Consider the following 57,671-nt stretch of genomic DNA (forward strand, 5'->3'; position numbering starts at 1 on the left):
AGGTGGGAGACTATGAAGCATGGACGCCAGTCTGTGTGGAGTCACCCTTGGGATACCACCCTTGTAGTACTGGGATCCTAACCAGAGGCCTTGAATCAGGTCTTGGGACACCGTCAGGTGGGCAGTTTGACTGGGGCGGTCGCCTCCCAAAAAGTAACGGAGGCGCTCAAAGGTTTCCTCAGCACGGTCGGAAATCGTGCGAAGAGTGTAAAGGCAAAAGGAAGCTTGATTGCAAGACATACAGGTCGAGCAAGGACGAAAGTCGGACTTAGTGATCCGGTGGTTCCGCATGGAAGGGCCATCGCTCAACGGATAAAAGCTACCCTGGGGATAACAGGCTTATCTCCCCCAAGAGTCCACATCGACGGGGAGGTTTGGCACCTCGATGTCGGCTCATCACATCCTGGGGCTGTAGTAGGTCCCAAGGGTTGGGCTGTTCGCCCATTAAAGTGGTACGCGAGCTGGGTTCAGAACGTCGTGAGACAGTTCGGTCCCTATCCGTCGCAGGCGTAGGAAATTTGAGGAGACCTGTCCTTAGTACGAGAGGACCGGGATGGACGTACCTCTGGTGTACCAGTTGTTCTGCCAAGGGCATGGCTGGGTAGCTATGTACGGAATGGATAAGCGCTGAAAGCATCTAAGCGCGAAGCCAACTTCAAGATAAGATTTCCCACCGTAAGGGTAAGACCCCAGGAAGACTACCTGGTTGATAGGTCGAAGGTGTAAGTGCAGTAATGTATTTAGCTTATCGATACTAATAGGTCGAGGACTTGACCAAAATCATTAACTAAATGATATACAGTTTTCAGAGTATTAATTAAAAAACTTTGAAAAAAATGTTGACAAAATATCATAAAAATGATATTATAATACTTGTCCTAGAGAGGACAACAACATATTATGTGGTTATTATAGCAAAGAGGATACACCTGTTCCCATACCGAACACAGAAGTTAAGCTCTTTAGCGCTGATGGTACTTGGAGGGCGACCTCCTGGGAGAGTAAGACGTAGCCACGTGGTATGCCGAAGTGGCGGAACTGGCAGACGCACAGGACTTAAAATCCTGCGGGACTTACCTCTCGTACCGGTTCGATTCCGGTCTTCGGCACCAAAATATTGTGGGCCATTAGCTCAGTTGGTTAGAGCGCCCGGCTCATAACCGGTAGGTCTGGGGTTCGAGTCCCTGATGGCCCACCACAATATTTAAATAAGAACTTTGAAAATTAAACAGTAGGTTAATTTATATAACTGATTCTTAAAAGAATCGAAAACAAACCAAGCCAGATATTCAGATAATGATAGTCTGAGCAGGTAACAACTTTTATTTGAGAGTTTGATCCTGGCTCAGGATGAACGCTGGCGGCGTGCCTAACACATGCAAGTCGAGCGATTTACTTCGGTAAAGAGCGGCGGACGGGTGAGTAACGCGTGGGTAACCTGCCCTGTACACACGGATAACATACCGAAAGGTATGCTAATACGAGATAATATGAGAAAGTCGCATGGCTTTCTTATCAAAGCTCTGGCGGTACAGGATGGACCCGCGTCTGATTAGCTAGTTGGTAAGGTAACGGCTTACCAAGGCGACGATCAGTAGCCGACCTGAGAGGGTGATCGGCCACATTGGAACTGAGACACGGTCCAAACTCCTACGGGAGGCAGCAGTGGGGAATATTGCACAATGGGCGAAAGCCTGATGCAGCAACGCCGCGTGAGCGATGAAGGCCTTCGGGTCGTAAAGCTCTGTCCTCAAGGAAGATAATGACGGTACTTGAGGAGGAAGCCCCGGCTAACTACGTGCCAGCAGCCGCGGTAATACGTAGGGGGCTAGCGTTATCCGGAATTACTGGGCGTAAAGGGTGCGTAGGCGGTCTTTCAAGTCAGGAGTGAAAGGCTACGGCTCAACCGTAGTAAGCTCTTGAAACTGTAAGACTTGAGTGCAGGAGAGGAGAGTAGAATTCCTAGTGTAGCGGTGAAATGCGTAGATATTAGGAGGAATACCAGTTGCGAAGGCGGCTCTCTGGACTGTAACTGACGCTGAGGCACGAAAGCGTGGGGAGCAAACAGGATTAGATACCCTGGTAGTCCACGCCGTAAACGATGAGTACTAGCTGTCGGAGGTTACCCCCTTCGGTGGCGCAGCTAACGCATTAAGTACTCCGCCTGGGAAGTACGCTCGCAAGAGTGAAACTCAAAGGAATTGACGGGGACCCGCACAAGTAGCGGAGCATGTGGTTTAATTCGAAGCAACGCGAAGAACCTTACCTAAGCTTGACATCCTTTTGACCGATGCCTAATCGCATCTTTCCTTTCGGGGACAGAAGTGACAGGTGGTGCATGGTTGTCGTCAGCTCGTGTCGTGAGATGTTGGGTTAAGTCCCGCAACGAGCGCAACCCTTGCCTTTAGTTGCCAGCATTAAGTTGGGCACTCTAGAGGGACTGCCAGGGATAACCTGGAGGAAGGTGGGGATGACGTCAAATCATCATGCCCCTTATGCTTAGGGCTACACACGTGCTACAATGGGTGGTACAGAGGGCAGCCAAACCGTGAGGTGGAGCTAATCCCTTAAAGCCATTCTCAGTTCGGATTGTAGGCTGAAACTCGCCTACATGAAGCTGGAGTTACTAGTAATCGCAGATCAGAATGCTGCGGTGAATGCGTTCCCGGGTCTTGTACACACCGCCCGTCACACCACGGAAGTTGGGGGCGCCCGAAGCCGGATAGCTAACCTTTTGGAAGCGTCCGTCGAAGGTGAAATCAATAACTGGGGTGAAGTCGTAACAAGGTAGCCGTATCGGAAGGTGCGGCTGGATCACCTCCTTTCTAAGGAGAATTACCTACTGTTTAATTTTGAGAGTTTTTATAAAAAATCTCTTGACAAAATTCGACAAATATAATAAAATAATTCATGTTGAAAAAATAATATGGGGGTGTAGCTCAGCTGGGAGAGCACTTGCCTTGCACGCAAGGGGTCAGGAGTTCGATCCTCCTCATCTCCACCATTAGTACTTTGAAAACTGTATAACATTTAGTGATATGACATCATTTTTTATAAATAGACAAGAAAAGTCTTTAAAATAACTTTAATAACTGGTCAAGTTATTAAGGGTGCAGGGCGGATGCCTTGGCACTAGGAGCCGATGAAGGACGTGATAAGCTGCGATAAGCTTCGGGGAGTTGCACGTAAACTTTGATCCGAAGATTTCCGAATGAGGAAACTCACTTAGAGTAATGTCTAAGTATCGTTAAGTGAATACATAGCTTAGCGAGGGGAACCCGGGGAACTGAAACATCTAAGTACCTGGAGGAAGAGAAAGAAAAATCGATTCCGTAAGTAGCGGCGAGCGAACGCGGAACAGGCCAAACCAACAAAGTTTTCTTTGTTGGGGTTGCGGACATATCATCAACGAAGAGGCTATTGTAGACGAAGAGAGTTGGAAAGCTCCGCTATAAAGTGTAACAGCCACGTAGTCAAAACGAGAAGACTTCAGATATGATCCAGAGTACCACGGGACACGTGAAACCCTGTGGGAAGCAGGAGGGACCATCCTCCAAGCCTAAATACTACCTAGTGACCGATAGCGCATAGTACCGTGAGGGAAAGGTGAAAAGAACCCCGGGAGGGGAGTGAAATAGAACCTGAAACCCTGTACTTACAAGCTGTGGGAGCACATTTCTTGTGTGACCGCGTACTTTTTGTAGAACGGGCCAACGAGTTACGTTAAGTAGCAAGGTTAAGCACTTAAGGTGTGGAGCCGTAGCGAAAGCGAGTCTTAAATGGGCGATTTAAGTTACTTGACGTAGACCCGAAACCGGGCGACCTATCCATGAGCAGGTTGAAGCGAAAGTAAAATTTCGTGGAGGACCGAACCCACGAGCGTTGAAAAGCTCGGGGATGACTTGTGGATAGCGGTGAAATTCCAATCGAGCCCGGAGATAGCTGGTTCTCCCCGAAATAGCTTTAGGGCTAGCCTTGAGCTTAGAGAAACGGAGGTAGAGCACTGAATGTCCTAGGGGGTATTGCACTTACCGAAGACTATCAAACTCCGAATGCCGTCTTCTTTTGCTCAGGAGTCAGACTGTGGGTGATAAGATTCATAGTCAAGAGGGCAACAGCCCAGATCGTCAGCTAAGGTCCCTAAATGTACGTTAAGTGGTAAAGGATGTGGGATTGCACAGACAACCAGGATGTTGGCTTAGAAGCAGCCACTCATTTAAAGAGTGCGTAATAGCTCACTGGTCGAGTGATCCTGCGCCGAAAATTTCCGGGGCTAAAACGTACTACCGAAGCTACGGCATCATTTATGATGGGTAGGGGAGCTTCGTATGCAGGCTGAAGCATGACCGTAAGGACATGTGGACAGTATACGAGTGAGAATGTTGGCATGAGTAGCGAGACGTGGGTGAGAATCCCACGGGCCGTAAACCCAAGGTTTCCAGGGGAAGGTTCGTCCGCCCTGGGTTAGTCGGGACCTAAGCCGAGGCCGAAAGGCGTAGGTGATGGACAACAGGTTGATATTCCTGTACCACCAATAACCGTTTGAGGAATGGGATGACACAGTAGGATAAGCTAACCACACTGTTGGTTATGTGTGGCTAAGTACTGAGGCAGTCAAGATAGGCAAATCCGTCTTGATAATGCTAGGGTACGATGGGGAGCCCTTTTGGGCGAAGTAGCTGATTTCACACTGTCGAGAAAAGTCTCTACCGAGGTTAAAGGTGCCCGTACCGTAAACCGACACAGGTGGGTGAGGAGAGTATCCTAAGGCCAGCGAGAGAACTATTGTTAAGGAACTCGGCAAAATGACCCCGTAACTTAGGGATAAGGGGTGCCATCCATTGGATGGCCGCAGAGAATAGGCCCAAGCGACTGTTTACCAAAAACACAGGTTTCTGCTAAGTCGCAAGACGATGTATAGGAGCTGACGCCTGCCCGGTGCTGGAAGGTTAAGGGGATCTGTTAGGAGCAATCCGAAGCAGTGAACTTAAGCCCCAGTAAACGGCGGCCGTAACTATAACGGTCCTAAGGTAGCGAAATTCCTTGTCGGGTAAGTTCCGACCCGCACGAAAGGCGTAACGATTTGGGCACTGTCTCAACAATAGACTCGGTGAAATTGTAATCCCGGTGAAGATGCCGGGTACCTGCGACAGGACGGAAAGACCCCATGGAGCTTTACTGTAGCTTGACGTTGGGTCTTGGTACTACATGTACAGGATAGGTGGGAGACTATGAAGCATGGACGCCAGTCTGTGTGGAGTCATCCTTGGGATACCACCCTTGTAGTACTGGGATCCTAACCAGAGGCCTTGAATCAGGTCTTGGGACACCGTCAGGTGGGCAGTTTGACTGGGGCGGTCGCCTCCCAAAAAGTAACGGAGGCGCTCAAAGGTTTCCTCAGCACGGTCGGAAATCGTGCGAAGAGTGTAAAGGCAAAAGGAAGCTTGATTGCAAGACATACAGGTCGAGCAAGGACGAAAGTCGGACTTAGTGATCCGGTGGTTCCGCATGGAAGGGCCATCGCTCAACGGATAAAAGCTACCCTGGGGATAACAGGCTTATCTCCCCCAAGAGTCCACATCGACGGGGAGGTTTGGCACCTCGATGTCGGCTCATCACATCCTGGGGCTGTAGTAGGTCCCAAGGGTTGGGCTGTTCGCCCATTAAAGTGGTACGCGAGCTGGGTTCAGAACGTCGTGAGACAGTTCGGTCCCTATCCGTCGCAGGCGTAGGAAATTTGAGGAGACCTGTCCTTAGTACGAGAGGACCGGGATGGACGTACCTCTGGTGTACCAGTTGTTCTGCCAAGGGCATGGCTGGGTAGCTATGTACGGAATGGATAAGCGCTGAAAGCATCTAAGCGCGAAGCCAACTTCAAGATAAGATTTCCCACCGTAAGGGTAAGACCCCAGGAAGACTACCTGGTTGATAGGTCGAAGGTGTAAGTGCAGTAATGTATTTAGCTTATCGATACTAATAGGTCGAGGACTTGACCAAAATCATTAACTAAATGATATACAGTTTTCAGAGTATTAATTAAAAAACTTTGAAAAAAATGTTGACAAAATATCATAAAAATGATATTATAATACTTGTCCTAGAGAGGACAACAACATATTATGTGGTTATTATAGCAAAGAGGATACACCTGTTCCCATACCGAACACAGAAGTTAAGCTCTTTAGCGCTGATGGTACTTGGAGGGCGACCTCCTGGGAGAGTAAGACGTAGCCACGTGGTATGCCGAAGTGGCGGAACTGGCAGACGCACAGGACTTAAAATCCTGCGGGACTTACCTCTCGTACCGGTTCGATTCCGGTCTTCGGCACCAACTTTAATATCGCGGGGTGGAGCAGTTGGCAGCTCGTCGGGCTCATAACCCGAAGGTCGCAGGTTCGAGTCCTGCCTCCGCAACCAAATAAATATGGCCCATTGGTCAAGCGGTCAAGACACCGCCCTTTCACGGCGGTAACAGGGGTTCGATTCCCCTATGGGTCACCAACTTAATATGCGGGTGTAGCTCAATGGTAGAGTTCCGGCCTTCCAAGCCGGCTGTGAGGGTTCGATCCCCTTCACCCGCTCCAAAAACTTATGGGACTATAGCTCAGCTGGGAGAGCACCTGCCTTACAAGCAGGGGGTCACAGGTTCGAGCCCTGTTAGTCCCACCATTCGCGGCCTGGTAGTTCAGCTGGTTAGAATGCCAGCCTGTCACGCTGGAGGTCGAGGGTTCGAGTCCCTTCCAGGTCGCCAAGTTAAATTTAATAAATACTTTTTATGTGGGAATATGGCTCAGTTGGTAGAGCAAATGACTGTTAATCATTGGGTCACAGGTTCGAGTCCTGTTATTCCCGCCAATACGCTGGTGTGGCTCAACGGTAGAGCAGCTGACTTGTAATCAGCAGGTTGTAGGTTCGATTCCTATCACCAGCTCCATAAATACGGAGGATTTCCCGAGCGGCCAAAGGGGGCAGACTGTAAATCTGTTAGCATTGCTTTCGGTGGTTCGAATCCACCATCCTCCACCATAAAAAGTATGCGGATGTGGCGGAATTGGCAGACGCACCAGACTTAGGATCTGGCGCCTACGGCGTGGGGGTTCGACTCCCTTCATCCGCACCACTTTTAATAAACTATAATGTGGGTGCATAGCTCAGCTGGATAGAGCAACGCCCTTCTAAGGCGTGTGTCCGGGGTTCGAATCCCTGTGCGCTCACCACATTCATAGGGGATTCGCCAAGTCGGTAAGGCATAGCACTTTGACTGCTACATGCGTAGGTTCGAGTCCTGCATCCCCTGCCAAATTAAATATGACCCATTAGCTCAGTCGGTAGAGCACCTGACTTTTAATCAGGGTGTCCCGCGTTCGAGTCGCGGATGGGTCACCAATACGGAGAGGTGTCCGAGTGGTTTAAGGAGCTGGTCTTGAAAACCAGTGATGCTTAACGGCACCGTGGGTTCGAATCCCACCCTCTCCGCCAAATGCCCAGATAGCTCAGTCGGTAGAGCAGGGGACTGAAAATCCCCGTGTCGGTGGTTCGATTCCGCCTCTGGGCACCATTAATTCGTGGCGGTATAGCTTAGTTGGCTAGAGCGTTCGGTTCATACCCGAAAGGTCACAGGTTCGACTCCTGTTACCGCTACCACTTAATTAATGTGGGCCATTAGCTCAGTTGGTTAGAGCGCCCGGCTCATAACCGGTAGGTCTGGGGTTCGAGTCCCTGATGGCCCACCACATTAATTACTCAGTAATACCGAGGTGTAGCGCAGTTTGGTAGCGCACATGGTTTGGGACCATGGGGCCGGGGGTTCGAGTCCCTTCACCTCGACCAATATAGATATGGTGGGTATAGCTCAGCTGGTTAGAGCGCCAGATTGTGGCTCTGGAGGCCGTGAGTTCGAATCTCATTATCCACCCCATTTAATAAGGCGACATAGCCAAGTGGTAAGGCAGTGGACTGCAACTCCTTGATCCCCAGTTCGAATCTGGGTGTCGCCTCCACTCAAAAAAATTGAATGCCGAAGTGGCGGAACTGGCAGACGCACAGGACTTAAAATCCTGCGGGACTTACCTCTCGTACCGGTTCGATTCCGGTCTTCGGCACCAACTTTAATATCGCGGGGTGGAGCAGTTGGCAGCTCGTCGGGCTCATAACCCGAAGGTCGCAGGTTCGAGTCCTGCCTCCGCAACCAAATAAATATGGCCCATTGGTCAAGCGGTCAAGACACCGCCCTTTCACGGCGGTAACAGGGGTTCGATTCCCCTATGGGTCACCAACTTAATATGCGGGTGTAGCTCAATGGTAGAGTTCCGGCCTTCCAAGCCGGCTGTGAGGGTTCGATCCCCTTCACCCGCTCCAAAAACTTATGGGACTATAGCTCAGCTGGGAGAGCACCTGCCTTACAAGCAGGGGGTCACAGGTTCGAGCCCTGTTAGTCCCACCATTCGCGGCCTGGTAGTTCAGCTGGTTAGAATGCCAGCCTGTCACGCTGGAGGTCGAGGGTTCGAGTCCCTTCCAGGTCGCCAAGTTAAATTTAATAAATACTTTTTATGTGGGAATATGGCTCAGTTGGTAGAGCAAATGACTGTTAATCATTGGGTCACAGGTTCGAGTCCTGTTATTCCCGCCAATACGCTGGTGTGGCTCAACGGTAGAGCAGCTGACTTGTAATCAGCAGGTTGTAGGTTCGATTCCTATCACCAGCTCCATAAATACGGAGGATTTCCCGAGCGGCCAAAGGGGGCAGACTGTAAATCTGTTAGCATTGCTTTCGGTGGTTCGAATCCACCATCCTCCACCATAAAAAGTATGCGGATGTGGCGGAATTGGCAGACGCACCAGACTTAGGATCTGGCGCCTACGGCGTGGGGGTTCGACTCCCTTCATCCGCACCACTTTTAATAAACTAAACTATGCGGGAATAGTTCAGTGGTAGAGCGCAACCTTGCCAAGGTTGAAGTCGCGAGTTCGAATCTCGTTTCCCGCTCCAAATAAATAATGTGGGTGCATAGCTCAGCTGGATAGAGCAACGCCCTTCTAAGGCGTGTGTCCGGGGTTCGAATCCCTGTGCGCTCACCACATTCATAGGGGATTCGCCAAGTCGGTAAGGCATAGCACTTTGACTGCTACATGCGTAGGTTCGAGTCCTGCATCCCCTGCCAAATTAAATATGACCCATTAGCTCAGTCGGTAGAGCACCTGACTTTTAATCAGGGTGTCCCGCGTTCGAGTCGCGGATGGGTCACCAATACGGAGAGGTGTCCGAGTGGTTTAAGGAGCTGGTCTTGAAAACCAGTGATGCTTAACGGCACCGTGGGTTCGAATCCCACCCTCTCCGCCAAATGCCCAGATAGCTCAGTCGGTAGAGCAGGGGACTGAAAATCCCCGTGTCGGTGGTTCGATTCCGCCTCTGGGCACCATTAATTCGTGGCGGTATAGCTTAGTTGGCTAGAGCGTTCGGTTCATACCCGAAAGGTCACAGGTTCGACTCCTGTTACCGCTACCACTTAATTAATGTGGGCCATTAGCTCAGTTGGTTAGAGCGCCCGGCTCATAACCGGTAGGTCTGGGGTTCGAGTCCCTGATGGCCCACCACATTAATTACTCAGTAATACCGAGGTGTAGCGCAGTTTGGTAGCGCACATGGTTTGGGACCATGGGGCCGGGGGTTCGAGTCCCTTCACCTCGACCAATATAGATATGGTGGGTATAGCTCAGTTGGTTAGAGCGCCAGATTGTGGCTCTGGAGGCCGTGAGTTCGAATCTCATTATCCACCCCATTTAAAATGACCCATTAGCTCAGTCGGTAGAGCACCTGACTTTTAATCAGGGTGTCCCGCGTTCGAGTCGCGGATGGGTCACCATTTATATTACGGCGACATAGCCAAGTGGTAAGGCAGTGGACTGCAACTCCTTGATCCCCAGTTCGAATCTGGGTGTCGCCTCCAAAATTGCGCCTATAGCTCAACTGGATAGAGTGTCTGACTACGAATCAGAAGGTTAGGGGTTCGAGTCCCTTTGGGCGCACCATATCCGGGATTATAGCTCAGCTGGGAGAGCACCTGCCTTACAAGCAGGGGGTCACAGGTTCGAGCCCTGTTAATCCCACCAGTGTAACCTCTAGTGAAAATCACTAGAGGTTTTTATATGCAAAAAATAAAACTAAGAATATATATTATCTTGATAAAGGAATTAAATTTACATATAATGGTATATAGATTTTAGAATATGTCAAAATTCTTAATAAAATATAATTTAGGGAGGATGACTATGTCTAAAATAAAAAACATTAATAAAAATAAAGAAAAGCAAAAACTAATAAAGGAGATAAAAAGAGCTCAGTTGGATGTTGAAACAGCAGAACATTTTTTTCAACTAGTTACGGATCCAGAGTTAGTGGATGTTGCTATATATGAATTAGAGGCAAAAAAATCAAGATATAGATATTTAATAAAGATTGCTAAGGAAAGAGGAATAAAGAAGACATTACAAGAGTCTTTAGTAGAATCAATAGCAAAATAATTCTAAGGAGATGATTAAATCATGTACGTAGTTTTTGGGGATGAAATAGTAGATAGCGAAGAATTAAAAGAGACTATACAAGAAAATAGTGACTTTATAGTAGAAAAAGATTTAACTAAAGGAACAAAAAGAGAAGATACATTAGCTTACCAAATAAGTATAGATATAGACAATTTAAATGAAATAATAAAAGAAGACTATGATTTAGAAGAAATAGATAGTGAAGATTTATTTGATGAATATATAACATTAGCAGATGAATTAGCTATGGAACTAGAAGAAATAATGCCAGAAGATGCTGTTATGAATGCTAGGGCTTATAAATGGGATAATACAGATGATGCCATAAAAGTAGTTATAGCGATAGGACATGCAGAACTAGGTGAATTAAAAGTATCTGATGTTGCGAGAAGATTATTATCACAAGTTGATTAATAAAAGAGGAAGGGTATTAATATTACTTAATATCCTTTCTTTTTTATAATAAGTAATTTAATTATACTTAATAAACTTATATTAAGTATAATATAGAAGATAAAAGATTTTTGTGAATAGGTTAATTATAAGCAGATGATTATATGCCTTTGGATATAATTTTCATTCATCTTAATAATAATATTTAAATATATATAGTTTATCAAATTTATAAGCATATAGTTGTATTAATTTAAATAAAATTGCATAGCTAATTTTTTTTAAGTTAATAATAAAATAATGAATAAATATACTCTATCTTACACATAATATAATTGTTGAAAAGCACATTATAAATAAAAAATAATTTTTTTTAAAAAAGTATTGACGATTTAAAAATAAGATGATATAGTATTACTTGTCCTTAAGAAAAGGGCAAAATGAAAATGAACTTTGAAAATTAAACAGTAGGTTAATTTATATAACTGATTCTTAAAAGAATCGAAAACAAACCAAGCCAGATATTCAGATAATGATAGTCTGAGCAGGTAACAACTTTTATTTGAGAGTTTGATCCTGGCTCAGGATGAACGCTGGCGGCGTGCCTAACACATGCAAGTCGAGCGATTTACTTCGGTAAAGAGCGGCGGACGGGTGAGTAACGCGTGGGTAACCTGCCCTGTACACACGGATAACATACCGAAAGGTATGCTAATACGAGATAATATGAGAAAGTCGCATGGCTTTCTTATCAAAGCTCTGGCGGTACAGGATGGACCCGCGTCTGATTAGCTAGTTGGTAAGGTAACGGCTTACCAAGGCGACGATCAGTAGCCGACCTGAGAGGGTGATCGGCCACATTGGAACTGAGACACGGTCCAAACTCCTACGGGAGGCAGCAGTGGGGAATATTGCACAATGGGCGAAAGCCTGATGCAGCAACGCCGCGTGAGCGATGAAGGCCTTCGGGTCGTAAAGCTCTGTCCTCAAGGAAGATAATGACGGTACTTGAGGAGGAAGCCCCGGCTAACTACGTGCCAGCAGCCGCGGTAATACGTAGGGGGCTAGCGTTATCCGGAATTACTGGGCGTAAAGGGTGCGTAGGCGGTCTTTCAAGTCAGGAGTGAAAGGCTACGGCTCAACCGTAGTAAGCTCTTGAAACTGTAAGACTTGAGTGCAGGAGAGGAGAGTAGAATTCCTAGTGTAGCGGTGAAATGCGTAGATATTAGGAGGAATACCAGTTGCGAAGGCGGCTCTCTGGACTGTAACTGACGCTGAGGCACGAAAGCGTGGGGAGCAAACAGGATTAGATACCCTGGTAGTCCACGCCGTAAACGATGAGTACTAGCTGTCGGAGGTTACCCCCTTCGGTGGCGCAGCTAACGCATTAAGTACTCCGCCTGGGAAGTACGCTCGCAAGAGTGAAACTCAAAGGAATTGACGGGGACCCGCACAAGTAGCGGAGCATGTGGTTTAATTCGAAGCAACGCGAAGAACCTTACCTAAGCTTGACATCCTTTTGACCGATGCCTAATCGCATCTTTCCTTTCGGGGACAGAAGTGACAGGTGGTGCATGGTTGTCGTCAGCTCGTGTCGTGAGATGTTGGGTTAAGTCCCGCAACGAGCGCAACCCTTGCCTTTAGTTGCCAGCATTAAGTTGGGCACTCTAGAGGGACTGCCAGGGATAACCTGGAGGAAGGTGGGGATGACGTCAAATCATCATGCCCCTTATGCTTAGGGCTACACACGTGCTACAATGGGTGGTACAGAGGGCAGCCAAACCGTGAGGTGGAGCTAATCCCTTAAAGCCATTCTCAGTTCGGATTGTAGGCTGAAACTCGCCTACATGAAGCTGGAGTTACTAGTAATCGCAGATCAGAATGCTGCGGTGAATGCGTTCCCGGGTCTTGTACACACCGCCCGTCACACCACGGAAGTTGGGGGCGCCCGAAGCCGGATAGCTAACCTTTTGGAAGCGTCCGTCGAAGGTGAAATCAATAACTGGGGTGAAGTCGTAACAAGGTAGCCGTATCGGAAGGTGCGGCTGGATCACCTCCTTTCTAAGGAGAATTACCTACTGTTTAATTTTGAGAGTTCATTAGAACCTCAAAATTAGTACTTTAAGCAACAGAATAAATTGAGTGAATACGAAATTTGTTTGTTGGCGACGTACTTTAGTACTTTGAAAACTGTATAACATTTAGTGATATGACATCATTTTTTATAAATAGACAAGAAAAGTCTTTAAAATAACTTTAAGCAATGGAATAAACTGAGTGAATACGAAGTTTGTTCATTCGCGATAACTTTTTAATAACTGGTCAAGTTATTAAGGGTGCAGGGCGGATGCCTTGGCACTAGGAGCCGATGAAGGACGTGATAAGCTGCGATAAGCTTCGGGGAGTTGCACGTAAACTTTGATCCGAAGATTTCCGAATGAGGAAACTCACTTAGAGTAATGTCTAAGTATCGTTAAGTGAATACATAGCTTAGCGAGGGGAACCCGGGGAACTGAAACATCTAAGTACCTGGAGGAAGAGAAAGAAAAATCGATTCCGTAAGTAGCGGCGAGCGAACGCGGAACAGGCCAAACCAACAAAGTTTTCTTTGTTGGGGTTGCGGACATATCATCAACGAAGAGGCTATTGTAGACGAAGAGAGTTGGAAAGCTCCGCTATAAAGTGTAACAGCCACGTAGTCAAAACGAGAAGACTTCAGATATGATCCAGAGTACCACGGGACACGTGAAACCCTGTGGGAAGCAGGAGGGACCATCCTCCAAGCCTAAATACTACCTAGTGACCGATAGCGCATAGTACCGTGAGGGAAAGGTGAAAAGAACCCCGGGAGGGGAGTGAAATAGAACCTGAAACCCTGTACTTACAAGCTGTGGGAGCACATTTCTTGTGTGACCGCGTACTTTTTGTAGAACGGGCCAACGAGTTACGTTAAGTAGCAAGGTTAAGCACTTAAGGTGTGGAGCCGTAGCGAAAGCGAGTCTTAAATGGGCGATTTAAGTTACTTGACGTAGACCCGAAACCGGGCGACCTATCCATGAGCAGGTTGAAGCGAAAGTAAAATTTCGTGGAGGACCGAACCCACGAGCGTTGAAAAGCTCGGGGATGACTTGTGGATAGCGGTGAAATTCCAATCGAGCCCGGAGATAGCTGGTTCTCCCCGAAATAGCTTTAGGGCTAGCCTTGAGCTTAGAGAAACGGAGGTAGAGCACTGAATGTCCTAGGGGGTATTGCACTTACCGAAGACTATCAAACTCCGAATGCCGTCTTCTTTTGCTCAGGAGTCAGACTGTGGGTGATAAGATTCATAGTCAAGAGGGCAACAGCCCAGATCGTCAGCTAAGGTCCCTAAATGTACGTTAAGTGGTAAAGGATGTGGGATTGCACAGACAACCAGGATGTTGGCTTAGAAGCAGCCACTCATTTAAAGAGTGCGTAATAGCTCACTGGTCGAGTGATCCTGCGCCGAAAATTTCCGGGGCTAAAACGTACTACCGAAGCTACGGCATCATTTATGATGGGTAGGGGAGCTTCGTATGCAGGCTGAAGCATGACCGTAAGGACATGTGGACAGTATACGAGTGAGAATGTTGGCATGAGTAGCGAGACGTGGGTGAGAATCCCACGGGCCGTAAACCCAAGGTTTCCAGGGGAAGGTTCGTCCGCCCTGGGTTAGTCGGGACCTAAGCCGAGGCCGAAAGGCGTAGGTGATGGACAACAGGTTGATATTCCTGTACCACCAATAACCGTTTGAGGAATGGGATGACACAGTAGGATAAGCTAACCACACTGTTGGTTATGTGTGGCTAAGTACTGAGGCAGTCAAGATAGGCAAATCCGTCTTGATAATGCTAGGGTACGATGGGGAGCTCTTTAGAGCGAAGTAGCTGATTTCACACTGTCGAGAAAAGTCTCTACCGAGGTTAAAGGTGCCCGTACCGTAAACCGACACAGGTGGGTGAGGAGAGTATCCTAAGGCCAGCGAGAGAACTATTGTTAAGGAACTCGGCAAAATGACCCCGTAACTTAGGGATAAGGGGTGCCATCCTTTGGATGGCCGCAGAGAATAGGCCCAAGCGACTGTTTACCAAAAACACAGGTTTCTGCTAAGTCGCAAGACGATGTATAGGAGCTGACGCCTGCCCGGTGCTGGAAGGTTAAGGGGATCTGTTAGGAGTAATCCGAAGCAGTGAACTTAAGCCCCAGTAAACGGCGGCCGTAACTATAACGGTCCTAAGGTAGCGAAATTCCTTGTCGGGTAAGTTCCGACCCGCACGAAAGGCGTAACGATTTGGGCACTGTCTCAACAATAGACTCGGTGAAATTGTAATCCCGGTGAAGATGCCGGGTACCTGCGACAGGACGGAAAGACCCCATGGAGCTTTACTGTAGCTTGACGTTGGGTCTTGGTACTACATGTACAGGATAGGTGGGAGACTATGAAGCATGGACGCCAGTCTGTGTGGAGTCATCCTTGGGATACCACCCTTGTAGTACTGGGATCCTAACCAGAGGCCTTGAATCAGGTCTTGGGACACCGTCAGGTGGGCAGTTTGACTGGGGCGGTCGCCTCCCAAAAAGTAACGGAGGCGCTCAAAGGTTTCCTCAGCACGGTCGGAAATCGTGCGAAGAGTGTAAAGGCAAAAGGAAGCTTGATTGCAAGACATACAGGTCGAGCAAGGACGAAAGTCGGACTTAGTGATCCGGTGGTTCCGCATGGAAGGGCCATCGCTCAACGGATAAAAGCTACCCTGGGGATAACAGGCTTATCTCCCCCAAGAGTCCACATCGACGGGGAGGTTTGGCACCTCGATGTCGGCTCATCACATCCTGGGGCTGTAGTAGGTCCCAAGGGTTGGGCTGTTCGCCCATTAAAGTGGTACGCGAGCTGGGTTCAGAACGTCGTGAGACAGTTCGGTCCCTATCCGTCGCAGGCGTAGGAAATTTGAGGAGACCTGTCCTTAGTACGAGAGGACCGGGATGGACGTACCTCTGGTGTACCAGTTGTTCTGCCAAGGGCATGGCTGGGTAGCTATGTACGGAATGGATAAGCGCTGAAAGCATCTAAGCGCGAAGCCAACTTCAAGATAAGATTTCCCACCGTAAGGGTAAGACCCCAGGAAGACTACCTGGTTGATAGGTCGAAGGTGTAAGTGCAGTAATGTATTTAGCTTATCGATACTAATAGGTCGAGGACTTGACCAAAATCATTAACTAAATGATATACAGTTTTCAGAGTATTAACTCTAAAAGATAAAGATTATGTGGTTATTATAGCAAAGAGGATACACCTGTTCCCATACCGAACACAGAAGTTAAGCTCTTTAGCGCTGATGGTACTTGGGGGGCGACCCCCTGGGAGAGTAAGACGTAGCCACGTAATCTTTTTTTTATGTGAAAAAATAGTAATATTTATATTTTAAAGCATATAATAAAAAATAAGTCTTTATAAAAATCAATACTAAGCTATACAATATTTCCAAAATCATTTATTTAATGCAAATGCGATAAATTTGCTATATTAAATGATATCTAAACAAACGATTAGTTCAAAATATGCATCAATTCCAATAAATTTCTATATTAAAAATAAAAAAATTTAAATACTTAATAATATAATCTAAACCGCCTTAACTAAAGTTAGGTATTTTTTGTTATATAAGATAAAAGTTATTTATTTAAATGTATTTATATTATTTATTAAGGACTTCAAGTAAACGTATTTAAACATTAAATAACATAGTTTATAATCTTTAATATTAAAAGAAAAAGGGAGGGGATTAGGATTATGTTTAAAAAATTTAATAAAATCTTAGTTGCTAACAGGGGAGAAATAGCTATAAGGATATTTAGAGCCTGCTCTGAATTGGGAATAAAGAGCGTGGGGATATATAGTAAAGAAGATAAATATAGTTTGTTTAGAACAAAAGCAGATGAATCTTATTTAATAGGAGAAGATAAAGGTCCAATAGACGCATACCTAGATATAGATAGTATTATAGAATTAGCTAAGAAGAAAAATGTAGATGCAATTCATCCAGGATATGGTTTCTTATCTGAAAATCCAGAGTTCGTAAAGAAGTGTGAGAAAAATGGAATAACATTCATAGGTCCATCAGCAGATATAATGAATATGATGGGAGATAAAATAAATTCAAAACGAATAGCAAAAGAGGTGGATGTAGCTACTATACCAGGAATAGATGAACCAATCAAAGATGTTAAAAGAGCCAAAGAAATAGCTAAAGAAATAGGATATCCAATAATGCTTAAAGCTTCTAACGGCGGTGGCGGTAGAGGTATGAGGGTTGTTTATAACGAATCAGATTTAAGTATAGAATATGAAACAGCATGTAGTGAATCAAAAAAAGCTTTTGGTGAAGACATGATATTCATAGAAAAGTATATAGCTAATCCTAAACATATAGAGGTACAGATATTAGGGGATAAGTATGGAAATATAGTACATTTGTATGAAAGAGATTGTTCAGTACAAAGAAGACATCAAAAGATAATAGAATATTCACCAGCATTTTCTCTAGGCGATAAATTGAGAGAAAATATATGCAATGACGCAGTTAAAATAGCTAAGCATGTAGGATATATAAATGCAGGTACTTTAGAATTTTTAGTAGATGATAGTGGAGAATACTATTTTATAGAAATGAACCCAAGGGTTCAAGTAGAACATACGGTAACTGAAATGGTAACCGGTATTGATATAGTGCAAAGTCAGATATTAATTGCTCAAGGATATAGGTTGGATAGTGATGAGATAAATATAAAATCTCAAGAAGATGTAAAACTAAGAGGATATTCTATTCAATGTAGAATAACAACAGAAGACCCTAAAAATAGATTTATGCCAGATACAGGCAAAATACAAGTATATAGAACTGGCTCAGGATTTGGTATTAGACTAGATGGAGGTAATGGATTTGCAGGGGCAAATATAAGTCCATACTATGATAGTCTACTTGTAAAGACTATATCTTGGGATAGAACATTTAAAGGTGCAATAAATAAAACTATAAGATCTATCAAAGAATTTAGGGTTAGAGGTGTTAAAACTAATATAGGATTTTTGGTAAATGTATTGAATAATCCTATATTCGTAGAGGGAAAATGTAGCACCAGATTTATAGATATTAATCCAGAATTATTTGAGATAAGAGAAAGTAAAGATAGAGGTACAAAATTACTTCAATTTATAGGGAATACAGTAGTAAATGAAAATAAATGCGAAGATAAACCTTCATTTGATTCAATATATCAGCCTAAGATAAATAAAGATATAATACTTAATGAAGGAAGTAGGGATCTGTTTAATAGATTAGGTAAAGAAAAGTATATGGAATCTATTAAAAATGAAAAGAAACTATTGCTGACAGATACAACTATGAGAGATGCACATCAATCATTACTAGCTACAAGACTTAGAACATATGACTTATTAAAAGTAGCAAAACCAACTAATGAGTATATGAAAGATTTATTTTCTATTGAGATGTGGGGCGGAGCAACCTATGATGTTGCATATAGATTCTTAAAAGAATCTCCATGGATTAGACTACAAAAACTTAGAGAAGAGATACCTAGTGTATTATTCCAAATGTTATTTAGAGCATCAAATGGAGTTGGATATAAAAATTATCCAGATAACGTAATTGAAGAATTTATAAAACAATCAGCAGAACAGGGAATAGATGTATTTAGAATATTTGACTCTCTAAATTGGGTGGAAAATATGAAGCCATCTATATCAACAGCTTTAGAAACTGGAAAAATAGTAGAGGCTAGTATATGTTACACAGGAGATATATTAGATCCAACAAAGAATAAATATAATTTAGAATATTATATAAGAATGGCTAAAGAGCTAGAAGAATTAGGTACAGATATAATATGCGTAAAAGACATGGCAGGCTTACTTAAGCCATATTCAGCATATACTCTTATAAAAGAATTAAAAAATAATGTCAATACTCCTATACATCTTCATACACATGATACAAGTGGAAATGGTATTGCAACTTGCCTTATGGCATCTGAGGCAGGGGTGGACATAGTGGATGGAGCATTAGAAACTATGGCAGGTTTAACTAGCCAACCATCACTAAACGCTATTGTAGAAGCACTTAAAAATACTGAAAGAGATACTCAGATTAATTTATATGGATATGAAGAAATAGGAAACTATTATAAAGATTTAAGAAAAATATATTCTAGATTTGAAAGTGATTTATCAAATCCTTCTGCTGAAATATATAAATATGAGATACCAGGAGGACAATATACAAATCTAAAACCACAAGCTGATAGCTTAGGACTGTCAAATAAATTTGATGAAGTAAAAGAAAAGTATAAAGAAGCAAATGAAATATTGGGAGATATTATAAAAGTAACTCCATCATCTAAAGTAGTAGGAGACCTTGCTATATTTATGGTAAAAAATAAATTAGATAAGAATAACATAATAGAAGAAGGTGAAAAATTATCATTTCCAGATTCTGTATTAGACTACTGTAAAGGAATGATAGGTCAACCAGAAGGAGGAATACCAAAAGATATTCAAAGGGTAGTATTAAAAGGAGACACTCCGATAGAAGAAAGACCTGGTAAATTAATTCCAAAGGAAGATTTTGAAAGTATAAAAGCTGATTTAGATAAGAGATTCAAAATGAATACAAATATAAGAAATATATTAAGTTATACTTTATATCCAAAGGTATATGAAGATTACCTAAAACATCTGCAACTATATAATGATATATCAAAGCTAGATAGTCATGTGTATTTCTATGGATTAAATAAAGGTGAAGAGTGTGAAGTAGAGATAGAAGAAGGTAAAATACTTACTATAAAGTTAGTAGATATAGGTGATGTTAAAGAAAATGGAAATAGAACAGTATCATTTGAATTAAATGGTATGATGAGGGATATAGATATAAAAGATAATAACTACTCTGGGAACATAAAAGATATAATAAAAGCTGATATGAATGACCCTATGCAAATAGGAGCTAGTATACCTGGAAAAGTAGTTAAAATTTTAGTTAAAGAAGATGATGAAGTAAAACAAAATCAACCAATGATTATTATAGAAGCAATGAAAATGGAAACTATAATAGTTGCTAAAGCAGATGGTATTGTAAAATCAATAAAAGTTGAAGAAGGGGAATTAGTAAGAGATAAGCAATTACTTATAACTATGAAAGATAAATAAAAAATTCGCTTAACTCATATAAAACAATACTTAAGAATTTCTAATATAAATTAAATGGATTAAAATATGAAGATATTCTTCTTTAAAGTTAGTTTGTAATAATATGATAAGCTAAAAAAGAACTTATGCTTAAAAGGCATAAGTTCTTTTATTTATCGAAAAATAGAAGAAATAATTGTCAGTATAAAGACATAATCAATTAAATAAATTAAACTTCGATAAATAGATAAAATGTATATCAATAGTAAAATATGAGAAAAATTATTATTAATATACTACATTAGAATTGTATAAATAATAAGTGGAATTATATATAGATTATTGAATATATATATATAAAATAAAATTTATTATTAAATATGAAATTACAGTAAAAGAGAGGAAAGAGGTAATAAGTATAGAATTAATGACTAAGACCTTAAGTACTAACTATTTCTTGGGAAATATTTATATCACCACCTAGAGTTAAGATGTTTACATACTTATTATCAAAAAATAAAATTTAGTTATGTAATTATAGTGAAATACTCAAAGTAATTTATAAATTATAAAGGTAGGTGCTTATATGAAAATTTACGATAGTAGTAATATAAGAAATATAGCAATACTAGGTCATAGTGGATGCGGGAAGACAAACTTAATTGAAGCCATAGCATACACATCAAAGTTAACTAGTAAAATACCGAGAATAACTGATAAAATGAATATGACATACAGTATAGGATTAACTCCAGTAGAGTATAATGACTATAAATACAATCTATTAGACACACCAGGTTACTTTGACTTCTATGGAGAAGTAATATCATCTCTTAATGCAAGTGATGCAGCTATAATAGTTATAGATGCAACAACTGACGTCCAAGTGGGAACAGAAAAATCATTAGAATTAACTGAAAACATGCCAAAAATAATGTTCATAAATAAAATTGATAATGAAAAATCTAGATATAAAGATACACTAGCTATGCTTAGAGAGAAGTATGGCAATAAAGTAGTACCAATGATTATACCGATATACGAGAATAAAGAATTTATAAAATTACATAATGTTTTTGAAAATATGGATGGATTAGATGGAGAATTTAAGCAAGAAGCTATGAGTGTAAAAGAAGCGCTAATGGAGCTTATAGCAGAAACAGATGATGAGTTATTAGATAAGTATTTTAGTGGAGAAGATTTAAGTGATGCAGATATACAAAAAGGGATAACTATAGGTATGCAAAGAGGAGATATAATTCCTGTTATATGTGGTTCAACTATAAACAATATAGGAACAACTGAAATATTAGAAACTGTTTCAAAATATTTGCAGCCAAAGTACTCTAATATAGAGGCTAAATTTAAAGGGCAAGTATTTAAAACAATAGTAGACCCATTCATAGGAAAAATGTCTTATATAAAGGTAACTCAAGGTAAAATAAATAAAGACTGTGAATTATTTAATTTGAATAAATCAGAGAAAGAAAAAATATATAATATATATACTATGAAAAATGGAGATCTTATAGAGCTAAGTGAGGCTAGATGTGGAGATATAATAATCGTAACAAAAGTAAATTCACTTCAAACTGGTCATACTGTATCTATAAGTAAGGATGAATACGAATTAGAAGATATAAACTTACCAAAGCCACAAATATATTATGCAGTGGTTCCTAAAAATAAAGGAGATGAAGATAAGATAGGTTCTGCATTAAATAAAGTGGTTGAAGAAGACCCAACTATTAAGTGGTATAGAAATCCTGAGACAAAACAAGTATTAATAGGAGGTCAAGGGGAACTCCATATAAATACTATAAAAAATAAGATTAAGTCAAAATTTGGTGTAGATATTGGTTTAGAAGATATAAAAGTAGCTTATAGAGAAACTATAAAAGGAAAAGCTGAAGTTCAAGGTAAGCATAAAAAGCAGTCAGGAGGTCATGGGCAATACGGAGATGTCAAAATTAAATTTGAAAGAAGTAATTTAGATTTTGAGTTTGCTGAAGAAATATTTGGTGGATCTGTACCAAAACAATATATCCCAGCAGTAGAAAAAGGTATAAAGGATTCCATGGTAAAGGGAGTTTTAGCAGGTTTTCCAGTTACAAATATAAAAGCAACTTTATATGATGGGTCATATCATGATGTAGACTCATCAGAAATGGCATTTAAATTAGCAGCAGGTATAGCATTTAAGAAGGGTATGGAAGAGGCTAAGCCAGTTTTACTAGAGCCTATAATGAAGTTTAAGATAACTGTTCCAGAAGAGTATATGGGGGATATAATGGGGGATATAAATAAGCGAAGAGGAAAAATACTTGGAATGGAATCTGATGAAAAAGGAAAACAAATAATATATGCAAATGCTCCACAAGCAGAAACTTTTAAATATGCAATAGATTTAAGGGCCATGACTCAGGGAAGAGGTTATTTTGAGATGGAATTAGAAACATATGAAGAAGTTCCAGCTCAATTAGCTCAAAAAATAATAGAGTTGGAAAATAATAAATAAAATTTAAGGCTCTAGATTGCTCATCTAGAGCCTTAAATTTTTTAGAAAGTACAAGTTAAACCTTGGAACAATAATGAAAAAAATGCATATAAATTAGATTAAATATACATTTAGTAGATGTGTATTATGAAGTAACTGAATGATATTAAAAAGGTTGACTATAATTAATTACTAAATTAATCAAATATAGATAGCATTAAGTAATTATTATAATAGAGAGGAGGGTAAAGTTTGTATTTCAACAGATTTACTCAAAGGGCAAAGAGATCAATAGATATAGGTATAGAAAGTGCACAAAGTTTGGGTCATAAAGTGGTAGGTAGTGAACATATCTTATTTGGCTTAATAAAGGAAAAGGAAGGAATAGCAGGAAAAGTATTAATGCAGTTAGGGCTAACAGATAGCATAATCAAATCAAAAATAATTGAAATAAAAGGCAACGCTAATGAGCCAGTAGAAGATGTAACATTAAGTCCAAGGAGTAAACAAATATTAGAGCTCTCTGGCATGTTTGCTAATAAGTTAAGAACTAATTATATAGGAACAGAGCATATTTTGTTAGCGATAGTTCAAGAAGGCAATGGTACTGCTATGAAAATATTAAACTTAGAAGGTATTGATGAGAGAGCTATTGTGCAATTAATAATTGATATGATGGGATTAGAGGAGTACTCAATACAACAAGAAAAAGAAGAAAAATACACAGTTAAGGTACAAGAGGAATCTCTAAAACTTTTAGATAAATATGGTAAGAATCTTGTAAAACTAGCTTCCCAAGGTAAATTAGACCCTGTAGTTGGTAGAAAAATTGAAATAGAGAGAGTTATACAAATATTAAGTAGAAGAACAAAAAATAATCCAGTTGTAATAGGAGATCCAGGCGTAGGAAAAACTTCTATAATAGAAGGATTAGCTATAAACATATCAGAAGGAAATGTGCCTGAAACTTTAAAAAATAAAAGCTTATATACTTTAAATATGGGTTCTATGCTAGCAGGTGCAAAATATAGAGGTGAATTTGAGGATAGAATAAAGCAAGTTATAGATGAGGTTATAAAAAATGGCAATGTAATTCTATTTATAGATGAAATACACACAATAATAGGTGCAGGTGCAACTGGAGAAAGTACAATAGATGCATCAAATATACTTAAACCTGTACTATCAAGAGGAGAACTACAAATTATAGGAGCAACAACAATAGATGAATATAGAAAGCATATAGAAAAGGATTCAGCTCTTGAAAGAAGATTTCAACCAGTAGTGCTTAAAGAACCATCTAGAGAAGAAAGTATAAAAATCTTAGAGGGTATTAGAGATAAATATGAAGATTTTCATAAATTAAAAATAAGTAATGAATCTTTAGTTGCAGCAGTAGATTTATCTATAAGATATATAACTGATAGATTTTTACCAGATAAAGCTATAGATTTAATAGATGAAGCTGCATCAAGAGTTAGGTTAAAAATAGGCAAATCATCAATTAAAATTTTAGGATTAGAAGAAGAAATCGAAAGCATAGATAAGGAAAAAGACAAAGCAGTAATGTATCAAGATTTTGAGAAAATTGATAAAATAAAAAAACAGCAAGAAAATTTGAAGAAAGAACTTAAAGAAGTAAAACAACAATGGAATGCTATGGGAAAATATACAGAAGTAGTTAAACCAGAAGATATTGCAGAAGTTGTAGAATTATGGACCAGTATACCTGTAAATAAAATAGTAGAATCTGAATCTAGCAAATTATTAAGGTTAGAGAAAATATTACATGAAAGAGTGGTTGGTCAAGAGCAGGCAGTGAAGTCAATTTCGAGAGCTATAAGAAGGTCAAGAGCAGGATTAAAAGATCCAAATAGACCAATTGGATCTTTCTTATTCTTAGGTCCTACAGGAGTAGGCAAGACAGAATTATCAAAAGCCTTAGCAGAAGTGCAATTTGGAGATGAAAATAAGATAATAAGACTTGATATGTCTGAGTATATGGAAAAACATGCAGTATCTAGACTAATAGGGTCACCACCAGGATATGTAGGTTATGAAGAAGGTGGCCAATTAACAGAAAAAGTAAGGAGAGATCCTTACTCTGTAATTTTACTTGATGAAATAGAAAAAGCGCATATAGATGTATTTAATATTTTATTGCAAATATTAGATGATGGAAGACTAACAGATTCCAAAGGTAGAACTGTAGACTTTAAAAATACTATAATAATAATGACTTCTAATGTAGGGGCAACAAAAATAAGCTCTCAAAGAATATTAGGATTCTCTACAAATAGAAATAAAGAGGAAAAAGTCAAGAGTGATTATGAAAATATGAAAGAATGTATAATGGAAGAAGTTAAACAAAAATTTAGACCTGAATTTTTAAATAGAATAGATGATATAATAGTATTCCATTCACTAACAGAGGAAGATTTAGATGAAATAGTAAAATTAATGACAAAAGAATTAGCATCGAGGTTGCAAGCTATGAACATAAACCTAAATATGACCGAAGAATCCATAAGATTTATATCAAAAGTTGGATTAGACTTACAGTATGGTGCAAGACCACTAAAAAGAGCCATACAAAAAGAGATAGAAAATCCACTTTCAGAAGTAATACTAAAAGGAGACATACGAGGTGGAAATGTTGTTATAGCAGAGGTAGAAAATAATAAGATAGTATTTAAGTGCAAATAGTAGTAATATATATAATAAGGGGGAGAGTATTCCCCTTTATTTTTATAAGCAAAAAATATTAGTATAATATATAGGTATATTAGCTATAAAGGATTTTAAAGATTCTACATAATATTATATAGATATGCTAAAATTATATAGACAAAAAGAATTTAAGGGTGAATTATATGGCAAAAATAAAAACAAAATATGTATGTCAAGAATGTGGGTATGAAACTTCAAAATGGTTAGGGAAATGCCCTGAATGTACAAAGTGGAATACTTTCGTAGAGGAAATTGAGCAAAAAGGAAGTAAAAAAGAAGTTTTCATTATAGATAAATCATCATCAAGACCAGTAAGTATAAATTCTATACAAACTAAAGAAGAAGAAAGATTTTCAACGTGTATAAATGAATTGGATAGAGTGTTAGGTGGAGGTGTTGTAAAGGGGTCATTAGTTCTTGTTGGAGGAGACCCAGGGATAGGTAAATCTACACTACTAATACAAGTTTCAAGCAATGTTGCAAACTCAGGAAAAAGAGTACTTTACATATCAGGAGAAGAGTCTGAATCTCAAATAAAAATGAGAGCTCAAAGGTTAGGTATAAGTTCAGATAATCTGTATATATTCGCAGAGAATAATTTAAGTATAATAGAAGCTCATTTAGAAAGTATAAATCCAGAACTTATCATATTAGATTCTATTCAAACTGTTTATAGCCCAGAAATATCATCAGCTCCAGGAACTGTTAGCCAAATTAAAGAAGGTACATCTAAATTCATGAAAATTTCTAAAAAAATGGGTATATCAACCTTCGTAGTTGGACATGTAACAAAAGAAGGTTCATTGGCAGGTCCTAAATTATTAGAGCATATGGTGGATACAGTTTTATATTTTGAAGGAGAAAGATATAATACATATAGATTAGTAAGAGCTGTAAAGAATAGATTTGGTTCGACTAATGAACTAGGTGTCTTTGAAATGAGAGATTTAGGTTTGGTAGAGTTAGAAAATCCATCTAAGATACTTATATCAGAAAAGCCAAAAGATGTGGCTGGTTCTGTAATAATATCTACAGTAGAAGGGACCAGACCAATGCTTTTAGAACTGCAAGCATTAGTATCCCCAACTAGTTTTGGTATTCCTAAAAGGACAGCTACAGGGGTTGATTATAATAGAGTTGCTATGTTATTAGCTGTTTTAGAAAAGAGAGTAGGATTGCAAATTCAAAATCAAGATGTGTATTTAAATATTGTAGGGGGTATAAAAATAAATGAGCCTTCAATAGATTTAGGTATAATAATTGCCGTTGCATCAAGTTTTAGAAACATTGAAGTTGATGAAAAAATAGCAGTAACAGGAGAAGTAGGTTTAACAGGAGAAGTAAGAGCAGTTAGCTATATAGAAAAGAGAATAGCTGAGTGTAAAAAATTAGGATTTTCAAAAATGGTTATACCAAGAAGTAATTATGATGCAGTAAAAGATGTTAAAGGTATAGAAATATGGCCAGTTGATAATTTAAGACAAGCTATAAATATAGTACTAGGGGGTAATAAATAATAATGGAAGATATCTTAAATAATAAGAATGTATTACACGCATTAAAAATGATATCTCCTGGAAGTCCATTAAGACAAGGTTTAGAAAATGTACTAAAAGCTAAGACCGGTGGTTTGATAGTTATATCAAATGGAGAAGATACAATGAAGGTTGTAGATGGAGGATTTAATATAAATGCAGATTATTCACCTGCATATTTATATGAATTAGCAAAAATGGACGGGGCTATAGTACTTAGTCAAGATGTTAAGAAGATATTATTTGCAAATGCACAATTAATACCTGATTATTCTATTCCTACATCTGAAACAGGGACAAGACATAGAACAGCAGAGAGAGTTGCAAGGCAGACTGGTTCTATAGTTATTGCTATATCTCAAAGAAGAAATGTAATAACTGTATACAGAGGAGATCAAAAGTATGCGCTAGAAGAAATATCAAAAATATTTACAAAAGCTAACCAAGCATTACAGACTTTAGAAAAATATAAAGCAGTATTAGATCAAGCTGTAGCAAGCCTAAATGCATTAGAATTTAATGATTTAGTAACTATATACGATGTAGCAATTGTACTTCAAAAAATGGAAATGGTTATGAGAATTACAAGTATAATAGAAAAATATATTATAGAGCTTGGGCAAGAAGGAACACTAGTCAGAATGCAGTTAGAAGAATTAGTTGGAACAACTAAAATTGACCAAAAACTTATACTAAAAGATTATAGCAAAGAAGATATAGACATAAAGTTATTTAAAAAGAAAATAAAAACATTATCTCCCGAAGAATTAGTAGATTTAACTAATATGGCTAAACTTTTAGGTTATAGTGGATTCTCTGAAAATATGGATATGGAGATAAGACCAAGAGGGTATAGAGTATTAAATAAGATACATAGATTACCATCAACTATAATTGAAAATTTAGTAAATTACTTTGAAGATTTCCAAGAAATACTAGATGCATCTATTGAAGATTTAGATGATGTAGAGGGGATAGGTGAAATAAGGGCAACATATATAAGAAATGGACTAATAAAAATGAAACAATTAGTATTACTAGATAGACTTATATAATTTATTAATAAGGATTTAAGATATATTTAAGGACTTTGTTGTTGAATAAATATGGTATTATAGATTATAATAAAAAAATATTAAGTATTAATCCGGGGGTGAAGAATTGATACCAAAAGTGATAAGATTTATAACAAGCATACTGGGGTTTGCTCTAGGTATGACTACATATGCAACTTTAATGAAAGCATTTCCGGCACTTAAATTTGGTGCAGAGATATATGGTTTAATTGCATCTGTTTCAGTTGGGATAGTTGTAGGAATCATATTCTATGCAATAGAGCCGTGGTTTACTGATAAATTTAAGGATATTGCTAAGGTTATGGATAAAGAAATATCAAAATATCCTCAAACAGATATATTACTAGGATCTATAGGTCTTATAGTTGGGTTCGTAATAGCTTACTTAGTAAGTGGTATAATGAGCACAATACCTATAATCGGAGGATTCTTAGCTTTTATTACATATGGGTTTATGGGCTACTTAGGTATAAGAGTAGCATTAAAGAGTAAAGATGACTTATTTAACTTAGGAAAGTTAAGCAAAATTTCAGGATCTATGAAAGATAAAGGATCTAAGAAGGAAATAAACAGGGTTATACCACCTAAAGTATTAGATACGAGTGTAATAATAGATGGTAGAATAGCAGACATATGCAAAACTGGATTCGTTGAAGGTAAATTAGTTATACCTGAATTCGTTTTAGATGAATTAAGACATATAGCGGACTCTTCAGATGACTTAAAAAGAGTTAGAGGAAGAAGAGGATTAGATATACTTAATATAATAAAAGAAGAACTACAAATAGAAGTTGAAATTACTAAAACTGATTTTGACGATATAGCTGAAGTAGACAGTAAGCTTTTAAAGCTAGCTAAGACTCTAAATGGTAAGGTTGTAACTAACGATTACAATTTAAACAAAGTAGCACAAGTTCAAGGTGTTGAGGTATTAAACATAAATGAACTAGCTAATGCTGTTAAGCCAGTAGCAATACCAGGAGAAGCTATGGTGGTTCAAGTAGTAAAAGAAGGTAAAGAACATAGTCAAGGTATAGCATACCTAGATGATGGTACTATGATAGTTGTAGATGGAGGTAAAAAATACATGGGACAAACTATAAGTGTTTTAGTTACATCTGTATTACAAACTCCAGCTGGAAGAATGATATTTGGAAAACCTAAAGTTTAAATTTTAAAAGTCTTCGTATTTTCGAAGGCTTTTTTGATATAATTTATTAGATAAAGTAGTTAATATATAAGTGTTAATTGTATATAAAGAGGTGATTAAATGAATGGCGTTGTTATAGTAGCAGCTGGTAGTGGAAGTAGAATGAAAATGGGGATAAATAAACAATTTATAAAGCTTAATAACAAAGAAATAATAGCATATACAATAGAAAAGTTTTATAAAAATGATGATATACAAGATATTGTTGTAGTTATAAAAAAAGAAGAAGAAGAATTCTTTAAGAAAGAAATTATAGAAAAGTATAATTTACATAACATAAAGATTGCTTTTGGTGGGAAGGAAAGACAAGACTCTGTATATAATGGACTTAAAAGTTTAAATAAAGATTGTGAGATAGTATTAATACATGATGGGGCAAGGCCATTTGTAACAAAAGAAATTATAAGAAAATCAATAGACGAAGCCAAAGAAAATAATGCAGTAGTTGTAGGAGTACCGGTAAAAGATACTATAAAAGTGGTTAATGAAAATAAAGATATAATAGATACACCGAATAGAAGTACTTTGTGGGCAGTTCATACACCACAGACATTTAAATACGATATATTACTAAAATCATATGAAGATGCCTTTAAAAATAATTTCTACGGAACAGATGATGCAATGTTAGTAGAGGAAATAGGATATAAGGTTAAAATGATAGAAGGTTCATATAATAACATTAAGATAACAACACAAGAAGATTTAAGTATAGGATCACAAATATTAAAAGATCAAATTTAACGGAGGCTATATAATGAGAGTAGGATTAGGATATGATGTTCATAAATTAGTTGAAGGTAGAAAACTTATAATGGGTGGAGTTAATGTTCCACATGAAACGGGATTATTAGGACATTCAGATGCAGATGTTTTAGTTCATGCAATAATGGATTCTATGTTAGGAGCATTAGCATTAGGAGATATAGGTAAGCATTTCCCTGATACAGATGAAAGATATAAAGGAGCAGATAGTATAGAATTACTTAGACATGTAAATAATCTAATAATAGAAAAGGGATATACTATAGGTAACATAGATGCTACAATAATAGCGCAAGCGCCAAAAATGGCACCACATATTCAAAGTATGAGAGAGAATATAGCTAATGCTTTAAATACTAACTTAGACAGAATAAATGTAAAAGCAACAACAGAAGAAGGACTTGGTTTTACAGGTACAAAGCAAGGTATAGCATCACAAAGTATTTGTTTATTAGTTAAAGTTGACAACTAATATGAAATAATATAATATTATCTCATAAGTATGGAAAAATAAAATTAATAATTAATTATTCCTTAAAATGTGCAACAATAAATGAATACAATAATATTATTATTAATAACAACATACAATAAATAAAAAACATAAATCAAAGCTATAATAAAGAAATAGTAAAAGACTAGAGTCTTCACAGAGAGGGAACATTTGGTGAAAGTTCCTAAGATATAATCTTTGAACCAATCTTTTAGCATAAAGGTGGTAACAAACCTTTACGGTAGGGACCGTTATATCCCCTAAAGAGAGCCAATGGCTAATTAGAGTGGTACCGCGGAAATTCAACCTTCCGTCTCTATACATATGTATAGAGACGGAAGGTTTTTTTTAATATTAAGACTTTCAAAATATAAAACAGGAGGAAATAACTATGAAAATGTCAAAAATGTTTATGCCAACATTAAGAGAAGTTCCAGCTGATGCAGAAATAACAAGTCATCAATTAATGATGAGAGCTGGTATGATAAGAAAGATGGCATCAGGAGTATATAATCAATTACCAATGGGTATAAGAGTTTTCAAAAAAATAGAAAACATAGTAAGAGAGGAGTTAGAGAAAAAAGGATGCCAAGAAATACTATGTTCAGGATTAATACCATCTGAGTTATGGAAAGAGTCTGGAAGATGGGACGTAATGGGTGCAGAAATGATGAGAGTGAAAGATAGAAATGATAGAGATTTCTGCCTTGGACCAACTCATGAAGAAGTGTTCACAGATTTAATAAGACAAGAAATAACTTCTTACAAGCAATTACCACTTAACTTATATCAAATACAAGTTAAATATAGAGATGAGAGAAGACCTAGATTTGGGGTTATGAGAACTAGAACTTTCACTATGAAAGATGCATATAGTTTTGATATAGATGAAGCAGGATTAGATAAATCATACCAAGATATGTATGATGCTTATACAAATATATTCGCTAGATGTGGATTAGATAATAGTCCAGTTCAAGCAGATACAGGAGCAATAGGTGGATCTGTTTCAGCAGAATTCATGGTTAAATCAGAAGTAGGAGAAGATGAAATAGTATTCTGTAGTGGATGTGACTATGCAGCAAATATGGAAAAAGCTGTTTCAGTAAATACTTCTTTAGATAAAGAAGAAATGAAAGAATTAACAGAAATACATACTCCAAATGTTCACACAATAGAAGATTTAGAAAAATTCTTCAACTTACCAGCAAATAGATTTGCTAAGACTTTAGTATATGAAGTAGATGGAAAGACTGTTGTGGTTGTAGTAAGAGGAGATAGAGAAGTTAATGAAACTAAGGTTGCTAATGCTATAGGTGGAGCAGTAGAGTTTGAACTTGCTAGAGAAGAAGTTGTAAGGGCTGTAACTAAAGCAGGTATAGGATTTGCTGGACCAATAGGTGTTGAAGCTGACTATGTATTTATAGATAATGAAGTAGCTGAACAAAATAATTTAGTTATAGGTGCTAATAAAGATGAATACCACATACAAAATGCTAACTATGGAAGAGATTTCGAAGGTACAGTTGGAGATTTCAGAAATGTTACTGAAGGAGATAAATGTACTAAATGTGGTTCTGAATTAGAAATAGCTAGAGGGGTAGAAGTTGGTCATATATTCAAGTTAGGAACTAAGTACTCAGAAACTATGGGAGCTAACTATATAGATAAAGATGGAAAATCTAAGCCAATAGTAATGGGATGCTATGGTATAGGTATAGAAAGAACTGCTGCTGCTATAATAGAGCAACATCATGATGAAAATGGTATAATATGGCCATTATCAATAGCTCCATATCATGTAGTAGTTGTACCAGTGAATATCAAAAAAGCAGAGCAAATGGAAGCTGCTGAAAAGATATACAATGAGTTACAATCTATGGGTGTAGAAGTATTATTAGATGATAGGGACGAAAGAGTTGGAGTTAAGTTCAAGGATAGCGAATTAGTAGGTATACCAATGAGAATCACAGTTGGTAAAGATATAACTGACGGTAAAGTTGAATTTAAATTAAGAGATGCCCAAGATAAAGAATTAATAAGCTTAGATGAAATAAAATCTAAAATAGAAGCTGAGTTTGTTAAGAATAACGTTAAGTTAGGATAGTATAGATAATAAATAGTATATATAATTCACTAAACTATCAACAAAAAATGGTTAATATGTGGATATATATACTATTTTAATTGTGTAGAAAATCATATTATCCACAAAATTTTAATATAAAATAAGAGCTTAAAATAAGATAAATTTAAATTTTTTTAAGTTAGTACTTATAAAATAGATTTATAGGTGTATACTTGTAGGTATAAAAATATAATAATATCGCGATTTTAACATAGATTTGGGTAAAATAACATTACAATATATGTGTTATTCTGATATTATAAATTTATACATAACAACTATTAGAGGAGGCTATTCAAATGAATGTAAGAGTAAGATTTGCTCCAAGTCCAACTGGATTTGTACACATAGGTAGTTTAAGAACTGCTTTATATAACTACTTATTTGCAAAGAGAATGGGTGGAGAGTACATATTAAGAGTAGAAGACACAGACCAAACTAGATTAGTGGATGGTGCAATAGAAAATATGCTTAATGCTATGAGTTGGGCTGGAGTTAATCATAGCGAAGGTGTTATGATAGATGAAAATGGAAACATAACTCAAGTAGGTGAAAATGGGCCATATATACAATCTGAAAGATTAGATATATATAAAGATTATATAAAACAATTATTAGATAATGGACAAGCATACTACTGTTTCTGTACAAAAGAAAGATTAGACGAAGTAAGAGAAAAGCAAAAAGAAGCTGGAGAAACTCCAAGATACGATGGTCACTGTAGAGATCTTTCTAAAGAAGAAGTTGAAGCTAAGATAGCAGCAGGAGAACCTTACGTTATAAGATTAAAATTACCTGAAAATCATGTTATAAAATTCACTGACTTAGTTAGAGGTGAAACAGAATTTAACACTAATGATTTAGATGACCAAGTTTTAATAAAGACTGATGGATTCCCAACTTATCACTTTGCAGTTGTAGTTGATGACCATTTAATGAAAATAACTCATGTTATAAGAGGAGAAGAATGGGTTTCTTCAACTCCAAAGCATGTTTACTTATATGAAGCATTTGGATGGGAAGCACCAACATTTGTACATTTACCAAATATACTTAACAAAGAAAAGAAAAAGTTAAGTAAGAGACATGGTGATGTTGCAGTTGAAGACTTCAAGAAAAAAGGATATTTACCACAAGGATTAGTTAACTATGTTGCATTAGTTGGCTGGTCTCCAGAAGACAACCAAGAAATATTCACTATGGAAGAATTAGAGAAAGCTTTCTCTGTAGAAAGAGTATCTAAGAGTGGTGGAGTATTTGATACAGAAAAACTAAACTGGGTTAACCAACATTATATAAAGGAAGCAGATGATAGCTACTTAACAGACTTAGCTATACCTTTCTTAGTTGAAGCTGGTCTTATAACAGAAGAAGAAGCTACTACTAAGTATGATTTTATAAAAGGAATGGTATCAGTTGTTAAAGAAAAATTACAATATGTAAAAGAAATAACTGAACATGCTAATATATTCTTCTCAAATGAAGTTAAATTAGAAACTGAAGAATGTAGAGAATTCTTAAACTTAGAACATATACCAACTTTAATAGATGCATTACAAACTAAGATAGAAAATGCAGAAGTTGTAGATGAAGCATTTGTTAAAGCTATGTTTAAAGAAATACAAAAAGAACACGGTATAAAAGGTAAAAACTTATTCATGGGTTCTAGAGTAATATTAACAGGACAAATGCATGGACCAGATTTACCAAAGACTATGGAAGTTCTAGGAAAAGAAAATTGTTTAGAGAGAATAGCATACGTTAAAAACAACATATTATAATATGAAAAGAGCTCACCTAGTTAGGTGAGTTTTTTTATTAATTTCAACATAGATTATATAAATAGCATTAAATAATAATTATATTTATTTTAAAATTTTACTAAATATATTATATTCAAAAAATGTAGCATATCTAGGAGTTTTATATATAATAAGAGAAATAAACAAAATAGAAAGAAAGAAATATATGTTAATTTTTAGTACTATGAAGAGTAAAAAATTATTTGTGTAGTATTTTGATGAAAAGATTTATGGGTATAACTAAAGGGATTATTTAAAACAAAGTTAATATATAAAAAGCATAAGAAAATAAATTATTTGAAAAGTTATTTTTAAAATACAATATAGTTTTACTTTATACCAGGGAGGGTAACTATGTATAGTAATAATAAAGATGATATAAAAAAAGAATTGAAAAGTTTATGTGCAGATTATGTTAACATACTAGAGAAGTTAAAAAAAGAAAAAATTATAAGTGAAGAAACTTATAATACTTGTTCCTTAAAAAAAATTTCATTTTTAGAAGAATAAACCTATAATTTTTTTGCAATCAGATTTTTTTAAAATCATAAGGACATAATAGTAGTACTATTAATTGTAAAGAATTTAAACTATAATATAATATATAGATAGTTAAGAAATAATATAACAATCAGTGAGGTGATAAGAGTGAAGTTATACAATACATTAACAAGAACAAAAGAAGAATTTGTTCCATTAGAAGAAGGAAAGGTAAAAATGTATGTGTGTGGACCTACAGTTTACAACTATATACATATAGGTAATGCTAGACCTTTCATAATGTTTGATACACTTAGAAGATATTTAGAATATAGAGGTTTTGATGTAACTTACGTTCAAAACTTTACAGATGTAGATGATAAAATAATAAAAAGAGGTCATGAAGAAAACATAGCACCAGAAGAAGTGGCTAATAAATACATAAATGAGTATTTTGTTGATGCTGATGGATTAGGAATAAAAAGAGCAGATGTTCATCCTAGAGTAACAGATAACATACAACAAATAATAGATTTTGTTAAGGAATTAGAAGAAAAAGGATATGCTTATGAATCTAACGGAGATGTATACTTTGACACTAAAAAATTTGAAGGATACGGAAAACTTTCTAAACAAAATCAAGACGATTTAGAAGCTGGAGCAAGAATAGAAGTTAATAGTCAAAAGAGACATCCAATGGATTTCGTTCTTTGGAAAGCAAAAAAAGAAGGAGAACCAGGATGGGAAAGTCCATGGGGAGAAGGTAGACCAGGATGGCATATAGAATGTTCAGTTATGTCTAAGAGATACTTAGGTGAAACTATAGATATACATGCTGGAGGTCAAGATTTAACATTCCCTCACCATGAAAATGAAATAGCTCAAAGTGAAGCTAGAAGTGGAAAAACTTTCTCTAATTATTGGGTACACAATGGATACATAAACATAAACAATGAAAAAATGAGTAAATCTCTAGGAAACTTCTTTACAGTAAGAGAGATATCTGAAAAATATGATTTAGAAATAGTAAGATTCTTCATGTTATCTGCACATTACAGAAATCCAGTTAACTTCAGTGATGAAATGTTAGCACAAGCTAAAGCAGGGCTTGAAAGACTTTACAATGCTAAAGAAAAATTAGAATTCACAATAGAAAACTTAAAAGAAAGTTCTTTAACTGAAGGAGAAAAAGATTTAGTATCTGAATTAAATAGTTACAGAGAAAAGTTTATAAACGCTATGGAAGATGACTTAAATACAGCAGATGCAATAAGTGCTATATTTGAATTATCTAAGTTTATAAACACTAATGTAAATGAAAATTCTTCTTTAGAATTTGCTAAATTATGTCTAGATGAATTTAATGAATTAACTTCTGTATTAAATATAGTTAATAAGAAAAATGATGATATATTAGATGAAGAAATAGAAAATCTTATACAAAAAAGAGTAGATGCTAAGAAAAATAAAGATTATAAATTAGCAGATGATATAAGACAAGAGTTATTAGAAAAAGGCATAATACTAGAAGATACTAGACAAGGAACTAAGTGGAAGAGAGCATAATTATGAATAGAACGGAATTAATAACAATGTCTCCATTAGTATTAGCCTATATAGGTGATACAATATATGAGTCATATATAAGAGAGTATCTAATAAGAAAGAACATCAACAAAAAGGTCAATGACCTTCACAAGTCAGCTATAAAGTATGTTAATGCTAAGGCACAGGCGACAGTAATGCATGAAATAGAAGATGAGTTAAGTGAAGATGAATTAAGAATCTACAAAAGAGGTAGAAATCAAAAATCTCATACTTCTCCTAAAAATGCAGATATTATAGACTATAAATGTGCAACTGGGTTCGAAGCTTTAGTGGGATATCTACATTTAGGCGGAGAGAAAGATAGGCTTGACTACATAGTTGAAAAAGGCATAAATATCATAGAAAAAAATATGTAAAGGTATTGTTAAAAACAATACCTTTTTATATACGAGTATATATACTTTTTTATGATAGACAAAATAAATAAAAAAATATAATTTTAATATTGTATAATAAAAAATATGAATATTTTAAGGAAGAGGTTTTAGAGATGAAAGTAAAATTATTAGCACATACACCAGAACCAGAAAAGGTAATATCAATGGCTGCAAAACTATGTTATTCAGCAGTAGGGGTGGATCAAATAGAAGAAAATCTAACAGATGAATCGGTAGATAGATTTCTAAATATGTTAATAAATATAGGGCATGAATCTCCATTAGAGCATGTATCATTTACATTTGCAGTTGAAGGAATATCAAGAGCTTGTTCTCACCAATTAGTTAGACATCGTATAGCAAGCTATTCACAACAAAGTCAAAGGTATGTAAAGTTAGATCAATTTGAGTATATAGTACCACCAGAGATAGAAGCAGTAAAAGAAGCTAAAGAAGTATTTATACAAGCTATGGAAGAAGATCAAAAATCATATGATAAATTAGTGGATATATTATTTGATAAACATTATAATAATATGATAAAAGATGGAAAAAATGAAAAAGAAGCTAAAAGACAAGCTGAAAAGAAAGCAATAGAAGATGCTAGATATGTATTTCCTAATGCATGTGAAACAAAAGTAGTATTTACTATGAATACAAGAAGTTTATATAATTTCTTAAATCATAGATGCTGTGAGAGGGCACAATGGGAAATAAGAGAGCTATCAATAGAAATGCTAAGACAATTAAAGCAAGTAGCTCCAATCTTATTTAAAAATATAGGACCTAAATGTGTAAAAGGACCTTGCCCAGAAGGTAACATGACATGTGGGAATATAGTTCAGATAAGAGACAAGTTTAAAAATTTATAGGCGGTGAAAGAATTGGCAAGTATAGAAGGTAGAAATCCTGTAATAGAAGCAATAAAAAATGGTAGAGAAATAGATAAGATAATGGTATCTAACTCTGCAAAAGAAGGATCAATAAAAAAAATAATAGCAATGGCTAAAGAAAAGAACATAATAGTTCAATATGTTGATAAGCATAAATTAGATGAAATTAGTACAAGTCACTCTCATCAAGGTGTAATAGCTCAAGTAAGTGAACTTAAGTATTGGGAATTAGATGATTTAATAGATAGTGTTAAAGAAAAAGGAGAAGATCCATTTTTTATAATACTAGATGAAATAACAGACCCTCACAATTTAGGTTCAATAATTAGAACAGCAGATGCAGTTGGAGCTCATGGGGTTATAATACCAAAAAGAAGATCAGTTCACGTTACCCCAGTAGTTGCTAAAGCATCAGCAGGAGCTGTAGAATATGTACCTATATGTAAGGTAACTAATATAGTTAATACGATAAAGAGACTAAAAGAAGAAGGACTATGGATAGCAGCAGCTGATATGGATGGACAAGTATTTTATGAGCAAAACCTTACAGGTTCAATAGGTCTTGTAATAGGAAGTGAAGGTTTTGGTATATCTAGATTAGTTAAACAAAACTGCGACTTCACTATAAAAATGCCTATGATAGGTAATGTTACATCGCTAAATGCATCTGTAGCAGGTGGAATACTTCTTTATGAGATATTTAAACAAAGATCAGGTGTAAAATAAATTGAGAAGAAATGTAAAAAGTTATCTAATAATAGATGGTTACAATATAATAAACGCATGGGATGAATTAAAGGACATTGCTCAAACAAGTCTAGAAAGTGCTAGGGAAAAATTAATAGACATAATAATCGAATATGCTGAATTTACAGGAAGAAAAGCTATAATAGTGTTTGATGCATATAATGTAAAGCATAGTAGAGAAACTGTAGAAGACAGGAAATATATAACTGTGGTATACACTAGAGAGCATCAAACTGCAGATAGCTACATAGAAAAATTTATAAGTACTCTTTCCAGATACGACGATATAAAAGTTGCTACAAATGATTATGCAGAACAGCAAATTATTTTAGGAAAAGGAGCAACAAGAATATCTGCCAGAGAGTTAAAGTTAGACTTAGACAAAGCTAAGTCGAATATAAGGGAAAAAAACAGTAGTAACCAAAAAAAGATACAGCGAAATTGGTTAGAAGAAAGATTAGATAAAGAGACATTGTCGAAACTTGAGAACATTCGTAGAATGCATTGAAATTACTAAAATTATTCGCTTATAATATAGCTATGAAAATGTTTTATTGGGGGAGATTTACATGTTCGTAGCTAATGACGAAAAATATGGGTTAATAGATAATTCGCAACAAGATGAGTATGAAATAGTATTAAAAGCGAGTAAGGGGGATACAATAGCATTAGAATATATTATAAAAAAATATAAAAATTTCGTTAAAGCAAAAGCGAAATCATATTTTTTAATAGGGGCAGACAAAGAAGATATAATACAAGAAGGTATGATAGGTTTATACAAAGCAGTTAGAGATTTTGATGCTACTAAAACAAATTCTTTTAGAGGATTTGCTGAAATATGCATAACTAGACAAATAATAACTGCTATAAAAACAGCAACTAGGCAAAAACATATACCGTTAAATTCCTACATATCATTAAATAAACCGATATATGATGAGGAGTCTGATAGAACTCTTTTAGATATAATAGCAACAAGCATAGTTAGTGATCCAGAAGAGCTTATAATAAGTAAAGAGGAGCTAAAACACATTCAAAGTAAGATGGATGAGCTTTTAAGTGATCTAGAACAAGAAGTATTAGAACTATACTTAAATGGTAAGTCTTATCAGTATATAGCAGACAAGCTTGGAAGAGATGTAAAATCAATAGATAATGCTCTTCAAAGAGTCAAGAGAAAATTAGAAAAACATCTTGAAAACAGGAATAATTAATAGTAAAATACTTATCATAAGCTTAATGTAAGCTATAACTAATAATATAAAAACAGGAGGTATTTCAAAATGGCTAAAGCTAAATTTGAAAGAAATAAACCACATGTTAATATAGGAACTATAGGTCACGTTGACCACGGTAAAACTACATTAACAGCTGCAATAACAAAAACTTTATTCGATAGATATCAATTAGGAGAAGCAGTAGATTTCGCTAACATAGATAAAGCTCCAGAAGAAAGAGAAAGAGGAATCACAATATCAACTGCTCACGTTGAATACGAAACTCCAAACAGACACTACGCACACGTTGACTGTCCAGGACATGCTGACTACGTTAAGAACATGATAACAGGAGCAGCTCAAATGGATGGTGCTATATTAGTTTGTTCAGCAACTGATGGACCAATGCCTCAAACAAGAGAGCATATATTATTATCAAGACAAGTTGGTGTACCATACATAGTAGTATTCTTAAACAAGTGTGATATGGTAGACGACGAAGAATTATTAGAGTTAGTTGAAATGGAAGTTAGAGACTTATTAAATGAGTACGAATTCCCAGGAGATGACACTCCAATAGTAAGAGGATCTGCTTTAATGGCATTACAAGATTCTTCTTCAGAGTGGGGAGACAAAATAGTTGAATTATTCGAGCAAATAGATGAATATATACCAGCTCCAGAAAGAGACGTTGACAAAGACTTCTTAATGCCAGTAGAAGACGTATTCTCTATAACAGGTAGAGGAACAGTTGCTACAGGTAGAGTTGAAAGAGGAGTATTAAAGGTTCAAGACGAAGTTGAAATAGTAGGACTTGCTGACGAGCCAAGAAAAGTTGTAGTAACAGGAGTAGAAATGTTCAGAAAGTTATTAGACCAAGCACAAGCTGGAGATAACATAGGAGCATTAATAAGAGGTGTACAAAGAAATGAAATAGAAAGAGGACAAGTTATGGCTAAGCCAGGAACAGTTAAGCCTCACACTAAGTTCAATGCAGAAGTATACGTTCTTAAAAAAGAAGAAGGTGGAAGACATACTCCATTCTTCGATGGATACAGACCACAATTCTACTTCAGAACAACTGACGTAACAGGAACTTGTAAGTTACCAGAAGGTACAGAAATGGTTATGCCTGGAGATAACATACAAATGACTATAGAGTTAATAAACTCAATAGCAATAGAAGAAGGATTAAGATTCGCGATAAGAGAAGGTGGAAGAACAGTAGCATCAGGTGTTGTTGCTTCTATAATAGAGTAATCTTTTCTTAGGTGATTAATCTATAGATAAAAGAGGGGTTTTAACCCCCTCTTTTTTTAAAGAGAGAAACCACAAAAACATTGACACCACTATAATTTTGTGATAACTTATACAAGGTAATGATTCAGGAAGGTAATAATACCTCAATAAATAATTAAGGTGTTATATTATTATATATATATTAATTATTATTGCATAAAAAAGTTGGAGGTGTAGCAGATGAGAGTTAAAGTAACTTTAGCATGTACAGAGTGTAATCAAAGAAACTACAACACTACTAAGAACAAGAAAAACAACCCAGACAGAATAGAATTACAAAAATACTGTAGATTCTGTAAGAAGCACACTACTCACAAAGAAACAAAATAGTTTTTTATAAGGAGTGGATTAAATGGCTGCCCAAGCAAATCAAGGCGCAGGAACTAAGAAAAAGAGAACTGGTTTAGTATCTTATATAAAAGAAACAAAACAAGAACTTAGTAGAGTTTCATGGCCAAGTAGGAAAGAATTACTTAAAAATACAGGGGTAGTTTTAACTGTAGTTATTTCATCTACTATATTAGTGTGGGTTTTAGATAGTGTATTATCTGGTGCACTAGGGCTGATACTAAAATAGAAAAGGAGAATCAAAATGTCGGAATTACAAGAAGCAAGATGGTATGTTGCACATACTTATTCAGGACATGAGAATAAGGTTAAAGCTACGATAGAAAAAGCTGTAAAAACTAGAGGTATGGAAGACTACATAAAGCAAGTAGTTGTACCTACTGAAGATGTAGTTGAAACTACTAAAACAGGGAAAGAAAAAACTAGACAACGTAAGATATTTCCAGGTTATGTTCTAGTAAAAATGATAATCACTGATGAATCTTGGTATGTCGTAAGAAATACTAAGGGAGTTACTGGATTTGTTGGACCAGGGTCTAAGCCAGTACCATTAAGTGAAGATGAAGTACTAGCTATGGGCATAGAATTAACTGAACCTAAAATAGGTAACAGCGATATCGACTTAGAAATAGGAGATGCTGTTGAAGTTTCAAACGGACCATTCGCTGGACAAGTAGGTACAGTTGAAGCGATAGACGTAGAAGCTAAAGAAGTTAAAGTGTGCATAGATGCATTTGGAAAGAAGACTCTATTTGTTGTAGAGTCAGATAGTATAGAGAAATTATAATAGTTACTCAAATATAAAAATAAGGAGGTACGAAAAATGGCTAAAAAAGTTATAGGTCAAATAAAATTACAAATACCTGCAGGAAAGGCTACTCCAGCACCACCAGTTGGTCCAGCATTAGGACAACACGGTGTTAACATAATGGGATTCACAAAAGAATTCAATGCTAAGACTGCAGATCAAGCTGGAATGATAATACCAGTTGTTATAACTGTATACCAAGATAGATCATTCTCATTCATAACAAAAACTCCACCAGCTGCAGTATTATTAAAGAAAGCTGCTGGTTTAGATACTGCATCAGGAGAACCAAACAAGAAGAAGGTTGCTACTTTATCTTCAGCTAAGATAAGAGAAATAGCTGAATTAAAGATGCCTGACTTAAACGCTGCTTCAGTAGAATCTGCTATGAGAATGATAGCTGGTACTGCAAGAAGTATGGGAATCGTTGTAGAAGACTAATTTCAAATAAATTAGACACTTCTTTAAGAAGTGGGAGGTTTAAAAACCGAATATAACCACAAGGAGGAAAATAAAAATGGCTAAAAAAGCAAAGAAATATGTAGAAGCATTAAGCAAAGTAGACAGAGCTAAATTCTACGATGCTACAGAAGCTTTAGCATTAGTTAGTGAAATAGCTACTGCTAAGTTCGATGAGACTGTTGAAGCTCATATAAAATTAGGTGTTGACTCAAGACACGCTGATCAACAAGTTAGAGGTGCTGTAGTATTACCTCACGGAACTGGTAAAACTAAGAAAGTTTTAGTTTTCGCTAAAGGTGAAAAAGCTAAGGAAGCTGAACAAGCTGGAGCTGACTTTGTAGGAGCTGAAGAATTAGTTCAAAAAATACAAGGTGAAAACTGGTTTGATTTCGATATAGTTGTTGCTACTCCAGACATGATGGGTGTAGTTGGTAGATTAGGTAGAGTATTAGGACCTAAAGGTTTAATGCCAAACCCTAAATCAGGAACAGTTACATTTGATGTAGCTAAAGCTATAGATGAAATAAAAGCAGGTAAAGTTGAGTACAGATTAGACAAAACTAACATAATACACGTTCCAGTAGGAAAAGTATCATTTGGTGGAGAAAAGTTAGCTGAAAACTTTGCAACTTTAATGGAAGCAATAGTTAAAGCTAAGCCAGCTGCTGCTAAAGGACAATACTTAAGAAGTATAACAGTTGCATCTACTATGGGACCTGGAGTTAAAATAAACCCAGCTAAAATAGCAGAATAATAAAAACTGTTGACATGGCTAAACAAAAATGTTAATATAACATTTGTTGATATAAAAAAGAATAGATTTGCCGTAGACAGTAGGTGCTTAAGGGCTTAATATCCTACCGAGGTTTTAGATAAATTGAAATTACTAAAGCTTTTGTTGTCTACTTTTAGACACGAAAGCTTTTTTAAATGAGATTGCGGCGAATACTAAACCTAATCAGGTGAAGGAGGTGCACATCTAGATGAGAAAAGCTATAGAACTTAAATCACAAGTTGTGGCTGAAATAGTTGAAAAATTAGAAAAGTCATCTGCTGCTGTTGTTGTTGATTACAAAGGATTAACAGTTGAAGAGGTTACTGAACTAAGAAAGAAAATGAGAGAAGCTGGTGTTGAATACAAAGTATACAAAAACACTTTAGTTAGAAAAGCTGCTAAAGAAGTTGGTATAGAACAATTCAACGATGAATTATTAGTTGGAACTAATGCAATAGCTTTCGGATACGAAGACCCTGTTGCTCCAGCTAGAATATTAAAAGAATTCATGGATTCTCATCCAAAAATGCAATTAAAGATGGGTATAGTAGAAGGAGAATTCTACAACGAGTCTCAAATAGTTGAGTTCGCTAACATACCATCAAGAGAAGTTCTTCTTGCAAAATTACTTGGAAGCTTAAAAGCTCCAATGTCAAACTTCGCATACTTATTAGATGCAATGATAAAGAAACAAGAAGGTCAAGAAGCTTAATAAACATTAACCAAGAAAAAATTGGATTGGTTATATAATTAATTAAAAATTAACGAAAATAATTCGGAGGTGCTAAAAATGACAATAGAACAAATATTAGAAGCTATAGAAAATATGAAAGTTTTAGAATTAAATGAATTAGTTAAAGCTGCTGAAGAAAAATTCGGTGTATCTGCTTCAGCTCCAGTTATGATGGCTGGTGCAGTTGCTGGTGGAGCTGCTGAAGAAAAGACAGAATTCGACGTAGTATTAGCTAACGCTGGTTCTTCAAAAGTTGGAGTTATAAAAGCTGTTAGAGAAATAACTGGATTAGGATTAAAAGAAGCTAAGGAATTAGTTGACAACGCTCCTAAGACATTAAAAGAAGGAGTTTCTAAAGAAGAAGCTGACCAAATGAAAGAAAAATTAGAAGCTGCTGGAGCTTCAGTAGAAGTTAAGTAGTTTTCTTTTAAGAGGTGTCCTGTTTGGGGCACCTTTTTTGTTTTCTAAAAAAATATGTAAAAAATGAGAATTTTAGTTTAATATTTTGCGCATAATAAATAATGCATATTTTGTAGGATAAATTAAATGTAAAGAATAGAATAATATACATATTGAAAAATGCTTGACATTATGATAAAATTATTAGATGCGTTAGAATAAACTATGGTTTTATTTTTTATTATTGAGAGGTGAAAAGTGAATGCCACATCCTGTCACGATAGGTAAAAGAACTAGAATGAGCTTTTCTAAGATAAAAGAAATAGCTGATGTGCCAAATCTTATAGAATTACAAGTTGATTCTTATAAGTGGTTTATCGAAGATGGATTAAAAGAAGTTTTCGAAGACATATCTCCAATAGAAGATTACACAGGTAATCTTATATTAGAATTTGTTGATTACTCTTTAGACGATAAGCCTAAGTATGACATAGAAGAATGTAAAGATAGAGATGCCACATACTGTGCACCTCTAAAAGTTAAGGTTAGACTTATAAATAAGGAAACTGGGGAAATAAAAGAGCAAGAAGTATTTATGGGAGATTTCCCTTTAATGACAGAAAAAGGAACTTTCATAATAAATGGTGCTGAGAGAGTTATAGTAAGTCAGTTAGTTAGATCTCCTGGCGTTTACTATGCTTTAGAGAGAGATAAAACAGGTAAGAAGTTAATATCATCTACTGTAATCCCTAACAGAGGAGCATGGTTAGAATACGAAACAGATTCTAATGATGTAATATCTGTAAGAGTTGACAGAACTAGAAAGCAACCAGTAACAGTATTATTAAGAGCTCTAGGAATAGGTACGGATGCAGAAATAATCGAACTTCTTGGAGAAGATGAGAGATTAGCTGCAACATTAGAAAAAGATAATACTACTTCTGTTGAAGAAGGTTTAATTGAGATATACAAGAAGTTAAGACCGGGTGAACCACCAACAGTAGAAAGTGCATCATCATTATTAAATGCATTATTCTTTGATGCTAAGAGATATGACTTAGCAAAAGTAGGTAGATATAAGTTTAACAAAAAGCTTGCTCTATGCTACAGAATAATGAACAGAGTTTCAGCTGAAGATATAGTTAATCCAGAAACTGGAGAAGTATTTGTAAAAGCTGGAGAAAAAATAAGCTACGAAGTAGCTAAGGATATTCAAAATTCTGGAATAAACGTAGTTAGTTTATTACTAGATGATGAAAAGACTGCTAAGGTTATAGGTAATAACTTTGTTGATATAAAATCACATATAGAATTCAATATAGATGATTTAAATATAAAAGAAAAAGTTCATTACCCAACTTTAAAAGAGATAATGGATGAATATAGTGACGAAGAAGAAATAAAAGAAGCTATAAAATCTAGAATAAAAGAGCTTATACCAAAGCATATACTATTAGATGACATAATAGCATCTATAAACTACCAATTCAACTTATTCCATGAAATAGGTTACATAGATGATATAGATCATTTAGGTAACAGAAGAATAAGATCAGTTGGTGAGTTATTACAAAACCAAGTTAGAATAGGTTTATCTAGAATGGAAAGAGTTATAAAGGAAAGAATGACTGTTCAAGACATGGAAGCAATAACTCCTCAAGCTCTAGTTAACATAAGACCTGTTTCTGCTGCTATAAAAGAATTCTTCGGTAGTTCACAGTTATCTCAGTTCATGGATCAAACTAACCCATTATCTGAGTTAACACACAAGAGAAGATTATCTGCACTAGGACCAGGGGGTCTTTCAAGAGAAAGAGCTGGGTTCGAAGTTCGTGACGTTCATCATTCTCACTACGGAAGAATGTGTCCTATAGAGACACCAGAAGGACCAAACATCGGTCTTATAAACTCATTAGGTACTTATGCTAAGATAAATGAATTTGGTTTCATAGAATCTCCTTATAGAAAAGTAGATAAGGAAAATGGTAGAGTAACTGATGAGATACATTACTTAACAGCTGATGAAGAAGATTTATTCATAAGAGCTCAGGCTAATGAACCATTAGAAGAAGATGGAACATTCATAAATAAGAGATTAGTATGTAGAACTAAAAATGGTGCTGTTGAACTAGTTCCAGTATCAAGAGTTGACTACATGGATATATCTCCAAAGCAAGTTGTTTCTATAGCAACTGCAATGATACCATTCTTAGAAAATGACGATGCCAACCGTGCGCTGATGGGATCGAACATGCAACGTCAAGCAGTACCTCTAGTGAGAAGAGAAGCTCCAATCATAGGTACAGGGGTTGAGTACAGAGCTGCTAAAGACTCTGGAGCAGTTGTTGTTGCTAAGAACTCTGGTATAGCTGATAGAGTTACAGCTGATGAAATAATAATTAAAAGAGAAGATGGAAACAAAGATAGATATAAATTACTTAAGTTTAAGCGTTCAAACCAAGGTACTTGTATAAATCAAACTCCTATAATAAATAAAGGAGATAAGATAGAAAAAGGTGATGTTATAGCTGACGGACCTTCAACAGATCTTGGAGAAGTAGCATTAGGAAGAAACTGCTTCATAGCGTTCATGACTTGGGAAGGTTATAACTACGAAGATGCCATCTTAATAAATGAAAGATTAGTTAAAGAAGATAGATTATCAACAATTCATATAGAAGAATATGAATGTGAAGCTAGAGATACTAAGTTAGGACCTGAAGAAATAACTAGAGATATACCTAACGTTGGAGAAAGTGCTATAAAGAACTTAGACGAAAGAGGTATAATCAGAATAGGTGCTGAAGTAGATTCTGGAGATATATTAGTTGGTAAAGTAACTCCAAAAGGAGAAACTGAGCTTACTGCAGAAGAAAGATTACTTCGTGCTATATTCGGAGAAAAAGCTAGAGAAGTTAGAGATACTTCACTTAAGGTTCCTCATGGAGAATCTGGTATAATAGTTGATGTTAAAGTGTTCACTAGAGAAAATGGTGACGATTTATCTCCAGGTGTTAATGAATTAGTTAGATGTTATATAGCTAAGAAGAGAAAGATAACTGTTGGGGATAAAATGGCCGGACGTCATGGTAATAAAGGGGTTATATCTAGAATCTTACCAGAAGAAGATATGCCATTCATGCCAGACGGAACACCATTAGATATAGTTCTTAACCCACAAGGTATACCATCTCGTATGAACATCGGACAGGTTCTTGAAGTTCATTTAGGTCTTGCTGCTAAGGCTTTAGGATGGCATGTTGCTACATCAGTATTTGATGGTGCAAAAGAGCCAGATATAAGAAAAGCATTAGTTGAAGCTGGATACCCAGAAGATGGAAAGATAACTTTATATGATGGTAGAACAGGTGATACTTTCGATAACCCAATAACAGTTGGATACATGTACATGTTAAAACTACATCACTTAGTTGATGATAAGTTACATGCTAGAAGTACAGGACCATACTCATTAGTAACTCAACAACCACTAGGTGGTAAAGCACAATTCGGTGGACAAAGATTCGGTGAGATGGAGGTTTGGGCTCTAGAAGCATACGGAGCTGCTCATATACTTCAAGAAATACTTACTGTTAAATCTGACGACGTTGTAGGACGTGTTAGAGCATACGAAGCAATCGTAAAAGGTGAAAATATACCTGAACCAGGAATACCAGAATCATTCAAGGTTCTTATAAAAGAACTTCAAAGTTTATGCTTAGATGTAAAGGTATTAACTGATGAAGATCAAGAAATAGAAGTCAGAGAATCACTAGATGTAGAAGAAACTACTGGTGAATTTGAATTAGATATAATAGAAAATGTTAAAGAAATGGAAGATGACCATATAATAGAAGAAATCGAAGAAGAAGATTTCGAGAATGGTGATATGGATAACATTGAATTTGAAGAAGACATAGTTTATGATGAAATAGACTATGATGATACAGAAGACTTTGATGTATAATATTTTTATTAATGTAAATATCAAATAGAAGGGAGAGAACTCCTTGTTTGAATTAAACAATTTTGAGTCGATAAAGATAGCACTAGCTTCTCCAGAGAAAATAAGACAATGGTCTAGAGGAGAAGTAAAAAAGCCTGAAACTATAAACTACCGTACACTAAAACCAGAAAAAGATGGTCTTTTCTGTGAAAGAATATTTGGACCTCAAAAAGACTGGGAATGTCACTGTGGTAAATATAGAAGAGTAAGATACAAAGGTGTAGTTTGTGATAGATGTGGAGTAGAAGTTACTAAAGCTAAAGTAAGAAGAGAAAGAATGGGACATATAGAGCTAGCAGCTCCTATGTCTCATATCTGGTACTTCAAAGGGATACCAAGTAGAATGGGACTTTTACTTGATATGTCTCCTAGATCTTTAGAGAAGATACTATACTTTGCTTCATACGTAGTAGTTGATCCAGGAGAAACTGGATTAAATGCTAAGCAATTATTAACAGAAAAAGAATACAGAACTGCAGTTGATAAGTATGGATACAATACTTTCACAGTAGGTATGGGTGCTGAAGCTGTAAAACAATTATTACAAAATATTGATTTAGAGCAAGAAAGCAAAGAGTTAAGAGCTGACCTTAAGGACAGCACTGGACAAAAGAGAGTTAGAACTATAAGAAGATTAGAAGTTGTGGAAGCATTCAGAAAGTCAGGAAACAAGCCTGAGTGGATGATATTAGATGCTATTCCAGTAATACCACCAGATTTAAGACCAATGGTACAACTTGATGGTGGAAGATTTGCAACTTCTGACCTAAATGATTTATACAGAAGAGTTATAAATAGAAATAACAGATTAAAGAGATTATTAGAACTTGGAGCTCCTGACATAATCGTTAGAAATGAAAAGAGAATGCTTCAAGAAGCTGTAGATGCTTTAATCGACAATGGTAGAAGAGGTAGACCTGTAACAGGACCTGGTAATAGACCACTTAAGTCTTTATCAGACATGCTAAAAGGTAAGCAAGGACGTTTCCGTCAAAACTTACTTGGTAAGCGTGTTGACTACTCAGGACGTTCAGTTATAGTTGTTGGACCAGAACTTAAATTCTATCAATGTGGTCTTCCAAAGAAAATGGCCCTTGAATTATTCAAGCCATTCGTTATGGATAGATTAGTTAAAGAAGGTTATGCACACAACATAAAGAGTGCAAAAACTATAGTAGAAAAAGTTAAGCCAGAAGTTTGGGATGTTTTAGAAGAAGTTATAAAGAGTCATCCAGTTCTACTTAACCGTGCTCCTACTCTACACAGACTTGGTATACAAGCATTTGAACCTGTATTAGTAGAAGGTAAAGCAATAAAACTACATCCACTAGTATGTACAGCGTACAACGCTGACTTCGACGGTGACCAGATGGCGGTTCACGTTCCTTTATCAGTAGAAGCACAAGCAGAAGCAAGATTCTTAATGCTATCTGTAAACAACATACTTGCACCTAAAGATGGTACACCAATAACTACTCCTTCTCAGGATATGGTTCTAGGTTGTTACTACTTAACAATAGAAGACCAAGGTGGAGAAAAAGGAACAGGTACAATATTTAAAGATTACAATGAAATGTTACTTGCTTATGAGAATAAAGCGGTTGAATTACATTCATTAGTAAAGATGAGAGTTGTACTTGAAGATGGAAGAAGTTCTTTAGTTGAAAGTACAGTAGGTAGATTTATATTCAATGAAAATATACCTCAAGACTTAGGATTTGTTGATAGAGAGAAAGATCCATTTGGATTAGAAGTTGATTTCTTAGTTGACAAAAAATCTCTAGGTAAAATAATAGATAAGTGTTTCAGAAGACATGGAAACACTAGAACAGCTATGATGTTAGACCACATAAAATCTTTAGGATTTAAATTCTCTACTAGAGGTGGTATAACAGTTGCCGTTGCAGATATGAAGATACCTGAAGAGAAGAAGGATCATATAGCAGCTGCAGAAGAAAAAGTTGATAAATATGAAAAAGCATATAGAAGAGGTCTTATATCTGACGAAGAAAGATATGAAAGAGTTATAGAAACTTGGACAGAGACTACTGAAAAAGTTACAGATGCTCTTATGTCAGGTCTAGAAAGGCTTAATAATATATTCATAATGGCTCACTCTGGAGCCAGAGGTTCTAAGAACCAGATAAGACAGTTAGCTGGTATGCGTGGTCTGATGGCCAATGCATCTGGTAAAACAGTTGAAGTTCCAGTTAAATCTAACTTCCGTGAAGGGTTAACAGTAATGGAATACTTCACATCATCACATGGTGCTAGAAAAGGTCTTGCCGATACAGCGCTTCGTACAGCCGATTCAGGTTACTTAACAAGAAGACTTGTTGATGTCAGTCAAGATGTTATAGTAAGAGAAATAGACTGTGGAACTAGTGATGTAACAGAAGTTACTGCAATAAAAGATGGAAACGAAGTAATAGAAGAACTATACGATAGAATTGTTGGAAGATATACTATAGCTCCTATAGTAAATCCTACAACTGGTGAAGTTATAGTTGAAGCTGATGCTATGATACAAGAAGCTGATGCTGATAGAATAGTTGAAGCTGGAATAGAAAAAGTTGAAATAAGAACAGTTCTTAACTGTAAGACAAACCACGGAGTTTGTTCTAAGTGTTATGGTAGAAACCTTGCAACAGGTAAGGAAGTAAACATAGGTGAAGCTGTAGGTATAATAGCTGCTCAATCAATCGGGGAGCCAGGAACACAGCTTACAATGCGTACATTCCATACAGGTGGGGTTGCCGGTGGAGATATAACTCAAGGTCTTCCAAGGGTTGAGGAATTATTCGAAGCCAGAAAACCAAAAGGTTTAGCAGTTATAACAGAAGTTGCTGGTAGAGTTGAAATAGATGAAACTGGTAAGAGAAAAGAAGTAGCTGTAATACCACAAGAAGGAGAAACTCAAGTATATGCAATACCTTACGGATCAAGAATAAGAGTTAAGCAAGGTCAAATGGTTGAAGCAGGAGATCCATTAACTCAAGGTTCTATAAATCCACATGATATAGTAAGAGTACAAGGTATAAGTGGAGTTCAAAACTATATAGTTAAAGAAGTTCAAAGAGTTTATAGAATGCAAGGGGTTGACGTTAACGATAAGCATATAGAAGTTATAGTTAGACAAATGCTATCTAAAGTTAAGGTTGAAGATCCAGGAGATACAGAATTATTACCAGGTGGTTATGAAGATGTATTAACATTCAATAAATGTAATGAAGAAGCTATTGCTAACGGTTTAAGACCAGCAGTTGCTAAGAGAACTTTACTTGGTATAACTAAAGCTTCTCTTGCTACAGAATCATTCTTATCTGCAGCTTCATTCCAAGAAACAACAAGAGTTCTTACTGAAGCAGCTATAAAAGGTAAGGAAGATCACTTAATAGGTCTTAAAGAGAATGTTATAATAGGTAAATTAATACCAGCAGGAACAGGTATGAAGAGATACAAGAACATAGCTGTTGAAAAAATTGAAGAGTAAGCTTGAACTAGCCGATTAATAGCTAGAAAGTAACTTGACAGTAATTATGTCTGGTGATAAAATGTTAAAGTGTGCAATTGAAAGTTATCTAAGAGCTTATGGCTCTTAGAGTTTTCAATTGGACTTTATATAATTAAAGAACTAGCAGCACCAAACTGCAAAGAGCTAAAACCACAGGAATGTGAGTTAATAGACATTTAATTGTGAGTAACGTAAGTTACTATGAATCAATATGCTTTCATATTGATGTAGTTGGCGGTCATTAAGATCGAAAATTTGGAAAAGGAGGTGCAGATGATGCCAACAATTAACCAATTAGTTCGTAAAAGAAGACAAGCAATAGAAAAGAAATCTACTGCTCCAGCATTACAAAAAGGGTACGATTCTTTACACAAGAAATCTACTAACACAAGTTCACCACAAAAAAGAGGAGTTTGTACTTCAGTTAAAACAGTAACTCCTAAGAAACCTAACTCAGCTTTAAGAAAAGTTGCCAGAGTTAGATTAACAAACGGAATAGAAGTTTCTGCTTATATACCAGGTGAAGGACACAACTTACAAGAGCATAGTGTTGTTCTTATAAGAGGAGGAAGAGTAAAAGACCTTCCAGGGGTTAGATACCACATATTAAGAGGTACATTAGATACTGCAGGTGTTGATAAGAGAATGCAAGCAAGATCTAAGTACGGTGCTAAGAGACCTAAAGCTGCAAAGAAATAGTAAAAATTAACAATTGATTATAGTGCGGTGCTTTAAATATATATAGATATTTATGGCATCACGGCATATTATGATGTCGAGTACCTATGATTTAATAATATCAAATAATTAAGGAGGGAAGCAAAATGCCAAGAAAAGGTAATGTTCCAAAGAGAGAAGTATTAGCTGATCCAATGTATGGAAGTAAAGTTGTTACTAAGTTAATAAACAATTTAATGATAGATGGAAAAAAAGGAAAAGCTCAAACAATAGTATATGATGCTTTTGCTTTAGTAGCTGAAAGAACAGGAGAAGAAGCCATAGAAGTATTCAACAGAGCTATGGATAACATAATGCCTGTTTTAGAAGTTAAAGCTAGAAGAGTTGGTGGAGCTAACTACCAAGTTCCAGTTGAAGTTAGACCAGAAAGAAGACAAACTTTAGGTTTAAGATGGTTAGTAAACTACACTAGAGCTCGTGGAGAAAAAGGAATGGTTGAAAAGTTAGCGAAAGAAATAATGGACGCTGCAAACAACACAGGAGCTTCAGTTAAGAAGAAAGAAGATACTCATAAGATGGCAGAGGCTAATAAAGCATTTGCTCACTACAGATTCTAATAGTAGGATATAAAGATACCTTTTAAGGGATATCGTAAGGAGGAGAACCATGGCTAGAAAGTTTCCTTTAGAAAGAACTAGAAATATAGGAATCATGGCTCATATAGATGCAGGAAAAACTACTACTACAGAAAGAATCCTATTCTATACAGGGCAAACACATAAAATAGGAGAAACTCACGAAGGAGCTTCTCAAATGGACTGGATGGAGCAAGAGAAGGAAAGAGGTATAACAATAACTTCTGCCGCTACTACTGCTGCATGGAGAGACCATAGAATAAACATAATAGATACACCAGGACACGTCGACTTCACAGTTGAGGTTGAAAGATCTCTAAGAGTTCTTGACGGTTCAGTTGCTGTATTCTGTGCTAAAGGTGGGGTTGAACCTCAATCTGAGAACGTATGGAGACAAGCTGATAACTACGGTGTACCTAGAATAGCATTCGTAAATAAAATGGACATCATGGGTGCAGACTTCTTTAACGTTGTATCAATGATGAGAGAAAGATTAAATGCAAATGCTGTACCAATGCAATTACCAATAGGTAAAGAAGATTGGTTAGAAGGTGAAGTTGACTTATTAGAAATGAAAGCTCATATCTATAAAGACGACTTAGGAAAAGAAATAGAAATAACTGAAATACCAGAAGATATGAAAGAATTAGCTCAAGAGTGGAGAGAAAAAATGGTTGAAGCAGTAGCTGAAACTGATGAAGATCTAATGATGAAATATCTTGAAGGTGAAGAGCCAACTATAGAAGAGTTAAAAACTGCTATAAGAAAGGCTACTATAGCTTGTGAAATGAACCCAGTATTCTGTGGATCTGCTTACAAGAACAAAGGTGTTCAGTTATTATTAGATGCAGTTGTTGATTATTTACCAGCTCCAACTGATATAGCTGCTATAAAAGGTATATTAGAAAATGGTGAAGAAGCAGAAAGACACTCATCTGATGAAGAACCATTCTCAGCTTTAGCATTCAAAATAATGACTGACCCATTCGTTGGTAAGTTAGCATTCTTCAGAGTTTACTCTGGAATAATGCAAGGTGGATCATACGTACTAAACTCTACTAAAGGTAAGAGAGAAAGAATAGGACGTATACTACAAATGCATGCTAATACAAGAGAAGAAATAACAGAAGTATACGCAGGAGACATAGCTGCAGCAGTAGGATTAAAAGATACTACTACTGGAGATACTTTATGTGATCCAGCTAATCCAATAATACTTGAATCTATGGAATTCCCTGAGCCAGTTATATCTGTTGCTATAGAGCCTAAGTCTAAAGCAGCTCAAGAAAAGATGGGTATAGCTCTTCAAAAATTAGCTGAAGAGGATCCAACTTTCAGAGTTAAGACTGATGAAGAAACAGGACAAACTATAATATCTGGTATGGGTGAATTACACTTAGAGATAATAGTTGATAGATTATTAAGAGAATTCAAAGTTGAAGCTAACGTTGGTGCTCCACAAGTTGCTTACAGAGAAACTATAACTCAACCAGTAGATGTTGAATACAAGTACTCTAAGCAATCAGGAGGTAGAGGACAATACGGACACGTTAAGATCAGAGTTAATCCTCAAGAGCCAGGTGCTGGTTACAAGTTTGAAAACAAAACTGTTGGTGGATCTGTTCCTAAGGAATATGTTGGACCAACTGATGCAGGTATACAAGGTGCAATGCAATCTGGTATAGTTGCTGGATACCCAGTTGTTGACGTTGCTGTTGAATTATACGATGGTTCTTACCATGAAGTCGATTCATCAGAAATGGCATTCAAGATGGCTGGTTCTATGGCTATGAAGGAAGCTATGAAGAAAGGTAATGCAGTATTACTCGAGCCTTACTTCAAAGTTGAAGTTGTTACTCCAGAAGAGTACATGGGAGATGTTATGGGTGGATTAAACTCTAAGAGAGGTTTAATACAAGGTATGGAAGCTAGATCTGGTGCACAAGTTATAAATGCATTCGTTCCACTTTCAGAAATGTTTGGATACTCTACTGAGTTAAGATCATCTACTCAAGGTCGTGCAACATACACAATGATATTCGACCACTACGAGCAAGTTCCAGCTTCAGTTGCTAAGAAAATAGCTGAAGGAAAATAATAATTTTTTTAAAAATAAGTATAATAAGTAAGACGAGGTTACCTCGTCTTACATAAAATATATATAGGGAGGTATTTCAAAATGGCTAAAGCTAAATTTGAAAGAAATAAGCCGCACGTTAATATAGGAACTATAGGACACGTTGACCACGGTAAAACTACATTAACAGCTGCAATAACAAAAACTTTATTCGATAGATATCAATTAGGAGAAGCAGTAGATTTCGCTAACATAGATAAAGCTCCAGAAGAAAGAGAAAGAGGAATCACAATATCAACTGCTCACGTTGAATACGAAACTCCAAACAGACACTACGCACACGTTGACTGTCCAGGACATGCTGACTACGTTAAGAACATGATAACAGGAGCAGCTCAAATGGATGGTGCTATATTAGTTTGTTCAGCAACTGATGGACCAATGCCTCAAACAAGAGAGCATATATTATTATCAAGACAAGTTGGTGTACCATACATAGTAGTATTCTTAAACAAGTGTGATATGGTAGACGACGAAGAATTATTAGAGTTAGTTGAAATGGAAGTTAGAGACTTATTAAATGAGTACGAATTCCCAGGAGATGACACTCCAATAGTAAGAGGATCTGCTTTAATGGCATTACAAGATTCTTCTTCAGAGTGGGGAGACAAAATAGTTGAATTATTCGAGCAAATAGATGAATATATACCAGCTCCAGAAAGAGACGTTGACAAAGACTTCTTAATGCCAGTAGAAGACGTATTCTCTATAACAGGTAGAGGAACAGTTGCTACAGGTAGAGTTGAAAGAGGAGTATTAAAGGTTCAAGACGAAGTTGAAATAGTAGGACTTGCTGACGAGCCAAGAAAAGTTGTAGTAACAGGAGTAGAAATGTTCAGAAAGTTATTAGACCAAGCACAAGCTGGAGATAACATAGGAGCATTAATAAGAGGTGTACAAAGAAATGAAATAGAAAGAGGACAAGTTATGGCTAAGCCAGGAACAGTTAAGCCTCACACTAAGTTCAATGCAGAAGTATACGTTCTTAAAAAAGAAGAAGGTGGAAGACATACTCCATTCTTCGATGGATACAGACCACAATTCTACTTCAGAACAACTGACGTAACAGGAACTTGTAAGTTACCAGAAGGTACAGAAATGGTTATGCCTGGAGATAACATACAAATGACTATAGAGTTAATAAACTCAATAGCAATAGAAGAAGGATTAAGATTCGCAATAAGAGAAGGTGGAAGAACAGTAGCATCAGGTGTTGTTGCTTCTATAATAGAGTAATCTTTTCTTAAGTGATTAATCTATATATAAAGGGGGAGCTTGCTCCCTCTTTTTTGATATAAGTAATAAAAATGAAATAAAGTGATAAAATGTTAGTTATATTTATTTGACAATGGAGACAAAATTTTATATACTAAATGAGTGCCTTGGAAAAGGACACAAATCGAGTTTGTTCCTAAGTTTTACATAAAAAAATAAACTTTGTAAAATTATAAAAAAAACTTGAAAAATAGTAAAAAATGATTTAAAATATAATAGTGTGCTTGAGAGATACGAAAATATAAACTAAATCTTAGTTAAGGGCGACCGACTGTCGAGTGAAAAAACACAACACACCCGGAAGTGTGTATCGGCATAAGTCGTGCGTAACTAAAAGATAACGTGCGATAAAGGAGGGAAAATACAATGGCTAAAAATGAACAAATAAGAATAAGATTAAAGTCATATGATCACAAATTATTAGATTTTTCAGCTGCTAAAATAGTTGAAACTGCTAAGAAAGCTGGATCACAAGTTTCAGGACCTGTGCCACTACCAACAGAAAAGCAAGTAGTAACTATATTAAGAGCTGTTCATAAGTACAAAGACTCTAGAGAGCAATTCGAAATAAGAACTCACAAGAGATTAATAGACATAGCTAACCCAACACCTAAGACAGTTGACTCATTAATGAGATTAGACTTACCAGCTGGTGTTGATATAGAAATAAAGTTATAATAGCAACCTAAGATACTTATCCTATAAGGTAACTATCTTAGAATGATTATACAATAGTATAATCCGCTGTAAGATTATAGGAGGTGCTAATATGAAAGGAATATTAGGAAAAAAAGTTGGAATGACTCAAATATTCACTGAAGAAGGTATAGTAGTACCAGTAACAGTGGTTGAGGCAGGACCAGTAGTTGTAACTCAAGTTAAA

General features: G+C 36.3%; 35 protein-coding genes, 47 tRNA genes, 8 rRNA genes and 2 other annotated features (2 of these 92 running past the window's edge). All 90 genes read left to right on the forward strand.

Annotated features, from left to right (window positions below; genetic code table 11):
• Positions 1-778 (forward strand): 23S ribosomal RNA (locus tag FRIFI_RS14300); it begins 2,125 nt to the left of the window's first position.
• 123 nt (positions 779-901) lie between these two features.
• Positions 902-1,018, forward strand: a 5S ribosomal RNA gene (rrf, locus tag FRIFI_RS14305).
• A gap of 5 nt (positions 1,019-1,023) precedes the next feature.
• Positions 1,024-1,112, forward strand: a tRNA-Leu gene (locus tag FRIFI_RS14310).
• Between the two features lie 9 nt (positions 1,113-1,121).
• Positions 1,122-1,198 (forward strand) — tRNA-Ile (locus FRIFI_RS14315).
• Positions 1,199-1,322: 124 nt separating this feature from the next.
• A 16S ribosomal RNA gene (locus tag FRIFI_RS14320) occupies positions 1,323-2,825 on the forward strand.
• 103 nt (positions 2,826-2,928) lie between these two features.
• Positions 2,929-3,004: transfer RNA gene (locus tag FRIFI_RS14325), tRNA-Ala, on the forward strand.
• A 90-nt stretch (positions 3,005-3,094) separates the two neighbouring features.
• Positions 3,095-5,997, forward strand: a 23S ribosomal RNA gene (locus tag FRIFI_RS14330).
• A gap of 123 nt (positions 5,998-6,120) precedes the next feature.
• Positions 6,121-6,237, forward strand: a 5S ribosomal RNA gene (gene rrf / locus FRIFI_RS14335).
• Together the 16S, 23S and 5S rRNA genes with 47 tRNA genes alongside form the textbook arrangement of a ribosomal RNA operon.
• Positions 6,238-6,242: 5 nt before the next feature.
• Positions 6,243-6,331: transfer RNA gene (locus tag FRIFI_RS14340), tRNA-Leu, on the forward strand.
• Between the two features lie 10 nt (positions 6,332-6,341).
• A tRNA-Met gene (locus FRIFI_RS14345) sits at positions 6,342-6,417 on the forward strand.
• A gap of 9 nt (positions 6,418-6,426) precedes the next feature.
• Positions 6,427-6,501: transfer RNA gene (locus tag FRIFI_RS14350), tRNA-Glu, on the forward strand.
• 9 nt (positions 6,502-6,510) lie between these two features.
• Positions 6,511-6,584: transfer RNA gene (locus FRIFI_RS14355), tRNA-Gly, on the forward strand.
• Positions 6,585-6,593: 9 nt separating this feature from the next.
• Positions 6,594-6,669, forward strand: a tRNA-Val gene (locus FRIFI_RS14360).
• A gap of 5 nt (positions 6,670-6,674) precedes the next feature.
• Positions 6,675-6,751, forward strand: a tRNA-Asp gene (locus tag FRIFI_RS14365).
• A gap of 28 nt (positions 6,752-6,779) precedes the next feature.
• A tRNA-Asn gene (locus FRIFI_RS14370) sits at positions 6,780-6,855 on the forward strand.
• A 4-nt stretch (positions 6,856-6,859) separates the two neighbouring features.
• Positions 6,860-6,934: transfer RNA gene (locus FRIFI_RS14375), tRNA-Thr, on the forward strand.
• A gap of 7 nt (positions 6,935-6,941) precedes the next feature.
• A tRNA-Tyr gene (locus FRIFI_RS14380) sits at positions 6,942-7,026 on the forward strand.
• A gap of 10 nt (positions 7,027-7,036) precedes the next feature.
• Positions 7,037-7,120, forward strand: a tRNA-Leu gene (locus FRIFI_RS14385).
• A 20-nt stretch (positions 7,121-7,140) separates the two neighbouring features.
• A tRNA-Arg gene (locus tag FRIFI_RS14390) sits at positions 7,141-7,217 on the forward strand.
• Between the two features lie 7 nt (positions 7,218-7,224).
• Positions 7,225-7,300, forward strand: a tRNA-Gln gene (locus FRIFI_RS14395).
• Between the two features lie 10 nt (positions 7,301-7,310).
• A tRNA-Lys gene (locus FRIFI_RS14400) sits at positions 7,311-7,386 on the forward strand.
• A 4-nt stretch (positions 7,387-7,390) separates the two neighbouring features.
• A tRNA-Ser gene (locus FRIFI_RS14405) sits at positions 7,391-7,479 on the forward strand.
• Positions 7,480-7,482: 3 nt separating this feature from the next.
• A tRNA-Phe gene (locus tag FRIFI_RS14410) sits at positions 7,483-7,558 on the forward strand.
• 9 nt (positions 7,559-7,567) lie between these two features.
• A tRNA-Met gene (locus FRIFI_RS14415) sits at positions 7,568-7,644 on the forward strand.
• Positions 7,645-7,656: 12 nt separating this feature from the next.
• Positions 7,657-7,733 (forward strand) — tRNA-Ile (locus tag FRIFI_RS14420).
• 20 nt (positions 7,734-7,753) lie between these two features.
• Positions 7,754-7,830, forward strand: a tRNA-Pro gene (locus FRIFI_RS14425).
• A gap of 11 nt (positions 7,831-7,841) precedes the next feature.
• Positions 7,842-7,918: transfer RNA gene (locus tag FRIFI_RS14430), tRNA-His, on the forward strand.
• A gap of 8 nt (positions 7,919-7,926) precedes the next feature.
• Positions 7,927-8,000: transfer RNA gene (locus FRIFI_RS14435), tRNA-Cys, on the forward strand.
• 16 nt (positions 8,001-8,016) lie between these two features.
• A tRNA-Leu gene (locus FRIFI_RS14440) sits at positions 8,017-8,105 on the forward strand.
• 10 nt (positions 8,106-8,115) lie between these two features.
• Positions 8,116-8,191 (forward strand) — tRNA-Met (locus FRIFI_RS14445).
• Positions 8,192-8,200: 9 nt separating this feature from the next.
• Positions 8,201-8,275: transfer RNA gene (locus tag FRIFI_RS14450), tRNA-Glu, on the forward strand.
• 9 nt (positions 8,276-8,284) lie between these two features.
• Positions 8,285-8,358, forward strand: a tRNA-Gly gene (locus FRIFI_RS14455).
• 9 nt (positions 8,359-8,367) lie between these two features.
• Positions 8,368-8,443: transfer RNA gene (locus FRIFI_RS14460), tRNA-Val, on the forward strand.
• Between the two features lie 5 nt (positions 8,444-8,448).
• Positions 8,449-8,525, forward strand: a tRNA-Asp gene (locus tag FRIFI_RS14465).
• Positions 8,526-8,553: 28 nt separating this feature from the next.
• Positions 8,554-8,629 (forward strand) — tRNA-Asn (locus tag FRIFI_RS14470).
• Positions 8,630-8,633: 4 nt separating this feature from the next.
• Positions 8,634-8,708: transfer RNA gene (locus tag FRIFI_RS14475), tRNA-Thr, on the forward strand.
• A 7-nt stretch (positions 8,709-8,715) separates the two neighbouring features.
• Positions 8,716-8,800: transfer RNA gene (locus FRIFI_RS14480), tRNA-Tyr, on the forward strand.
• Positions 8,801-8,810: 10 nt separating this feature from the next.
• A tRNA-Leu gene (locus FRIFI_RS14485) sits at positions 8,811-8,894 on the forward strand.
• 20 nt (positions 8,895-8,914) lie between these two features.
• Positions 8,915-8,989: transfer RNA gene (locus tag FRIFI_RS14490), tRNA-Gly, on the forward strand.
• Positions 8,990-9,001: 12 nt separating this feature from the next.
• A tRNA-Arg gene (locus tag FRIFI_RS14495) sits at positions 9,002-9,078 on the forward strand.
• 7 nt (positions 9,079-9,085) lie between these two features.
• Positions 9,086-9,161: transfer RNA gene (locus FRIFI_RS14500), tRNA-Gln, on the forward strand.
• A gap of 10 nt (positions 9,162-9,171) precedes the next feature.
• Positions 9,172-9,247: transfer RNA gene (locus FRIFI_RS14505), tRNA-Lys, on the forward strand.
• A gap of 4 nt (positions 9,248-9,251) precedes the next feature.
• Positions 9,252-9,340 (forward strand) — tRNA-Ser (locus FRIFI_RS14510).
• A gap of 3 nt (positions 9,341-9,343) precedes the next feature.
• Positions 9,344-9,419, forward strand: a tRNA-Phe gene (locus tag FRIFI_RS14515).
• 9 nt (positions 9,420-9,428) lie between these two features.
• Positions 9,429-9,505 (forward strand) — tRNA-Met (locus FRIFI_RS14520).
• A gap of 12 nt (positions 9,506-9,517) precedes the next feature.
• Positions 9,518-9,594, forward strand: a tRNA-Ile gene (locus FRIFI_RS14525).
• Positions 9,595-9,614: 20 nt separating this feature from the next.
• Positions 9,615-9,691 (forward strand) — tRNA-Pro (locus FRIFI_RS14530).
• Positions 9,692-9,702: 11 nt separating this feature from the next.
• Positions 9,703-9,779 (forward strand) — tRNA-His (locus tag FRIFI_RS14535).
• A gap of 8 nt (positions 9,780-9,787) precedes the next feature.
• Positions 9,788-9,863 (forward strand) — tRNA-Lys (locus FRIFI_RS14540).
• A 10-nt stretch (positions 9,864-9,873) separates the two neighbouring features.
• Positions 9,874-9,947 (forward strand) — tRNA-Cys (locus tag FRIFI_RS14545).
• Between the two features lie 5 nt (positions 9,948-9,952).
• A tRNA-Arg gene (locus FRIFI_RS14550) sits at positions 9,953-10,029 on the forward strand.
• Positions 10,030-10,034: 5 nt separating this feature from the next.
• Positions 10,035-10,110 (forward strand) — tRNA-Val (locus FRIFI_RS14555).
• Between the two features lie 159 nt (positions 10,111-10,269).
• Complete coding sequence (locus tag FRIFI_RS14560; RefSeq protein WP_166506174.1) at positions 10,270-10,521, forward strand: DUF2508 family protein; 252 nt, start codon at positions 10,270-10,272, stop codon at positions 10,519-10,521.
• 21 nt (positions 10,522-10,542) lie between these two features.
• Positions 10,543-10,956 carry a hypothetical protein gene (locus FRIFI_RS14565; protein ID WP_092921872.1) on the forward strand — a complete coding sequence of 138 codons (414 nt, stop codon included), beginning with the start codon at positions 10,543-10,545 and terminating at the stop codon, positions 10,954-10,956.
• Between the two features lie 537 nt (positions 10,957-11,493).
• Positions 11,494-12,996 (forward strand): 16S ribosomal RNA (locus tag FRIFI_RS14570).
• 259 nt (positions 12,997-13,255) lie between these two features.
• A 23S ribosomal RNA gene (locus tag FRIFI_RS14575) occupies positions 13,256-16,158 on the forward strand.
• Between the two features lie 58 nt (positions 16,159-16,216).
• Positions 16,217-16,333: ribosomal RNA gene (gene rrf, locus FRIFI_RS14580) — 5S ribosomal RNA — on the forward strand.
• Between the two features lie 408 nt (positions 16,334-16,741).
• Positions 16,742-20,179 (forward strand): pyruvate carboxylase, encoded by a 3,438-nt coding sequence (locus FRIFI_RS14585; protein ID WP_166506175.1) that lies wholly within the window; start codon positions 16,742-16,744, stop codon positions 20,177-20,179.
• A 565-nt stretch (positions 20,180-20,744) separates the two neighbouring features.
• Positions 20,745-22,676: an elongation factor G gene (locus FRIFI_RS14590; protein WP_166506176.1), complete on the forward strand. Its 1,932-nt coding sequence runs from the start codon at positions 20,745-20,747 to the stop codon at positions 22,674-22,676.
• Positions 22,677-22,907: 231 nt separating this feature from the next.
• On the forward strand, positions 22,908-25,361 hold the full coding sequence (locus FRIFI_RS14595; RefSeq protein WP_166506177.1) for an ATP-dependent Clp protease ATP-binding subunit: 2,454 nt from the start codon (positions 22,908-22,910) through the stop codon (positions 25,359-25,361).
• Positions 25,362-25,528: 167 nt separating this feature from the next.
• Positions 25,529-26,902, forward strand: a complete 1,374-nt coding sequence (gene radA, locus FRIFI_RS14600; protein ID WP_092921740.1) for a DNA repair protein RadA — start codon at positions 25,529-25,531, stop codon at positions 26,900-26,902.
• A 2-nt stretch (positions 26,903-26,904) separates the two neighbouring features.
• Entirely contained in the window at positions 26,905-27,975 is a 1,071-nt protein-coding gene (gene disA / locus FRIFI_RS14605; protein ID WP_166506178.1) for a DNA integrity scanning diadenylate cyclase DisA, read from the forward strand.
• A gap of 106 nt (positions 27,976-28,081) precedes the next feature.
• Complete coding sequence (locus tag FRIFI_RS14610; protein WP_166506179.1) at positions 28,082-29,167, forward strand: PIN/TRAM domain-containing protein; 1,086 nt, start codon at positions 28,082-28,084, stop codon at positions 29,165-29,167.
• A 99-nt stretch (positions 29,168-29,266) separates the two neighbouring features.
• The gene (gene ispD, locus FRIFI_RS14615) at positions 29,267-29,950 is read left to right on the forward strand and encodes a 2-C-methyl-D-erythritol 4-phosphate cytidylyltransferase (RefSeq protein ID WP_092921746.1); all 684 of its coding nucleotides are present in this window, start codon (positions 29,267-29,269) and stop codon (positions 29,948-29,950) included.
• A gap of 13 nt (positions 29,951-29,963) precedes the next feature.
• Complete coding sequence (ispF, locus tag FRIFI_RS14620) at positions 29,964-30,443, forward strand: 2-C-methyl-D-erythritol 2,4-cyclodiphosphate synthase (protein ID WP_092921748.1); 480 nt, start codon at positions 29,964-29,966, stop codon at positions 30,441-30,443.
• A 135-nt stretch (positions 30,444-30,578) separates the two neighbouring features.
• Positions 30,579-30,785: a binding site (T-box leader), on the forward strand.
• Positions 30,786-30,855: 70 nt separating this feature from the next.
• A complete protein-coding gene (locus tag FRIFI_RS14625; RefSeq protein WP_166506180.1) occupies positions 30,856-32,571 on the forward strand; it encodes a proline--tRNA ligase in 1,716 nt (571 codons plus the stop codon).
• A 320-nt stretch (positions 32,572-32,891) separates the two neighbouring features.
• Positions 32,892-34,373 (forward strand): glutamate--tRNA ligase, encoded by a 1,482-nt coding sequence (gltX, locus tag FRIFI_RS14630; protein ID WP_166506181.1) that lies wholly within the window; start codon positions 32,892-32,894, stop codon positions 34,371-34,373.
• A gap of 375 nt (positions 34,374-34,748) precedes the next feature.
• Positions 34,749-34,904, forward strand: coding sequence for a hypothetical protein (locus tag FRIFI_RS14635; RefSeq protein WP_166506182.1), 156 nt, complete (start codon positions 34,749-34,751; stop codon positions 34,902-34,904).
• A gap of 138 nt (positions 34,905-35,042) precedes the next feature.
• Positions 35,043-36,440 carry a cysteine--tRNA ligase gene (gene cysS, locus FRIFI_RS14640; protein ID WP_166506183.1) on the forward strand — a complete coding sequence of 466 codons (1,398 nt, stop codon included), beginning with the start codon at positions 35,043-35,045 and terminating at the stop codon, positions 36,438-36,440.
• A 2-nt stretch (positions 36,441-36,442) separates the two neighbouring features.
• Positions 36,443-36,838, forward strand: a complete 396-nt coding sequence (locus FRIFI_RS14645) for a Mini-ribonuclease 3 (protein WP_166506184.1) — start codon at positions 36,443-36,445, stop codon at positions 36,836-36,838.
• Positions 36,839-36,972: 134 nt separating this feature from the next.
• The gene (gene thyX / locus FRIFI_RS14650; protein ID WP_166506185.1) at positions 36,973-37,731 is read left to right on the forward strand and encodes an FAD-dependent thymidylate synthase; all 759 of its coding nucleotides are present in this window, start codon (positions 36,973-36,975) and stop codon (positions 37,729-37,731) included.
• 12 nt (positions 37,732-37,743) lie between these two features.
• Positions 37,744-38,478 (forward strand): 23S rRNA (guanosine(2251)-2'-O)-methyltransferase RlmB, encoded by a 735-nt coding sequence (gene rlmB, locus FRIFI_RS14655; RefSeq protein ID WP_166506186.1) that lies wholly within the window; start codon positions 37,744-37,746, stop codon positions 38,476-38,478.
• 1 nt (position 38,479) lies between these two features.
• Positions 38,480-39,007, forward strand: coding sequence for an NYN domain-containing protein (locus FRIFI_RS14660; protein ID WP_166506187.1), 528 nt, complete (start codon positions 38,480-38,482; stop codon positions 39,005-39,007).
• A 61-nt stretch (positions 39,008-39,068) separates the two neighbouring features.
• Positions 39,069-39,716 carry an RNA polymerase sporulation sigma factor SigH gene (gene sigH, locus FRIFI_RS14665; RefSeq protein ID WP_166506188.1) on the forward strand — a complete coding sequence of 216 codons (648 nt, stop codon included), beginning with the start codon at positions 39,069-39,071 and terminating at the stop codon, positions 39,714-39,716.
• A gap of 69 nt (positions 39,717-39,785) precedes the next feature.
• Positions 39,786-40,979 (forward strand): elongation factor Tu, encoded by a 1,194-nt coding sequence (gene tuf, locus FRIFI_RS14670; RefSeq protein WP_092921788.1) that lies wholly within the window; start codon positions 39,786-39,788, stop codon positions 40,977-40,979.
• Between the two features lie 219 nt (positions 40,980-41,198).
• On the forward strand, positions 41,199-41,348 hold the full coding sequence (rpmG, locus tag FRIFI_RS14675; RefSeq protein WP_092921766.1) for a 50S ribosomal protein L33: 150 nt from the start codon (positions 41,199-41,201) through the stop codon (positions 41,346-41,348).
• Positions 41,349-41,370: 22 nt separating this feature from the next.
• Positions 41,371-41,595, forward strand: coding sequence for a preprotein translocase subunit SecE (gene secE, locus FRIFI_RS14680; protein WP_092921768.1), 225 nt, complete (start codon positions 41,371-41,373; stop codon positions 41,593-41,595).
• 15 nt (positions 41,596-41,610) lie between these two features.
• A complete protein-coding gene (gene nusG / locus FRIFI_RS14685; protein WP_166506189.1) occupies positions 41,611-42,153 on the forward strand; it encodes a transcription termination/antitermination protein NusG in 543 nt (180 codons plus the stop codon).
• A gap of 36 nt (positions 42,154-42,189) precedes the next feature.
• Positions 42,190-42,615 (forward strand): 50S ribosomal protein L11, encoded by a 426-nt coding sequence (gene rplK, locus FRIFI_RS14690; protein WP_021121982.1) that lies wholly within the window; start codon positions 42,190-42,192, stop codon positions 42,613-42,615.
• A 76-nt stretch (positions 42,616-42,691) separates the two neighbouring features.
• The gene (gene rplA / locus FRIFI_RS14695) at positions 42,692-43,390 is read left to right on the forward strand and encodes a 50S ribosomal protein L1 (RefSeq protein ID WP_092921771.1); all 699 of its coding nucleotides are present in this window, start codon (positions 42,692-42,694) and stop codon (positions 43,388-43,390) included.
• A 52-nt stretch (positions 43,391-43,442) separates the two neighbouring features.
• Positions 43,443-43,573: a sequence feature (ribosomal protein L10 leader region), on the forward strand.
• Between the two features lie 46 nt (positions 43,574-43,619).
• Positions 43,620-44,123, forward strand: a complete 504-nt coding sequence (gene rplJ / locus FRIFI_RS14700; protein ID WP_092921773.1) for a 50S ribosomal protein L10 — start codon at positions 43,620-43,622, stop codon at positions 44,121-44,123.
• Between the two features lie 78 nt (positions 44,124-44,201).
• On the forward strand, positions 44,202-44,564 hold the full coding sequence (rplL, locus tag FRIFI_RS14705) for a 50S ribosomal protein L7/L12 (protein WP_092921776.1): 363 nt from the start codon (positions 44,202-44,204) through the stop codon (positions 44,562-44,564).
• Positions 44,565-44,805: 241 nt separating this feature from the next.
• On the forward strand, positions 44,806-48,510 hold the full coding sequence (rpoB, locus tag FRIFI_RS14710) for a DNA-directed RNA polymerase subunit beta (protein ID WP_092921778.1): 3,705 nt from the start codon (positions 44,806-44,808) through the stop codon (positions 48,508-48,510).
• 43 nt (positions 48,511-48,553) lie between these two features.
• Positions 48,554-52,042: a DNA-directed RNA polymerase subunit beta' gene (gene rpoC, locus FRIFI_RS14715; protein WP_092921780.1), complete on the forward strand. Its 3,489-nt coding sequence runs from the start codon at positions 48,554-48,556 to the stop codon at positions 52,040-52,042.
• A gap of 297 nt (positions 52,043-52,339) precedes the next feature.
• Entirely contained in the window at positions 52,340-52,762 is a 423-nt protein-coding gene (gene rpsL / locus FRIFI_RS14720; protein WP_092921782.1) for a 30S ribosomal protein S12, read from the forward strand.
• 125 nt (positions 52,763-52,887) lie between these two features.
• Complete coding sequence (rpsG, locus tag FRIFI_RS14725) at positions 52,888-53,358, forward strand: 30S ribosomal protein S7 (RefSeq protein WP_092921784.1); 471 nt, start codon at positions 52,888-52,890, stop codon at positions 53,356-53,358.
• 49 nt (positions 53,359-53,407) lie between these two features.
• A complete protein-coding gene (fusA, locus tag FRIFI_RS14730; protein ID WP_092921786.1) occupies positions 53,408-55,474 on the forward strand; it encodes an elongation factor G in 2,067 nt (688 codons plus the stop codon).
• A gap of 81 nt (positions 55,475-55,555) precedes the next feature.
• Positions 55,556-56,749 carry an elongation factor Tu gene (tuf, locus tag FRIFI_RS14735; protein ID WP_092921788.1) on the forward strand — a complete coding sequence of 398 codons (1,194 nt, stop codon included), beginning with the start codon at positions 55,556-55,558 and terminating at the stop codon, positions 56,747-56,749.
• Between the two features lie 405 nt (positions 56,750-57,154).
• A complete protein-coding gene (rpsJ, locus tag FRIFI_RS14740; RefSeq protein WP_092921790.1) occupies positions 57,155-57,466 on the forward strand; it encodes a 30S ribosomal protein S10 in 312 nt (103 codons plus the stop codon).
• Positions 57,467-57,557: 91 nt separating this feature from the next.
• Positions 57,558-57,671 carry the 5' end (the start) of a 50S ribosomal protein L3 gene (rplC, locus tag FRIFI_RS14745; RefSeq protein WP_166506190.1) on the forward strand. It continues 516 nt past the right edge of the window, so only the first 114 of its 630 coding nucleotides appear in the window; it begins with the start codon at positions 57,558-57,560; its stop codon lies beyond the right edge, outside the window.

Source organism: Romboutsia hominis (assembly GCF_900002575.1).
Lineage (GTDB): Bacteria > Bacillota > Clostridia > Peptostreptococcales > Peptostreptococcaceae > Romboutsia_C > Romboutsia_C hominis.

Bases quoted from the DNA above. Each gene is read 5' to 3' on its own strand.
- FRIFI_RS14560 (WP_166506174.1), top strand. From the start codon at position 10,270: ATGTCTAAAATAAAAAACATTAATAAAAATAAAGAAAAGCAAAAACTA.
- FRIFI_RS14565 (WP_092921872.1), top strand. From the start codon at position 10,543: ATGTACGTAGTTTTTGGGGATGAAATAGTAGATAGCGAAGAATTAAAA.
- FRIFI_RS14585 (WP_166506175.1), top strand. From the start codon at position 16,742: ATGTTTAAAAAATTTAATAAAATCTTAGTTGCTAACAGGGGAGAAATA.
- FRIFI_RS14590 (WP_166506176.1), top strand. From the start codon at position 20,745: ATGAAAATTTACGATAGTAGTAATATAAGAAATATAGCAATACTAGGT.
- radA (WP_092921740.1), top strand. From the start codon at position 25,529: ATGGCAAAAATAAAAACAAAATATGTATGTCAAGAATGTGGGTATGAA.
- disA (WP_166506178.1), top strand. From the start codon at position 26,905: ATGGAAGATATCTTAAATAATAAGAATGTATTACACGCATTAAAAATG.
- ispD (WP_092921746.1), top strand. From the start codon at position 29,267: ATGAATGGCGTTGTTATAGTAGCAGCTGGTAGTGGAAGTAGAATGAAA.
- ispF (WP_092921748.1), top strand. From the start codon at position 29,964: ATGAGAGTAGGATTAGGATATGATGTTCATAAATTAGTTGAAGGTAGA.
- FRIFI_RS14625 (WP_166506180.1), top strand. From the start codon at position 30,856: ATGAAAATGTCAAAAATGTTTATGCCAACATTAAGAGAAGTTCCAGCT.
- gltX (WP_166506181.1), top strand. From the start codon at position 32,892: ATGAATGTAAGAGTAAGATTTGCTCCAAGTCCAACTGGATTTGTACAC.
- FRIFI_RS14635 (WP_166506182.1), top strand. From the start codon at position 34,749: ATGTATAGTAATAATAAAGATGATATAAAAAAAGAATTGAAAAGTTTA.
- FRIFI_RS14645 (WP_166506184.1), top strand. From the start codon at position 36,443: ATGAATAGAACGGAATTAATAACAATGTCTCCATTAGTATTAGCCTAT.
- thyX (WP_166506185.1), top strand. From the start codon at position 36,973: ATGAAAGTAAAATTATTAGCACATACACCAGAACCAGAAAAGGTAATA.
- sigH (WP_166506188.1), top strand. From the start codon at position 39,069: ATGTTCGTAGCTAATGACGAAAAATATGGGTTAATAGATAATTCGCAA.
- tuf (WP_092921788.1), top strand. From the start codon at position 39,786: ATGGCTAAAGCTAAATTTGAAAGAAATAAACCACATGTTAATATAGGA.
- rpmG (WP_092921766.1), top strand. From the start codon at position 41,199: ATGAGAGTTAAAGTAACTTTAGCATGTACAGAGTGTAATCAAAGAAAC.
- secE (WP_092921768.1), top strand. From the start codon at position 41,371: ATGGCTGCCCAAGCAAATCAAGGCGCAGGAACTAAGAAAAAGAGAACT.
- nusG (WP_166506189.1), top strand. From the start codon at position 41,611: ATGTCGGAATTACAAGAAGCAAGATGGTATGTTGCACATACTTATTCA.
- rplK (WP_021121982.1), top strand. From the start codon at position 42,190: ATGGCTAAAAAAGTTATAGGTCAAATAAAATTACAAATACCTGCAGGA.
- rplA (WP_092921771.1), top strand. From the start codon at position 42,692: ATGGCTAAAAAAGCAAAGAAATATGTAGAAGCATTAAGCAAAGTAGAC.
- rplJ (WP_092921773.1), top strand. From the start codon at position 43,620: ATGAGAAAAGCTATAGAACTTAAATCACAAGTTGTGGCTGAAATAGTT.
- rplL (WP_092921776.1), top strand. From the start codon at position 44,202: ATGACAATAGAACAAATATTAGAAGCTATAGAAAATATGAAAGTTTTA.
- rpoB (WP_092921778.1), top strand. From the start codon at position 44,806: ATGCCACATCCTGTCACGATAGGTAAAAGAACTAGAATGAGCTTTTCT.
- rpsL (WP_092921782.1), top strand. From the start codon at position 52,340: ATGCCAACAATTAACCAATTAGTTCGTAAAAGAAGACAAGCAATAGAA.
- rpsG (WP_092921784.1), top strand. From the start codon at position 52,888: ATGCCAAGAAAAGGTAATGTTCCAAAGAGAGAAGTATTAGCTGATCCA.
- fusA (WP_092921786.1), top strand. From the start codon at position 53,408: ATGGCTAGAAAGTTTCCTTTAGAAAGAACTAGAAATATAGGAATCATG.
- tuf (WP_092921788.1), top strand. From the start codon at position 55,556: ATGGCTAAAGCTAAATTTGAAAGAAATAAGCCGCACGTTAATATAGGA.
- rpsJ (WP_092921790.1), top strand. From the start codon at position 57,155: ATGGCTAAAAATGAACAAATAAGAATAAGATTAAAGTCATATGATCAC.